The organism is Marinomonas sp. HM11-D, from assembly GCF_057626615.1.
In genome coordinates this window covers 230686-288356 of sequence record NZ_JBMMKT010000002.1, presented here as the reverse complement: position 1 = coordinate 288356, position 57671 = coordinate 230686, and the positions used below count along the sequence as shown (strand labels likewise).

Here is a 57671-nt window from a genome sequence, read left to right as displayed (position 1 = left end):
ACTCTGAAACTACTCAGACAGTCGGTCATGAGTTTGATGGCATCGAAGAATATGACAACCCACTACCACGCTGGTGGTACTGGATGTTTGTTATTACTGTGGTATTTGCATTAGGTTACCTAACGCTTTACCCAGGTCTTGGTAACTTCAAAGGCATGCTAGGCTGGTCTCAAGAATCTGCTTACGATCGTGAGGTTGCTAAAGCAGAAGCTGAATTTGGTCCTATGTTTGCGCAATTCTCGCAAACGCCTATCGAAGAGCTAGCGCAAAACGATCAGGCAATGCGTATCGGTCAACGTTTGTTTGCCAACAACTGTGCACAATGTCACGGTTCAGCGGCAACAGGTGGCTACGGCTTCCCTAACCTAACAGATAATGACTGGTTGTACGGTGGTGATGCTGCCGCTATCTCTCAAACCATCCTAAACGGTCGTATCGCAGCCATGCCTGCATGGGGCCCAATGTTGGGTGAAGATGGCGTACATAACGTAGCGCAATACGTACTAAGCCTATCTGGTCGTGAAACCGATGCTCAAGCCGCACAACAGGGCCAACAGACTTACAACACCAACTGTCTAGCTTGTCATGGTGCTGACGGTAAAGGTAACCATCTATTTGGTGCACCTAACCTAACAGATAACATCTGGCTATATGGTGGTAGTGAACAGCAAGTGATGCAAACCATCCGCAATGGCCGTAACGGTCAGATGCCGGCTTGGGAAGGCATCCTAGGCAAAGACAAAGCGCACGTTGTTGCTGGCTACGTCTACAGCCTATCAAATCAGTAATTCTCTGATGTGTATCAAAAGGGTGTGTCCGAAAGGCGCACCCTTTTTTTATTAAAAATTGTAATATTAGACAGTACTTAAACGAGCCTGTTGAACGTTAAGGAAAGCAGCATGAGCGAGAAAATACCTGTTCAAAATGTCGAACCAGAAACCGTCGAATTCGACTTGTATGAAAAGCGCAAAAAGATTTACACCCGTGCCATTTCAGGTTTTTTTCAAAAGATTCGAACCCGCGCCCTGTGGGTGTTAATGCTGGGCTACTTCCTAACACCTTGGTTTAACTGGCACGATCGTCAAGGGGTGCTGTTTGACCTGCCAGCTCGACAGTTCCATATTTTCGGTATCACCTTTTTCCCCCAAGACTTCTTCTTACTGGCTTGGGTTTTGATCATTTGCGCCTTTGGTCTGTTCTTTGTCACCACTCTCTTTGGCCGAGTTTGGTGTGGCTACACTTGCCCACAAACCGTCTGGACCATGGTGTTTATGTGGATCGAAGAAAAAACCGAAGGCTCACGTAATGCCCGCATGAAACTTGATAAAGAGCCCATGTCGAAAAGCAAATTTATCAAGAAGTTCAATAAACACAGCTTGTGGGTATTATTCGGTTGGCTAACAGGCTTAACCTTCGTTGGCTACTTCACCCCAGTACGTGAACTGGTGGTCGATCTGTTTACCTTTCAAGCTCACCCATGGGCCTACTTCTGGGTGGCTTTTTTCACCGGTGCGACTTACTTATTCGCGGGCTGGATGCGTGAACAAGTTTGTACCTATATGTGTCCTTATGCTCGTTTCCAAGCGGTAATGTTTGACCCTGATACCATGGTTATTTCTTACGATTACAATCGTGGTGAAGCTCGTGGTCCACGTAAGCGTAACAGCGATCCGAAAGAGCAAGGCTTAGGCGATTGTATTGACTGTAATCTATGTGTTCACGTCTGCCCTGCCGGCATCGACATCCGTGATGGTTTGCAATATCAATGTATCGGCTGCGCCCTATGTGTCGACGCCTGTGATTCCATTATGGATAAGATGGGCTACGAACGCGGCCTAGTAAGCTACACCACCGAGCGCCGTTTGGAGGGTGAAAGCTCCCACATCATGCGCCCGAAAGCGATTGGTTACGCCATGTGTATGTTGGTAGTAGTGACCGCTTTCTTATACTTTGCAGGGGATCGTGAAGCCCTAGGTCTAGATGTTATCCGTGACCGAAACCGTTTGTTTAACACCACCCCAAGCGGCATGATCGAAAACATCTACACCATTAAAGTCATCAACATGGACCAAGCTGCCCATGAATTTGAAATCTCTGTCTCAGGCTTGGACAACATGAATATGATTGGTCGTAAAAACGTTAAGGTGAACGCAGGTGAAGTGCGCGCAGTGCCCTTCTCGATTCAAGTACCTCCGACAGCCTTGCACGAACAACGCAACACAATTTTCTTCAAAGTTGAGTCACAAGACCCGAATTATCCAGTAGAAAAGATCACAGAAAGTCGATTTATTGGTCCTGTATCAAAATAATGATCTATAAGCGGTGATAATATCACCGCTTATTCGCTTTTATATTGGAGTACCTGTATGTCGACAGCGGTTGTTACCCCACCTTGGTACAAGCAGTTTTGGCCATGGTTTATTATCTGCGTTCCCCTTTCTTCTGTTTTAGTAGCGGTTGTGCAAGTCTACGCTGCGCTTAATTCCTCCAGCGACTTGGTGAAAGATGACTACTACAAAGAAGGTCTCGCTATTAACCAAGTCATTACACAACGGGAAGCGGCTAAAGCCATGGGCATTGAGGCTAACTTACGTCTTGATAACCTAACAGGCGAACTACTGCTCACCACCAAGAACGCCACCGCGCGAGAAATTACTGCACTGTTTGCTCATGCGGCAGTATCTAGCAAAGATTTCAGTGTTAGTTTTATGCAAGTTCAGCCTAATGAATACCGTGCTCAACTAGAAAAGCCTTTATCAGGTATTTGGAACGTGTACCTAGAATCACCAAACGGTTGGCAATTAAATGGCCGTATCAACAGTGACATTCACGATCGCTTAAACTTCAACCTATGAGCAAAGCTTGTTTCCACTGCGGGGATCCAATCCCTGCAGGTTTAGACATCGCCAGTGTTCTAAAAGATGAACGTCGAGAGTTCTGCTGCTTTGGTTGCCAAGCGATTGCGGAACATATTTGTGGCGCTGACTTATCGCTGTATTACGAGCGCCGTGATAACGGAAAAGGCGCTCGCCTCACCGAGGACAACACCTCGGTGTTTGCCTTATTGGCAGAAAAAAGTCTTTACGATCAATATATCCACCAAAGTGAGGACGGCCACGTCATTCAGCTATCCTTATCAGGCATCACCTGCTCCGCCTGCGCTTGGCTGATTGAAAAGCATTTAAGCAAACAAGCGGGTGTGCAATCGGTTCACGTCAACCTAAGCAGTGCCATTGCCACCATCACTTGGGATCCAAGCATTATCAGTATTCAGCAGATCGCTAAAGAACTGCTGTACATTGGCTATACCGCACAACCTTATTTGCCTGGTGAGCAAGACACACTGCAACGTAAAGAAAAGAAACGTGCCATCATTCGCTTAGGCATCGCCGGCGTTGGCATGATGCAAGTGATGATGAGCGCCATCGCCATGTATGCTGGCGATATGCAAGGTATGGATGATATCTACCGCCAACTGCTACGTTGGATCAGTTTTATCTTTGCTACTCCTGTCGTGCTGTACGCTGGACTGCCGTTCTATCGCGGCGCACTAAGAGATTTAAAAAATCGCCATTTCACCATGGATTTGCCTGTGTCATTGGGAATTTTGCTGGCCTATGCCTCCAGCGTGATGGCGCTGTATTCAGAAACAGGTCATGTGTATTTTGACTCAGTCACCATGTTTATCTTCTTCCTATTAATGGGAAGATTCTTAGAAACCGTGGCACGCTCCTACCGTTTATCAGGCAATCACCACGCATCGCTGACAGCGGTAAAGATACTGCGCGATGACAGCGAGCTCACCATCCCATTGCAACAGCTACAAAGCGGTGATATTGCCATTATCGAGCCAGGACAAACCTTCCCTGTGGATGGCATTTTATTAAGTGATTTCACCAGCGTTGATGAGTCTAGCCTGACGGGGGAATATAGCCCTGTGACCAAGCAGGCTGGTAGCAATATTCACGCTCAAACCGTGAATGTGGACCAGCAAGCACGGCTGCAGGTTACCGAAGTCGGACAAAACACCAAAGCGGCCGCCATTTCGCGCATTACCGAACGTGCTCTTAGTGAAAAACCAAGAGTTGCCATCATAGCTGACAGAGTCGCTCATTATTTTGTTATTGCGGTTTTGATTACCGCTTCTTTAACCTACGGTTTTTGGAGTTGGATGGGGGAAGCCGAAGCCTACTGGATCATGGTCAGCGTACTGGTCGTCACTTGTCCGTGCGCGCTTTCACTGGCAACTCCGGTGGCGTTGACCACGGTGACTAATTCTTTGAAAAGTGCTGGTTTTCTGATTACCCGAGGCCATGTGATCGAAGCTTTAGCAAAGACTCAACATATTGTATTTGATAAAACCGGAACGCTCACTTACGGCAGCTTCTCTATTACACAGGTAGAGTTATTCGACTCTAGCCATTCTAAAGATCAAGTACTGTCTGTGATCAGTGGTTTAGAGCAACATTCAAAACATCCGATTGCCAAAACCTTCCAGCAATTTGCTCCGGCTCACGTTGAACAGATTCAAAACCTTGCTAGTCAAGGCGTCAGCGGCGAATATCAAGGCAAACGCTATTACTTTGGTAACCAGGCCTTATTGGAGTCTATCGGACTTCCTATGGTAACCAGTACCAATACAGGTCAAGCACAGCTCGACCTGTACTTAGCAGGTGACAAACAAGTGCTTGCCAAAATCACGCTGTGTGACGTATTACGTCCTGAAGCGCGCACTGTGATTGAGTCACTGCGTCAACGAGGCATTCGTGTCAGCTTACTAACAGGTGACACAAAGGTATCAGCCCAGAGTATTCTCGAACCAGAGTGGTTCGATGACTTTGAAACCAGCTGTTTGCCCGACCAAAAATGGCATTGGCTCAAAGCGCAATCAAGCAAAGACATTCTGATGGTGGGCGATGGCTTAAATGATGTCCCCGCTCTAGCCGGTGCTACGACCTCATTAGCAATGGGCTCTAGCTCGGATTTGGCAAAGCTGCATGCCGATGCGATTTTATTAAGTGAGCACCTAGGGACAATCCCAACGGCGCTCAAAGCCGCACAACGTTGCCGTAAAATCATCAAACAAAATCTGATCTGGGCGGCTGGCTACAACACTACCCTCTTGCCACTCGCCATCGCCGGCATGATTCCCCCATGGGTTGCGGCAATCGGTATGGCCTTAAGCTCACTGATTGTAGTGGTCAATGCCACCAGACTTAACAAACTGTAGGAACAAACATGGAAAGCCTATTTTTACTCATCCCGATTGCCGCCATTTTTGTGGTGATCGCCGTCATCATTTTTATCTGGGCCGTCAAAGGCGATCAATTTGATGACCTAAATCGCGAAGGCGAGCGCATTCTATTTGAAGACGACGACACGGATAAAAAGTCGTGATTTCTATTTTCTTTAGTGGCTTGTTGATTGGTTTAGCAGGTGCTGGACACTGTTTAGGCATGTGCGGTGGCTTGGCATCGATGCTGTCTGTTGGGCAACACTCTAACGCCCTGAAAATCGTCGCTTACAACCTTGGTCGCATTTGCTCCTACAGCTTATTTACTCTAGTTCTCGCGACGACGCTGCATTTTGGTTTGTCTGAGTACTACAGTGATTTGATGGTGCCATTGCGTACCTTTGCCGGCATTCTGCTGGTGTTTATGGGGCTGTATTTATGCGGTCTCTCGCGTCTGATACTTAAAGTCGAGTCACTTGGCCGCCATATGTGGCGTGTAATACAGCCTGCGGCTAAGGCTTTTCTACCGATTCAAAATCCAGCACAAGCCCTCGCCGCGGGGTTTGTTTGGGGTTGGCTACCATGTGGATTGGTTTACTCGACCGTATTATGGGCGACGTCACTAGGCTCTATCTCACTCTCCATGACGGCCATGCTAGGGTTCGCACTAGGCACCTTACCCGCCATGTTGTTAGCTGGACTCTTCGCGCAACAGCTAAAGACCCTTTGGCAACAACTCTACTTAAAATGGATCTTCGGTGTTCTTATCATCGTCTACGGTTTGTACAGCATTCCCTATTTGAAAAATCTGCTTTCTCACCTTGGATAGTGCCAACAATTGATCTACATCAGCGAGTAAATCAAGGATGCGAGTAAACTCCCATTAGCAATTTTAATAGGAAACGTCGTTATGCTTTGGGACTCCAAACTTATCCAAAAATACAACCTTGCTGGCCCTCGATACACGTCTTACCCAACTGCCCCGCAGTTCACTACCGAGATCAGCAAGATGGAATTGATCGGTAAGATGCTTGAGCCCTCACGATCGCCATTAAGCTTATATTTCCACGTGCCGTTCTGCGCGCATCTTTGTTACTACTGTGCCTGCAATAAAATTGTTACTAAGCAGTACGATAAGGGCGCTGAGTATGTGGAGTTACTCGGTGAAGAAATGCGTTTGCGTGCCTTGATGATTGACCAAGCACGTCCTGTGACACAGCTGCATTTTGGCGGAGGCACGCCGACTTTCCTAAGCGAAGAAAACCTTGAAACCCTGTTTGACAACATTAAAGAACACTTTAATTTGGTCAATGACGGCACTCAAGATTACAGCATTGAAATTGACCCGCGCGAAGTGAACCGTTCAAAACTAGAGCTATTGAAGCGCCTTGGCTTTAACCGTGTCAGCTTGGGTATTCAAGACTTTAATGAAGACGTACAAAAAGCCATTCACCGTACTCAATCACTAGAGTTAGTGACTGAAGTAATGGCTGATGTACGTGACCTTGGTTACCGTTCAGTCAACTTTGATTTGATTTACGGCTTACCAAAGCAAACTTTGGAAGGTTTCAGCGCCACATTGGATAAAGTCATTGCGCTATCGCCTGACCGTATTTCAGTGTTTAACTACGCGCACTTGCCACAGCGTTTCGCACCACAACGACGTATCCTAGAGGAAGACTTACCATCGCCAGATCAGAAATTGGCGTTGTTAAAGTTAAGCATCGATAAACTGACTGATGCAGGCTATGTCTACATTGGTATGGACCATTTTGCCAAACCTGATGATTCCTTAACAAAAGCGCAACAAGAAGGTCACCTGCAGCGCAATTTCCAAGGGTATACTACCCATGCAGAAACCGATTTGTTGGCATTTGGCGTGTCAGCCATCAGCCAAGTTAGCAACGCTTATTTCCAGAACCACACTGACCTGTCGTTATACCAAAACAGCATTGAAAATGGCCAGTTGGCAATTATGAAGGGCTACATCAGTAGTCAGGATGACCGTATTCGTCACGCCGTGATTATGCAGTTGCTGTGTCACAACGAACTCAATAGCCGCGATATCGAGGCTAAATTTGGCATTGATTTTAAAGACTATTTTCAGGATGAATTGAATTCTTTGCACAATTTACAGGAAGATGGTGTTATAACGGTATATTATCAAGACAGTGATGTTCAAATAAAAATTACAGAAGTAGGACGATTACTCGTACGCTGTGTCTGCATGGCGTTTGATAAATACCTAACTTCTAATTCTACTTTTTCAAAAGTTATATAAATTACCCGATCGAGCTCAGGGAGAGTTTCCATGGCAATTTCTAATTCAAACAACCGCTTTAACAGTAAATTGACTTCGCAATGTCAAAACTGCAGCCTAAGCGCACTTTGTTTGCCTATTGCATTGGCGGATGAAGACGTTAACCGCTTAGACCAAATCATCGAACGTAAACGCCCTCTAAAGAAAGGCGAAATCTTATTCCATCAAGGTGAAGAGTTCGATTCTGTATTTGCGGTGCGTACGGGGACTCTTAAAACTTACAACATCACTAACTCTGGCGAAGAACAAATCACAGGTTTCTACTGCCCAAGTGAGTTAGTAGGTCTAAGTGGTATTGATGAGAACCATTACCCTGTTTCTGCTAAAGCACTAGAAACGACTACGGTTTGTGAAATCCCATTTGCACACCTAGAACAACTGTCTTCGCAAATTCCATCGCTTAAACACCAGCTATTCCGTTTGATGAGCCGTAAAATCTGTGACGACCAACAAATGATGGTATTGCTAGGTAAGAAAAACGCCGACGAGAAGGTCGCATCTTTCCTACTGAATCTATCGCACCGTTTCAAAAAGCGTGGCTACTCAGCAACTGCGTTCCGTCTATCCATGTCTCGTGGTGAAATCGGCAACTACCTAGGTCTTGCGGTTGAAACCGTAAGCCGCGTGATGACACGTTTCCAGAAAAATGGCTTGATTGATGTAGATGGCAAAGAGATCTCTATTATTAATCTTCCAGAAATGGAGAAACTAGTCGGTGCCGCTGGCGAATGTGCTACCATTGAGCATGTTTAATTAAGCAGTTATTAAGGTTTACCTATGCTATTTGACGACTTTTACTTTAAGTCTTTAATTCGTACCGTTGAAGATTGGCCAAAGCCAGGTATCAGCTTCCGTGACATCACACCAATCTTTAGCGACCCTAAAGGTCTGCGCATGGTGGTCGATGCGTATGTACACCGTTACATCGACAGTGACATCACGCACATTGCCTGTATCGATGCTCGTGGTTTCTTGATTGCGTCGGTATTGGCTTACGAATTACACAAGCCTTTGGTATTGGTTCGTAAAAAGGGTAAATTGCCAGGCAAAACCATCTCTCAAGCTTACGACTTGGAGTACGGTAGTGCTGAATTAGAAATCCAAGAAGGCGCTGTGCACCAAGGTGCACAAGTGCTTTTATTTGATGATCTGATTGCCACAGGTGGCACCTTAGTTGCAGCCATGACGCTGTTGCAGCAACAAGGCGCCTCTATTAAAGAAGTGGCGGCAATCATCGATCTTCCAGATCTGGGTGGTAGTGCTAAGATCCAGGAAATGGATATTCCTGTATTCGCATTATGTGCATTTGAAGGCGAGTAACTTCCCTTCTCACGCACAATAAAAAAGGTGGCTTAGGCCACCTTTTTTATTGCTTATCGGTTTCAACCACGTCTTAGAACGTAGTTGAAATACCAAGACCAAAGCTCTTGTCCATGTCTGGATCGTCAGAGTAGCTCTCTAGATCCACATGAGTCAGGCCGTAGCGCAAGAATACGCGAGCATTACGCAATGTACGGTATTCACCACGGATTTCCGCTTGGTAAACGCTGTCGATATTTTGGAACGACAAGACTTTAGGTGCGTAGTACAAAGAACCTTGCACGCTGAATCGGTTTGCTTTCGGGAAGGTGTAACGGTAGAAACCACCTAACGCCATTGCCATACCTGCGTTGTCCACATCGTATTCCGTGTCAATCGCCAATAGACGCGCACCTAGACCGATTTGAACAGGATAATCTTTCGCAGTATTGATGTCCTCGATGTGCGCACCGATGTAGCCATATTTGCCATCATCAGAATGGTACATGCCGCCAAGATCCAAAAAGTATTTACCTTGATCAAGACTCACATCAACTTTCACAGCTTCATTATTTAGACTGCCTTCGAATGTGTTCGCTGCACTCGCAGAGAATGATACGGCCGTCCCAAGAACAACTGGTAGAATTTTCTTCATCGACATACTGCTTCCTTTAAAGTTAAAGCTCGATAATATTTAAGCGTTTAAATGCATCTTCCGATTGCTTCAAGCCCTTGAAGTCAAACAGTTCAGTATCCGCCAAATGAGACGGTACCACATTTTGAACTGCTGAGAACATGGTATCCACACGGCCTGGGAATTGTTTATCCCAGCTTTGAAGCATTTCCTTCACAACTTGACGCTGTAGATTTTCCTGAGAGCCACAAAGATTGCAAGGGATGATTGGGAAAGACTTTAGTAAAGAGTATTCCTCAATGTCCGCTTCTTTACAGTACGCCAATGGGCGAATCACTACATGCTTGCCATCATCGCTTAGTAGCTTAGGTGGCATGGATTTCAGCTTACCGCCGAAGAACATGTTCAAAAACAAGGTTTCCAGAATGTCATCACGGTGGTGACCCAACGCAATTTTCGTGGCGCCAATTTCTTCTGCAAAGCCGTAAAGAGAACCACGACGCAAACGTGAACACAGACCACAAGTTGTCTTACCTTCTGGCACCACTTCTTTCACAATGCTGTAGGTGTCTTTTTCCAGAATGTGGTAGTTCACACCGATCTGAGACAAGTATTCAGGCAGGATATGCTCAGGGAAACCAGGTTGTTTCTGGTCCAGGTTCACCGCGATGATTTCAAAACTGATAGGCGCACTGCGTTGCAGGTTCATCAGAATGTCTAGCATGGTGTAAGAGTCCTTACCACCTGATAGACACACCATGACCTTGTCGCCCTCTTCAATCATGTTGAAGTCAGCAATCGCTTGGCCCGTTAGACGGCGGAGGCGTTTTTGAAGCTTGTTCAGCTCAAGTTTTTCTTTACGATCGATCTCAGAAGTCATTCTTTATTACCAAAAAACAGATGCGCGCTATCTTACTACAACCACTTTCGCGAAGCACCCTATGCGCAAGGCTGTAAAGAGTAATTAAAGGAATTTACTTCTTTTTCAAAAAGGTCAGTGGCGCGCGACAACTGCGACAAAGATATTGCGTCCCGCGTTCGGCACGACCATGACGATGGGCGGTAAATTCATGGGTTTGACATTGGCATTGATAGAGAAAGGCATTGCGCACTTTCGGCACCTCAAAATCATGGGTGCGATGGGCTTCCACATTAAATAAATGCTCCATCACTGCAATCCATTCTTTACCGTGGGGGCGCACTTTAGAGCCAAACACCTGATGTACCACAATATGCGCTACTTCATGGGGCACCACATTCTCAATAAACTTCTGTGGATCCTGTTGCAGCATAAAGGTATTAAAACGCATTTCATTACGCTGCAAATAGGCCGTGCCCGCGGTGCGACCGCGCTGCTTAAAGTTATAGCTGGGCTGCTTGAGCTTAATCTTAAAATAACGCTCAGCTTGGCCCATGCATTCTTCAATCTTGGCATCAATTTGTGGCACAAATTGACTTAACGCTAACTTAGTCATGAGTCCCCTTGGCTAAGTTGTTGGTCACAAATAAAGACTCTGCGTTGAGCTTAGTCAGCAACTCTTTGCTCAAGCCAGTAATGCGACTCAAGGATGCTAATGAACTTGGCTTGGCTTCAAACACCTTATGCAATTGCACATCGGACAAGTGCTCTGACACCCGATTAGCAACACTCCAGTGCAACAACTGATGCCAACCGCCTTGGCTGTATTGGCTCAGATCCGTCTCTTTTAGCGCTGGATAAAACCAATCCGAACTGATGATTAGCTGCTCTTCGGCACGCAATACACGACGGCTTTTCTCCGAAAGCGCCACCGCAAACGGTGTCATACTTTGTTGCAGCAAATACCCTTTAGCTAGCAGCAAACGCACCACTGCTTTCCACTGAGTTTCGTCTAACGCTTTGCCTTGGCCAAATAGCGGATGCTGCTCTAAGGTGAAATTGGTCACGCTTTTGATACGTTTGCCCAGTAAGCAATTGATCAAGGATGAAAACGGCACGACACCTTTGGTGTGATATACCAAGCTAAGCAGTTTTTGCGCCGCCACCGTGACATTGTGCTGTTTTGATGGCTGTAAACAGCGATCACAATTCCCACAACTGCCGTCTAAGCTTTCGGAAAAGGCCGACAATAGTGAGCTTCGACGGCAAGCGGTGTGTTCTAAACAATCCATCAAACGCCAAAACTCGTCTTCTAACTGCTCCTGCTTCACAAACTGCCAAGTTTGCAAAATGTCCTGCAGGCCATAGAACAACAGAGCTTGCGCCGGACGTCCATCACGACCGGCACGACCAATCTCCTGAGCATAGTTTTCTAACGATAAGGGTAAATCCATATGCACCACAAAGCGCACATGTTCCAAATCCACGCCCATGCCATAGGCCGTGGTAGCCACCATTACCTGTACCGCTGCGGTGGCAAATTTCTCGTGCGCTTGATCCCGTTCAAACGGTGACAAGCTGGCATGGTAACAAGTGGCTAAAATGCCCTGTTCGTTTAGCCATTGCGCTAGCTCTTCGGTCTTATTACGAGAACGGCAATAAATAATGCCGGGCTGAGCCATGCCGTCTTTCATTAGGAACGACAGCAGCTGCTGCTTGGCACGGCGCTTTTGCGAGACTTGTAAACGAATATTGGGTCGGTTAACGCTTTCGCGCACCACCTTTGGCGAGTTTAATTGCAGCGCCTCGCTGACTTGGGTTTGATTCTCCGGCAACAAGGTACCGGTTAACGCAATCACAGGCGCCTCAGGGAAAATCTCTTTCAAACAACCAAGTTGCGCGTATTCAGGTCGAAATTGACTGCCCCAGCGCAATACACAGTGAGCCTCGTCGATGGCGATACAAGACACATCAATGTCTTCAAGCAAGCCTAGAACACTGGTTTGCAGCAATTTCTCTGGCGACATATAGAGAATTTCCACATCCCCATGACGTAAGCGCCAATAGAGATCGTTCTGCTCGGCACCGTTTTGTGTCGAGTTAAGGAATTCTGCTTTGATGCCCAGCTGCTGCAGCTGAGAGACCTGTTGTTGCATGATCGCAATCAGCGGACTAACCACCAATCCCACCCCCGCGCGCGCCAATGATGCCACTTGGTAGATGGCCGACTTCCCTGCCCCCGTCGGCAGCAAGGCCAGTACATCGTTGCCCTGTAATAAGGATTCAACACAAATCTGTTGTGATCCTATAAAGTCTTGATAACCCAAACGCTGTAACGCATTTTGGGCCAAATCAAGGGCAACGGTATCGATTTTGATCGGCTTGCTCATGGTTTTTTAGTACTGATGTGTTTAAACTGTGTCGCGATTGAATAATAGGAAAACCTAAATGCAACACCAACCTCTTGATGACCTAGAACTTGAAGAACTAGAAAACTTTTTGGACTCTGATGCTGTTCACGAAGATTGCCAGAATTTTGTCATGGCCCACGGTTTTTTAACAGCCCTAGCGATCAGCCCAGAAGCCCCAGCAGCGTCGCAGTGGTTGCCTATCGTATTCGAGGAAACACCGGAGTTTACCTCTGAAAAGGAACAAAAGCACATCGAGAATCTATTGATTCGTCTTTTTGCTGACCTTCAGAAAGAGCTTGAGTCCGAAGATGACTTCCTAGTGCCTTGTGATATCGAAGTGAGCCAGAACCCAGACGAGCTCAGCGAACTGGAAGAATGGGCATCAGGCTTTATGGAAGGTGTGTTCTTCACCGAACGTTACTGGTTTGAGTCTGAAAAAGAAGAGGAAGTGGCGGAGTGCCTACTACCTTTCATGGTGGCATCTGGCCTGTTTGAAGACGAAGAAGTGCAGCAAATCCGCGAAAGCGAGAAGCTGACTCAGTCTTGCATCGATCAGATCCCACAATTGGTCACTGACCTATTCTTGATTCTGCGTACCGAGCCTGAGAAAAAAGCCTTCAAACCTAAGCCACAAAGTAAGGGCAAAGGAAATGCTAAAGGCGGAAAAGGTGGTAGCAAAGGCGGCGCTAAAAAACGCTAATTTGCTCGCCAAGCCGCAGTAAATAAAAAGAAGCCGCATCCGTTACGAATGCGGCTTTTTAATGCTTCCTAAGAAGGGGAAACCGATCCCTCTTAGGCGGTAACTGGCTTAATGGTTACCACCTAACGACTCAAGTGTTTTAATTTGCTCCGCGCTAAGAAGCTCATAGAACTTGTGTCGTACTTCAGCTTGTTGGACATCTAACTTGACCATGAGTTCACTGCGCTGTTCAGCGAGATCTTCAATTTGATCCACATAATCATCGTCTGCAGGGTTTAAGCTGATCATTGGGCCGCGTAGTTTCTGCATACCTTCCACTACGTCTTGGCGCTCTTTACGAGCTTCGGCAAACAGCTTGCTCGCTTCTTTTTTGCTCTCTGCGTCCATTTTCAAAGTCGTCGCCATGCGATCAAGCATCTGATCAGAGTACGGATCCACCATCGCTGGCGCATGCTGCGCCTGAGTTTGAGCTTTAGCCGCAGCGCCCTCCGCCAAAGAAACACTTGTAACAGAGGCCGCCATCAAAGCCGCTAATCCCATAGCACCGTATTTGAACGCCTTTCCATTGAACTTAGTCATAATCGCACCTCGTTTGGTGATTGCTGTTGATGATTTCATTATGACCAGATCACTGTCAGTGTGTGTCAACTAGGCGAAAGGCCAAGTAAAGAAAAACCACCGACCAGCACACATTTGTTCAATCTGTCACGCAGCGCCTTAAGCTTGCACGACGCTGCGCATTGCGAACAAATTCTAATAAATCCAGTTAGATAGATCAGATAAGCATTGACCTAAATAGATATAGCAATCAGATATGTAAGTTATGCAAACCACATACTAGAAGGCAAAAATGCATAAATGCCTGGGGTTGTAATATTTGTCATCTTTCTAGTCCTGCTCATGACAGAGAATATCCTTACAGTTAATGCGAGATTGATAGCGTTATCCCATTCGGGTGACGTTCTAACTTAAACAAAAGGAGCTTTCTATGTCTGTTAGCGAACGCACAGTTACCTCACCAAAGAAATTTATTATTGGCTCTGGCCTGCTGGCTAATATGGCGGATTACGTGGCCGCGTTTGGTGATAATGTTTTGATTCTAAGCGATGAGTTCATTTTGGACCGCGCGGCAACTCAAGCCACACCGGCTCTAGAAAAGGCAGGCATTCAGAGCAAGGTAGAAAAATTCCAATACGAATGTACCGACAAGGAAATCAACCGTGTGGCGGATCTTGCGAAAACACAAGGTGCTAACGTGATCGTCGGTATCGGTGGTGGTAAGACCCTAGATTGCGCCAAAGCCGTGGCGTACAACAACAAAATCTCAGTCGTGTTGTACCCAACCATCGCATCAACCGACGCCCCTTGTACTGCGCTTTCGGTGATCTACAAAGAAGACGGCGAATTCGATCGTTACCTATTCTTGCCACAAAACCCTGATGCCGTAATCGCCGATACCGATATCCTAGCCGCAGCACCTGCGCGCTTCTTTGCCGCAGGTGTGGGTGATGCCCTAGCGACTTACTTCGAAGCACGCGCTTGTTACGCTTCTGATGGCGTTAACCTCGTATTGAAAAAGCCATCACGCACGGGTCTTGGCCTGGCCAAGCTATGTTTTGAATTGCTAAGCGAAAACGTTGAAGCAGCCATGGATGCGGTACGCAACAAAGTCTGCACACCAGCCCTTGAGCAAACTATCGAAGCGACCATCTACCTAAGCGGTGTCGGCGCAGAAGCCGGCGGCCTAGCGGCAGCGCACGCAGTCAACAACGGTATGTCAGCCGTGCCTTCTTTGCACCATGTACAACACGGTGAAAAAGTGACCTTTGGTCTACTAACTCAGTTAGTACTGGAAAACGCACCAAAAGAAGAAATCGACGAAGTGGTTCGTATCATCAAGGTAGTGGGTCTACCGTTAACGCTTGCAGATATGGGTCTAACAGAATTTGTTGAATCAGAATGGCGTACCGTGGCGAGCATCGCTTGTGCCGAAGGCGACACCATGGGCAACATGCAAAAGCCTGTGACTGAGAACGACGTTTACAACGCCATGGTTGCCGCCAATGCCATGGCCGAGCGTTACAAAGCTCAGGCTTAATCACAATTAGCGTTTGAACTATCAAAGGTGGAGCACTGATCGTGCGCCACCTTTTTTAATGCCACTATTAATGAGAAGAATTAATAAATGGTAGAAATTTAGCGCTATTGTTATGAGACCGTCACATAAGTATCTTGTACCTAAAGCAAGGGCGCACAAACATTCACTAGCGCCAACGAACAAAGACTTTATAGGAGTTTGAAATGACTGATACAGCATTGAACCTAACACAAGAGTGGGACAAAACCTTCGCTAAAAGTGACCTAGTTGAGCATAAAAAAGTAACCTTTAAAAACCGTTACGGCCTAACTCTAGCGGCTGATCTGTACACACCAAAAGCGGCTTCTGGCAAGTTAGCAGCGATCGCAGTTAGCGGCCCATACGGTGCAGTGAAAGAACAAGCGTCTGGTCTGTACGCACAAACGATGGCGGAAAAAGGCTTTGTAACGCTGGCGTTTGACCCATCTTACACAGGTGAAAGCAGCGGCGAGCCACGTCACGTGTCGTCTCCAGATATCAACACGGAAGACTTCAGCGCAGCTGTGGATTTCCTAGGCCTTCAAGACAATGTGGATCGTAACCGTATCGGTATCATCGGTATCTGTGGTTGGGGCGGTATGGCTCTAAACGCAGCAGCCGTTGACACACGCATCAAAGCCGTAGCGACTTCAACTATGTACGATATGAGCCGCGTCATGTCAAAAGGCTACAACGACAGCACGACTGACGAAGATCGCATCAACGGCCTTCAGTTCCTAAACGAACAGCGTTGGAAAGATGCCGAAGCAGGCGAGCCAGCGGTTGGCCCAGTATCGCTAGAACTTCAAGGCGGCGAGCCACAATTCGTAGTGGAATACGCAGGCTACTACAAGTCCACTGACCGTGGTTTCCACCCACGCGCGATCAACTCTAACGCGTCTTGGACACTAACGAATCCACTGTCATTTATGAACATGCCATTGCTGTCATACATCGACAAGATTTCGCCACGCCCTGCTCTTTTGATGCACGGTGACAAAGCGCACTCTCGCTACTTCAGCGAAACAGCGTTCGAGAAACTACAAGAGCCAAAAGAACTAGTGATCGTGGAAGATGCTAACCACGTGGATCTGTACGACAACTTCGACAAGATCCCACTAGACAAGCTAACAGACTTCTTCACTACTAACTTGAAGTAAGTTTTAGCCCGCTAAAACTAAAAAGGCAGCTCACTCAGTGATCTGCCTTTTTTGCATTTATCTTATCCCAGTTCTATCAAGCATGATCGCGCGGCATAAACACCATATCGGTAATACCCACATCAACACCCAGCTGAGATAGCAAAGTCGTTACTTGTCCACGATGATGGGTTTGATGATTAAAAAAGTGCGCCACCGCAAACCATAGCTCAAACTCTCTTGGTTCTGGATTCACAATGCTGGTGTAACGCAAAGTGCCCGCCAACTGCTCTTCGGTTAACCCAGCCACAAAAGCACTAATGGCTTTATCGGTCGCAATACGATCTTGCTCCAACGTAGCAAAATCGCTATGCAGCTCCTGATCCAAGCCCGCCACTGCAAACGGCTTACCCGTCATACGCCCTAGCCAAATCTTATCCGCTACTAGCAAATGATTCAGCGTACCGTGGATCGACTTAAAAAACGCCCCACGATCTTTCTTACGCTCTGTATCGCTTAAGGTACGTACCGCGTAGTAGAGCTTCTTATTCATCCAGGAATTGTAATGAGCAAGTTCTTTGGCTAAGGCTGGGGTCATGGTGCTCTCTGATTTGTTTGATTTTTAATCACCCAAGCTGAAGTTAAAATATCCTAACTTCCTTTTTAAGTATCAAGGATTGAGCAAACACACAATGTCAATACAGCTCGAGGGTTATATTGTTTAATATTATTTATACGATAGGGGATAGAAGCCACACAAGTTAGTAGTTATCCGATACTGTTCAATTCAAATTATGTATTCCTTCCGCATCTCTAATAAGACATAAATCCCAAATATTTTGAGCTAAATCAGATATTTGTTGCTTTATTATCAGTCAGTAAATTTATAGCTTTCTAAAGTTTTTAAGTAGATAGAATATCCCCATGTAAAGGATTCAGCGTTCCCCAAAAAATGACTATCATTACATAAGGAAATAAAATGAAACGATTAGTGCTTGCTATGATCGCCGTGTCTTCTCTCTCAGGTTGCATAGGGCTGCCCAAGTCTGAATTAAGTAGTGATGAAGCCAAGAAATACGAGTCAATCAGAGCTGCTTTATCTGATAACTTTGACACTTCAGAGAAAGTGTTTTACAACTCATTTGACTTTGGTTTTCTATCTGAACCTTACAATCTTACGAAAAGTTATTGTGAAACAACTGGTGGAAAATTTCAGAAAGTCTCCGACCAAGATAACGCAATACGTGGCGTTTTTACCAGCCCTATTCATGAACAAGATGAAACCGATAGAGTGGCTAACTCTTACCTTGGTTACTTGAATTGCACTGGTTCAAGATCGGGCGATTGGACAGTTTACATCTCAGCGACCCAGCCGGATGGTACTTGTCAATTTGGTTGCACCAGCTTTTCCTACATCTCAATTGATTACAATGCAGAAAACCGTCTTCAGAAAAAACGTGTTGCACGTCAGGAAGCAATTCAAGAATTAGAGACTGAAATCCAAAAGAAAATGTCAATCCTTGACAAAGGAAGTTCAAGTTTTGACGCTAGATTAAATCATGGCATCAAAGTAAATAGCAAAGTGTGCACTATCGATAATAAATATGGAGTTGTACAAAGCACTGAAGAAAAATACTTAACTGTCATTGTGATCGGTCAGGCTACAAGTGTTGAACCATATTTCTTTTTCACTAGTGACGAGGCTCGCCCATTCGTAGCTAAAATCTACCAACCACCATTAACTCTCAGAGAAAGAACTGGTATTTGGTCTCCATGTAGTTTTGAGATCTAACTGGTGTCTATCATTCCCTATAAGCAAATCGAGGCTTAACAAAATAATTAATGTTAAAAGCCGCTCCAGCGGCTTTTAACATCCCGAGCCCCCATTGCTCCACTCTTCAAAAACTCGCTTCAAAAGCATCTTTATAGCCCTGCTCATCAACCCCTCTCTGCTTTACGGCAATCCCACCCCCATTTACTCTTGAGCGTAAAGCGGTTTATTGAGCTGAATTGGCTTTTTCACTTCACCAGCACTAAACAAATAAGCCTGATCCTGATGCGCAAATGATTTCACCGCGAGCTTAGCCAATCGCTACCATGGTATCCAAGTCTCAATTACAATTTGCATCCAAATTCTGGTAAATAGTCAGCACATAAATTAACTTAATCGCATCGCCCGTCCTAGTTAGAATGATCGTTTGCTTTTGGCTTGTTCAAATGCTGGCAACACTGCTGCCATGTGTGCTTTTGAACTAACATTTGAATATCTGCAAAATTTTGATCGACCTCGAAAAAGATGTGTTTTATCAACGTCTAAATTCAATCTAAGTCACATGAGTTTCGGACATCTCACTTTTCTCTCCTTTAATCCCCCAACACAGTTAGCAACCTTGTAACTTTATGACATAATGGCAGCTATTCAGAGAACAAATCGGGTGTTTTGCAATCAGTTGGCGGTATTTTGTAGCAAATTTTCAAAATGCCTTGCTCTATCGCTGCACTAAACACCACTACTACATTAAAAATTACACGATACATGACTCAAGCATTAGAAACTCAAAACGCCGCTAGCCCAGAGAAATCAAAGGCTAAGCTTGATCGCCGCTTTAGTATTGCCCCTATGATGGAGTGGACTACGAGCGATTACAGGGTGTTTGCACGTTGCATTACCAAGCATACCTTGCTCTATACAGAGATGGTGACGACTGGCGCGCTGCTGCAGGGCAATAACCCTGAACGCTTTTTAAAGTACGATGATTGTGAGCATCCGATTGCGTTGCAGTTAGGTGGTTCTGATGCGGCGGCGTTGGCGAAGTGTGCCAAGATGGCGGAAGAGTTTGGCTACGATGAAGTCAACTTAAACGCAGGCTGTCCAAGCGATCGCGTGCAAAACAGTTTGATCGGTGCCATCTTGATGGCTTACCCAGACAAGGTCATCGATGCCATGAATGCGATGCAGGATGCCACGTCACTGCCGGTGACATTGAAGCACCGTATCGGTTTGGACGATCAACAAGAGTACAGCGTGGTACGTGACTTTATCGGTAACGTGGCAGAAAAGTCTGCTACCGAGACCTTTATCGTGCATGCCCGCAATGCGATCTTGCAAGGCTTAAGCCCAAAAGAGAACCGCGAGATTCCGCCGCTTAAGTACGATTTCGTGTATCAATTAAAGAAAGATTTCCCGCACCTTGAAATCTTGATCAATGGTGGCATTAAAACTATTGATGAGACTCAAGAACATCTAAGTCATGTAGATGGCGTGATGATGGGCCGTGAGGCCTACAACAACCCTTGGGTTTTAAGCCAAGTCGATCAGGCCGTATTTGGCCAACCATCGCTGGTCAGCGACCGTTTTGAAGCACTAGAACGCTTCATTCCATACGCTGAACGTCAACTGGCGAACGGTGAGCGCTTGATGCATTTAACGCGTCATTTGCTTGGTATTTTCCTAGGTTTACCCGGCGGTAAACAATTTAGACGCTACCTTTCAGAAAATGGTCATCGAAGTGACGCTACAATTAATGTGTTACTGGACGCCATCGAATTGGTTAAACAACAGCTAGACAAAAGCAAAGGATAAGAGCAATGAGCAATAAGTTATCTCAACTAAAAGAGTTCACCACGATTGTTGCTGACACAGGTGATATCACTGCAATCAAAGATTTCCTACCAGAAGACGCGACCACTAACCCGTCTTTGATGCTCAAAGCTGCCCAAATCCCAGAGTATGCGCCATTTATCGATCAAGCGATTGCTTGGGCGAAAGAGCAAAGCAACGACAAGGCACAACAAGTAATCGACGCCAGCGACAAGCTAGCGGTGATCGTCGGTACGGAAATCCTGAAATACATCCCAGGTCGTATCTCGACTGAGGTAGACGCTCGTCTTTCTTACGACAAAGAAGCAACGATTGAAAAAGCACGTCGTCTAATCAAACTTTACGAAGAAGCCGGCATTTCTAAAGAGCGCGTACTGATCAAAGCAGCGTCGACTTGGGAAGGCATCAAAGCCGCTGAAGAGCTAGAGAAAGAAGGCATCAAATGTAACCTGACGCTTCTGTTCTCATTCGCTCAAGCGCAAGCTTGTGCCGAAGCCGGTGTATTCCTAATTTCTCCTTTCGTTGGTCGTATCCTTGACTGGTACAAGAAGTCGACTGGCGAAGAGTACACAGCAGAAACGGATCCAGGCGTGGTGTCTGTAACTGAGATTTACAACTACTACAAGCAGCACGGCTACAAGACGATCGTAATGGGCGCAAGCTTCCGTAACATCGGCGAGATCGAGCAACTTGCAGGTTGTGACCGTCTAACCATCAGCCCTAACCTTCTTGAAGAACTGAAGAAAGACGAAGGCACACTGGTACGTAAACTAGTGCCTGCGACAGAGATCACACCAGCTGGCGAAGCAGTGACTGAGCAGTCTTTCCGTTGGGCATTAAACGAAGATGCCATGGCGACTGAGAAACTAGCGGAAGGTATCCGTAACTTCGCGGTTGACCAACGCAAACTTGAGAAAATGATTGAAGAGAAGCTATAAGCCTTCTTTAAAGTGATTTTCCACTATGAAACGCGACTTTATGTCGCGTTTTGTATTTCTGCTTGCTGGATTTATGGCCAGTTGGCAAGCTTTCCGCAATGATTATGGAACCCGCTCTGTAATCCCATTTCTTATGCTTTTGCTATCTATACTCAGGATTCTTGAATGAAACTAGGTATACATATGCTTCAACGTATTAAAAAAATTAGTATTGGTCTACTGATGGTTGTCAGTACGCTGGGCTATGCCGCAGAAGCAGAACCAGAATTCCACATCAACCAAGTAGCGCAACTCGATGGCATTCCATGGGGTATGACACAACTTGATAGCAACACCCTACTGGTGACGATTTTAGACGGCCAATTACTGCGCATTGATATGCAGACAGGTGAGTCACAGGAGATCAGCGGACTGCCTAAGATTGCCCGCATTGGTCAAGGCGGCCTATTGGATGTTGCCCTATCACCGGATTTTGACACCACGTCTTGGGTCTACTTCACTTACGCTCACCCAACCAAAGAAGGCGCCACCACAGCCCTTGCTCGTGCAAAATTATCAGGAAATCGCTTAGAAGATTGGCAAGATCTATTAATCGCTGATGCGTCCTCTTCCAAAGGCCAACATTTCGGTAGCCGTATTGCCTTTGATGAAAACGGTCACGTGTTTTTCTCTGTTGGTGATAGAGGCGAACGTGCCAACGCCCAGGACTTATCGAACCACGCAGGTAGTATCTTACGCCTTAATCTAGATGGCTCAGTACCTGGTGACAACCCTTATGTACGTCACGGCAATATTCGCCCAGAAATCTGGAGCTTTGGCCACCGCAACCCTCAGGGTTTATTTTATGACAAGGCGACAAAGCTGCTTTGGTCAAACGAACATGGTCCTCGTGGTGGTGATGAGATTAATCTGATTCGTGTTGGCGCCAATTATGGCTGGCCTATCGTTTCCTTTGGCAAAGAGTATTGGGCCCCACTTCAGGTAGGTGAAGGCACCACCAAAGAAGGCGTAGAAGAGCCTAAGAAGGTCTTTATCCCTTCTATCGCTCCTAGTTCGTTACTGATTTATCGTGGCGACCTATTTAAAGATTGGCATGGTGATTTCCTATCCACAGCGCTGGCGCTACGCCACTTAAACAACGTTCGCCTACAGTCAGGGGAAGTATTTGAAACGCGCTTTCTAGAAGCTCTTAATGAGCGTATGCGCGATGTGATTGAAATTGACGATGGCTCGATCATGATCAGCACGGACTCGGGTAAATTACTGCGTGTCACCCCAAGTGAATAATCTTTCTATCGCAAACTAAAAAAGAGGCCGCGGCCTCTTTTTTATTGTTGATTGTTAATTGCTTCGGTGTATTCCATATGCCATTGACGCAGTTCACCAAGCCCCATTGGCTGTGCAATAGAGTAACCTTGGAAGTAATCACAACCAGCGCCTTTTAAAATGTCGAATTTCTCATTGTTTTCAACACCTTCAGCCGTGACTTTAATTTTTTGGATATGGCACAGCTCAATAGTTGGTTCCAATAATAGTCGATAACCATTGGTGGTGAGACGATCTACCAACTCTTTATCAAACTTCACCTTATCCACCGGATAGTCGATCATTTGCAGCAACGGTGTGTAGCCGATACCGAAATCGTCGATCGAGATTTTAAAGCCCGCCTCACGTAGTTCACGCAAGACAGACAAGACCTGTTCGACCGCGAAGTAACCAAAGGTTTCAGTAATCTCTAGCTCTACCGAACGATCCGGTACATTAAACTCTTTCTTAAGATTAATGATGCGCTCAGCAAAGGCCGCTTGCCCTAACTCACCCGCGGAAATGTTAATAGCGATCACTATGTCTTCACCCAGAAACTCTTGTAGCTTGGCCAATTGTGAAAAGGCGTTGCGGAACACCCAATCATCAATTTTCGTATAGGAGCCGGTTTGCTCAGCAATCGGCACAAATTCATCTGGGGTAATTTGCCCAAGCTCTGGAGAGTGCCAACGCAGCAGGACTTCCAAGCCTTTAATTTTATGATTGCCGTCCACAAACGGCATAAACATCAATGAAAACTCTTCATCACAATTGACGAATTTTAGAGCATCTTCGACCAGTTTCACACGACGAGCTTCACGGGCAATGGTATGTGAATACGCGGCAAAACGGTTTTTACCGGTACGCTTAGCGTGGTACATGGCCATGTCCGCGTTGGCAATCAACTCACGTAAATCTTCACCATCGTTTGGATAGCTGGCAATACCAACACTGGCCGACACCGGCGTGATATAACGTTCTGTTTTAAAGCCACCTTCAAACAGCGCCACTAGGTTAGAAGCCAATGTGAGACGCTCGTCGATGTTTTCATGGGCTAGAACAATGGCAAATTCATCCCCCGCCAAACGGGAGACCAAGGAACTGTGATTACGATGCTGGTCATCTTGGAGCAAGGCTTGGAAAGATCGGGCCGCATGCTGAAGTAACTCGTCCCCTGCTTCGTGGCCGAGACGGTCATTCACAAACTTAAAGTTATCAAGATCGATGTAGATCAAGGAAACATGGCTGTGGCGATTCCAAGCGCGAATCAAGGCACGTTTAGCAAATTCTTGGAAGCGGGTACGGTTTGGTAACTTGGTCAAGGCATCCGTGACCGCGAGGGTTTGTGACTCCCGTAAATTGGCATGAAGCTGATCATACAGCTCATAGAATTTACTACCTAAACGACTGACCTCGTCTTCGCCCACTGGTTTCTGAATATTAGATTGTTGCTCTTCCATCACCAGCGTCAGCTGCTGATCAAGGGTCTCAATTGGCGAAATGATGTAACGCTTGATAAGAAACAGCAATAAACCGGTAATACCAAGTCCCAAAGCCACGGCAACCGCAATCATCCAATCTACTAGATAAGTTCGCGCTTGACGCAGGTATTGTGCCGACAGCTCCATTTCCAAATCAAAGCCTGGATAAAGACTGACTTTGCGTAAGGAAGGCGAATCGTTTGAGGTTAATTCAGAAGTGCGGTTAACAATTAAAGGCGCCTTACCGTACTCTTTTTGAAGATCGTTAACCATATGATCGAAAGACTCTAGATAGACCGTTGCCACAATGGCCAAGGAGTCATTCAATGAAGGACGAACTGGAGAAGTAAAGGTTCTGCTGTCGATGGCTTTGCCATACATGTAAGCGTGTCGACCATCGTTCAAAAACATCAGTTTTTGTGTATCCGGCACGTTTTTAGAAACTAACGAATGCGCAAAACTAGGCACATAGTCTGGAATACTAGTAAATGGATTGTTACTGCGCTCATAGTGATAAATTGGCTCACCATTAGCATCGAATACAGATAGCAGAACCCGATTTTGCTCATCACCTAAAACATCATTGATTAGAAAGTCTAAGCGCTGCGTCACCAAATACTCACGTATGTCTTGACCCACATAGCGAGTAAAATTCACCAAGGTTTCCCCTTCGAGAAGCAGAGAAATAATATCAGCACTGATATTGGCTTCCCGCTCAAATTCGACTTTGGCTTGCAACAGTTTTAAGTCCAAACGATTTTGCTCAACTTCCGTCAGCGTATCAATTTGAATTCGGTAAACACCAATCGTTGCTACCACTACCCCGACAAGAAGGATAGGTAACACGAGGAGTACTAAGCGCTTAGTTAGAGTCATGATAACGAATTAAAGCGTCCTTGATGCGCGTCCTTTGTAAAATCTCAGATCCCCTAAGCGTTTGAAAAAGCTTAGCTTTCTCAAGCAATTCAGAGTCTAAATACACAGTTGGGTCGTTCAAAACTTCTTCATCAATAAGGCTTTTTGCGTCCAAATACGGACTAGCTACCCATAATGTTTCTGAGCTTCGGGCACTATTTTCTTTACTGGTCAAGAAATCAATAAATGCTTGGGCTTCTTCTTTATTTTTAGAATTAGCGGAGATAGCAAGACAGTCGATCCATATTATCGCTCCCTCTTCGGGAATAATATACTGCCATAAATCACCACCTTGTATCTCATTTAAACCATATTGGTCTCCAGAATAAGCCGGTGCAGCCCAAACATCCTGTTGTTCTGGATTCGCTGAGACATAAGAGTAAATATAATCATAAGTGCGCACAGATGACGATTGCACTTTCAACAGCTCAAATGCTTCTTTTAGTTCCTTTTCGCCGTTTGCATTAATCGGATACCCCAATGCTGATAAGGCTGGCATTATAATTTCATCTGCCTGCCCGAACATCCCTACATGACCACGTAATTCAGTAGATGGTACCAATAACGACTTCCAGCTTGTTGGTGCTTCAGTCAGCTTATCGGTACGATACACTAAACCGAAGGATCCCCATAAATACTGCCGACCGTATCGGCCACAAGCCGAAGGCCAATAAGTCTCACGATTCGGCTGTTTTGCAACCGGATAAAGATGCCCAGCGCCACTTAAAATGCTAATCGATGGCGCGTCCACAACCACCACATCAATTTGGCTACTTGCGTGTCCCGACAGCACGAGATTACGCTGAGCTTCATCATCGTAATACACTTGATGAATCTTAATGCCCGTCTTAGCGTGCCATTCATCCAGTAAAGCTTGGTCTGTGTAATCTTCCCAAGTGTAAAGCGTAAGAGTGATTGGGTTAGCCTGAGACGCCAACAGCTCACCACTAAACAAAGTGGTAAGCATTATAGCGCCAGAAACAAGCCATTTATCAAACATTAATTTCATCAACGCCTTAACTGTGTCATCTGACTAGATTACAACTCTTCTCCCCAAGAGTCGGTTTCACCCCAAGAATCCGCTTCTCCCCATGAGTCACCTTCGGTGCCCCAAGAATCTTGGCTGCCATCTTCGTTAGCAGGCACTTGCGTGGAAAGGTCGGATGATTCTTGTACATTAGAAATATCTTTTACCTCACCTTCACGAGTTTGAATGTAGACATCTCGTAAAAAAGAGTAACGATCTCCGAAAATCATACGTTCGGCAGACAAATACTTAGCCCGAGTTTGTACAATATTCACCCCACGCGCGATCCATTTTTCGTCAGCACTCAGATCATATAAATCCAAACCGTCATACAAAGAATAGTCCACGACCATGCCGCTAGCGTCACGGGCAGTTGATGGGCCAAAGAATGGCAACACCAAGTAAGGGCCACTGCCCACGCCCCAATAACCTAAGGTTTGGCCAAAGTCTTCTTCGTATTGCTGAATCCCCATAGCCCCAGCTACATCAAATAGCCCAAAGATACCGATGGTACTGTTGATTAAAAGGCGTGATGTTGAGGAAGCCGTTGCGTCCCACTTACCCTGTAATAAATTGTTAAAGGTGTTTGGAATTTCCCCTAAGTTTGAGAAGAAATTACTTACACCCTTTTGCATAAAATTCGGCGTGACCGCGTCATAACCTTGCGCTAAAGGCTTTAAACCATACTTATCGACTGTTTCATTAAAGCTAAAAATCGATCGGTTAAAGCCTTCCCACGGATCTTCCGTGGTCGTCGTTTCTGCAACGGCCACACAGGACGCCATCAGCATCACCAAGCTTGCGATTAAGTGTTTCATAAATTATCTCCCTATAGATCAAACAAGCTTTTTAACTTCTTGCCATTGTTTCGCTAAACGCTTGTCGGAAATAGGTTCTAATGTGCCTACTGTCTGAGCGAATAATGAAATACGGTACTCTTCTAACAACCAGCGATATCGAGTTAAATTCGGGTCATAAATACCTTTATCATCGTGCGCTTTCTTCTGACGCAGGTACTGTTCCCAAAGGTTCTCTAACTCACCCACCGCAGCGTTTTCTTTATTTAAGTGGTTTTGGAAGCGCTCTAAGCGCACCGCTACCCCTTTGAAGTATCTTGGTAATTGGCCCAACCAAAACAAAGGTGTCGCACCAATAAAACCTGGATACACCAAGTTTTCCAATTGCTTCTTGATGTCCCCATACACACGGGTCCAAGGCAATGGAATGGAGCCTTTCATTCGTTTCGCCACTTGCTGATACGCTGACAGTACTGAATGTAATTGTAGTGCCATTTCATTAGCGATGGTCACCAACTTATTACGATGATCCGCTAAAGATTGTTCAAACTGAGCTTTAGTACGTGGCAATGGACGTTCTTCTAAGAATACCTTCTCAATGATGGCATCAAGTAAGTCGTCTAATAGAATTTCTTTCTTACCAATCGGAGCAAACAACAACATCGATTCACGCAGTTTCGGCAAGTTCTTTTCGAGGTATTTCATTTCCTTGCTCAGCGCTAACCTTAGTAAGGCTATGACCCCTTTTCGATGTGCTTCTAAAGCCGTGTTTGGGTCATCGAACATTTTCAGCGACACCGAGCCTTGGTTAGCGACCAGGGCTGGGAAAGCGGTGACCTTGATACCCGCTTGCTGTAGTTCCTGACGCTCGGGTACATCTTGATCAGGCCATGTTGTCAGCTCTGCCTGTTCATGCTTCTTAGTACCAAACTTAGCAAAGCTCTTCTCAACCATTTCGGCAAAGCGATGTTGCAGCTCAGAAAGATCTTTGCCACTGCCCAACACCTTGCCACGTTCATCGATCACATCGATATTCAGTGTTAAGTGTCCATCTAGACGTTCTGCATTCCATTCTGTGAGCGGAATATCAATCAAGGTTTCACGCTTAATCTGCAACGACAACTGCTCGAGTAGATCACCTCTATCCTTGGATAAATTCGGATAAATACGCTCAACAAACTGTGGAATCGGAACAAAACGGCGACGTAAGGCTTTAGGCAAGGCACGAATCAAGGATTCACATCGCTCTTTCACGTAACCAGGCACCGCCCAACCTAATTCGTCCAACGTCAGCTGGCGTAGCAAGCCAACCGGAACTTTTAAGGTGGCACCGTCCTGCTGCTGCCCCGGCGCAAAGGCGTAATCAATCGGCAGCGCGACACCGTTCAATGAATAATTATCTGGGAACGCATATTCATCGACTTTGACATCCTGATTGATCAAGTCCTCGCGGGTCATCAACAAGGCATCAGGGTTTTGCTTGGCAAAATACTCAACGCTCTTTTGATTGCGTACATCTTCCGGTAAACGCGAGTTGTAGAAGCTAAACACCGCTTCGTCGTCGACCAAGATATCGCGAGTACGCAATTTGGCCTCTTGGGTTTCCACGTTTTTGATCAGATCTTGGTTATGTGTGTAGAACTTAGCCTTTGACTTCAAGCCATTTTCCACCAGACCTTGGCGGATAAACACTTCGCGAGCATCTTCAGGGTTCACATGGCCGTAATCGATGCGACGTTTCGCTACCAAGATCAAACCGTACAAAGACACCTGTTCAAAGGCGACGACCTTGCCTTGATTGCGCTCAAAGTGCGGATCAAAGTACTGACGCTTTACAAACGGAGCTGCGTATTCTTCCACCCACACAGGATCGATTTTCGCCACGATACGGGCGTACAGCTTGCTGGTTTCCACTAGCTCAGCGGCCATCACCCATTGCGGAGGACGCTTGAACAACATAGAACCTGGGAAGATCGACAATTTACGCGAGCGACAACCCAACATGTCTTTGGTGTCATCCATCTTGTTCGCCACTTGGGTAAACAAACCGGCCAACAGGGCACGGTGAATCGAATCGTATTGGCGCTCTTCGTGCTCGACTTCTTTGAAGCCAAGTTGTTTACAGGCAATGATGATCTGTCGGTGAATATCACGCCATTCACGCATGCGCATAAAGTTCAGGAATTGCTTGCGGCAATACTGACGAAGCTGGTTCTGGGACAATTCCTGACGCTGACCTTCAAAACGCTGCCACAAATTCAACAGCACCATAAAGTCGGAGTTTTCGTCTTTGTCGACGGCGTGACACTGGTCCGATTGGGTTTTCTTATCTTGTGGACGCTCTCGTGGATCTTGTACCGACAACGCACTGACAATGATCGCCACGTCTTTGAGCACATCATGGTCGTTCGCGGCAATCAACATACGCCCTAGTTTCGGGTCAATTGGCAATTTCGCCAGCTGACGACCAATGGTGGTTAAGCGGTCCCCTTTCAGGGCCCCCAACTCGGTCAAAGCACGGTAACCATCGTTGATCATGCGCTTTTCAGGCATCTCCACAAATGGGAACTTCTCTACTGCGCCAAGACGCAAGTTAGCCATCTGCAAAATAACCGACGCCAAGTTAGTACGGAAAATTTCTGGATCGGTAAACTCAGGACGACCGTTAAAGTCTTCTTCATCGTACAAACGAATACAGATACCTTCCGCCACACGACCACATCGTCCAGCACGCTGGTTGGCACTGGCTTGGCTGATTTTCTCAATCGGTAGTTGCTGTACTTTTGAGCGCACACTGTAACGACTGATGCGGGCCAAACCTGGGTCGATCACATAACGGATACCAGGAACCGTCAGCGAGGTCTCGGCCACGTTGGTCGACAGTACAATGCGACGGCCGCCATGTGGTTTAAAGATGCGTTGCTGCTCGGAACTGCTTAGACGGGCATACAGCGGTAGCACTTCCACATCACGCAGTTCTTCTTTACGCAGCAAATCGGCTGTTTCACGAATTTCACGTTCACCAGGCAAGAACACTAAAATATCGCCTGCGCCACGATAACCAGAGTTACGTTCTTCTGCGATCAGTAAAGTCACCGCATCAAGAATGCCCTGTTCCATGGACTGATCTTCGTCCAGTTCTTCAACGTCCGATTTACTCAACAACGGCTGGTAACGAATTTCAACTGGGTAGGTTCGACCCGATACTTCGATGATCGGCGCATTATTGAAATGGCGAGAAAAACGCTCCACATCAATGGTCGCTGAGGTCACGATCACTTTTAGATCGGGACGTTGCACCATGACGCGCTTTAGATAACCCAACAAAAAGTCGATATTCAGACTACGTTCGTGGGCCTCGTCGATGATGATGGTGTCGTATTTTTGCAGGTATTTGTCCTGCTGAATTTCCGCCAGCAAGATACCATCGGTCATCAACTTGATCAGGGTGTCTTCTTGGCTTTCATCGGTAAAACGGACTTGGAAACCAACCGCCTCACCCAATTTAACCTCAAGCTCATCACTGATACGCTCGGCGACACTGCGGGCAGCAATTCGACGAGGTTGCGTGTGGCCGATTTGACCATTGATACCACGACCCGCTTCCAAACACATTTTTGGTAGCTGAGTGGTTTTACCGGAACCTGTTTCACCGGCGATGATCACCACTTGGTTGTCTTGAATGGCTTTGACGATTTCATCACGACGTGCCGAGACGGGCAGCGACTCATCGTATTTCACTTTCGGCATGCGCTCTAGGCGAGCTTGATATAAAGCTTTAGAAGCCTCGACCAGCTGTGCTAATTCAGCTTCCAGCTTAGAAGTCGGTAGACCCTCACTACGACGCTTATCTAGCATCTCTACTTTTCGAGTGATGGCATGGCGATCTTTCACCATTAATGCAGTTTGCTGAATATCCTGCAAAACTGTTTCCTGTTTATCTCGCATGAAGTACAACGGACCTTACAAAGACGCCACCAGCATCGGACTGGTGGGTGATAACTGTTTAATATGAATGGGATTCTATCATTAAATACCGAGCTTGGCGTTGACTCTATCAACCACCTTTTCAGGATGCACTTATCTAACCTTATAGTTCTAAATTCTTACATCCTTTGCTTGGAACTGTTTATAGTTGAGCTCTACAATGTATCAACGTAACACCTATTAAAACCCAACAATAAGGATGGCCCATGTCAGATAAAGTTTTTAACGATAATTCCTTAACCATCGGTAACACGCCTCTAGTTCGTCTTAACCGCATTGGTAACGGTAATATCTGGGCAAAAGTCGAAGCTCGTAACCCTGCGTTCTCTGTTAAGTGCCGTATCGGCGCAAACATGGTTTGGGATGCAGAAAAACGTGGCGTATTAACAGCAGGCAAATCCATCGTTGAGCCATCCAGTGGCAACACAGGTATCGCACTGTGTTTCGTTGCAGCAGCACGCGGCTACCCAATCACTATCACCATGCCATCAAGCATGAGTCTTGAGCGTCGCCAAGTTATGAAAGCCTTGGGCGCAAACATCGTGTTAACAGAACCTGCTAAAGGTATGAAAGGCGCGATCGAAAAAGCTCAAGAAATCGCACAAGATCCAAACTTTGTATTACTACAGCAGTTTGAGAACCCAGCTAACCCAGAAATCCACGAAAAAACGACTGGCCCAGAAATCTGGAACGACACCAACGGTGACGTGGACGTATTCGTAGCAGGTGTCGGCACAGGTGGTACGATCACAGGTGTGAGCCGTTACATCAAAAACACACAGGGTAAAGCCATTGTCAGCGTTGCAGTGGAGCCGACTTCTTCACCAGTGATCACGCAAACAATTAACGGCGAAACACCAACGCCAGCGCCACACAAAATCCAAGGTATCGGTGCAGGCTTCGTTCCGAAGAACTTAGATTTGTCTGTGATTGACCGCGTTGAGCAAGTGTCAAACGAAGATGCGATTGCCATGGCCAAACGCCTAATGCGCGAAGAAGGCATCCTATGCGGCATCTCTTGTGGTGCAGCGGTCGTCGCGGCAGAACGTCTAAGCCAAGAGCCAGAGTTCGCGGATAAGAAAATCGTTGTGGTTCTACCTGACTCAGGTGAGCGGTACCTATCAACGGCATTGTTTGAAGGTGAATTCAGCGAGAACGAAACCGTTCAATAATTCGCTGATGCCTTACTGAAATGCAAAAGCCGACTGCGGTTGACCGCAGTCGGCTTTTTTATGGTTTCGAGACTAGGCTTACGCGTCTTCTGTTGCTTTAGGCTTAACCTGAGCAACTAACTCGCCTGCCTCAAACACACACAACTCACCCGTTTGCATTTGCAGCCAAGATTCATTTTCGGTCAAAGGTTGAGTGGCGATCACAGTCACCACATCTTTATCGGTGGTCACTTCTTTGAAGTCTACCGTCATATCTTCGTCCGCCAAGGTCGCGGGCTTAAACGGTGCTCGGCGGGTAATCCAATGAAGTTTCGTGGTGCAGTAGCAGAATAGGTACTGACCGTTGGAAAGCATCATGTTGAACACGCCTTTCTCACGCAAGCGATCACAAAGCTCAGCCAAGGTGTTCGTCAGCGTTTGCACATCCGGCATGGTATCGCCAAATTTCGCCAACAACTGCTCAATAATCCAACAAAAGGCACGCTCCGAATCCGTCGTACCCAACGGGAAATGAGTCAGCAGGCTCAGACTTTGTGGTGTATCTAACTGACCATTGTGGGCATAGCTCCAAGTGGTGTCCCACAGCAAACGACTAAACGGATGAGTATTTGGCAAACACACATGACCCACGTTCGCTTGGCGAATATGGCTGATGACAATATCGCATTTCAACGAAGTTTTACTCATCACGTCAGCCATATCGGAATCGGCACTTGGGCGCGGGTCATGAATCGCCCACACCTGATTATCGCGATACATGGCCATACCCCAGCCATCTTTGTGGGGACCAGTACGACCACCTCGGGCACGTAGGCCAGAGAAACTGAAGCAAATGTCCGTCGGGACATTGGCACTCATTCCAAGCAACTCACACATCTAATTCATCTTCTATTTTTTGTTTACGTTTTTTGCGCAGCTGGCGGAATATCAAATAACCCGCCACCAGTACTAATACGCCGATACCGTTTAAAGTACCGTATAACACCCAATCCGCTGTAGTCAGCCCTTGCTCCTCTTGAGTGGCCTCTTGAGGCTCCTCAGCAAGGTTTTCCGCTGCTACTTGCTCTGGCTCGGCATTTTCATCACTGGCTACTGCGTCTTCTTTAGCCAATTCTTCCGCTGAGACGACGGCAATTTGCGGTGTCACCACCAATGGTGTTAGCGCTTGGTTTACCCCAGCCATGGCCATCAAGGGATTGCTGCCATTATTAGCAGTACGGCTAATAGTCACCTCACCAGCCCCATCTCGGGTTAAATACCAGGGCGCTGAGGTGTATTCAAAGCGCACACCCATTTGCGTAATGCCAATCAAATGAACCTTAGCGCTCACTTGGCTATTAGGCGCGACTGGGTAAATTTTCTGCCAGAATCCCTCACCGATCAGCGGCATTTCTAGGGTTTCTTCACCACCATCGTTTGCTGTAATGATCACATGGGCGTTACTGCGCAGCATGTTTAATCTTAGGTTGGTCGGTTTAGCCGACAGCATCACCAGGTTTTCACCTTGCGTCTCTGCTTCAACGTTGATCGGTTCAGCGACACTGAAAAACTGGCTCAACTTACGCACAAAGGTTTTACCGTCCACTTCGGAGATTAACTCGTAATTACCCGGCTCAGAAATCTGATCAATTTTGTGCTTAAACTGATGGTTCGCCAGCTGCAAAGGCGCTTGTTGGATTTCCTTAGTGGTCTCGCCACTCAGTAGATTTAAACGCTGCTTGACCGTTACTAAGTTAAGCAACTCCGGATCTTGGATCAGTTGTTTATCTTGGAACAAACCCAAAGTGGAGTAGATAGGCTCATTCACAAAAATTACGGGGGCTACCTTGGTCGCTTGTACGCTCAGTTTCGTGATCACACGAATATTACTGCGCTCTAGGTCGACATTTTCAACACGCCAAGTCCCCACTTTGGGTTTGGCAATGGTGGCAAGCAAATAGTGCGGCGCTGTTACCGCTGACACATTCGCCGCAGCTAAATTCAGACGCTGCCCTTCAGGCTGGTAAATCACCGGTGACTCACCTTCTTTGTTGAAGATCAGTAACGTGGCTTCTTCAATCGCATCATCGATAAAGAAAGTATTGCCTTCAAAAGGCACCTCTTCAGAAGGTGCCGCTTGGGAAAAGATTCGGTCGAACGTTTCCAGCATTTCATCCGGCGTCGCCACTTCAGTGTAAATAGCGTCGGTGCGGGTGGAAACGGATTTAAGTAGTTCTTTGTCGGCATAGCTGGTCATGGAAACCGTGTGCAGATGAATTCCGCGTTCAGCCAATTGCACAGCTAGATCATTCATAATACGGCCACGCGAGGCATCGTTCACTGCTTTATCTAAGCTGACATCCACCATACCGTCGGTCACCAGCACCCAATGGCGATCAAAACCTGGCGCTAAATCCCCTGCGTCCGGCGTATCCAATAGCATACGAATAATGGACTCAAGGTCGGTCTGTAAATCCCCAGGAGTGTAGTTGCTGACGGCTTGATTCAGGCGAACTTTGGAAGCGGGATTGATCACGGCTTCAGGCAACAACACACGAGCCTGTTCACCAAACAGCCAAACACCGAGCGTGGCTTTTTGCTCTGGCGCTAGATCAGAAATCAATTTAAGGGATTCGGCAGTAAGCTTGTCAGGATCACTGATCAGCATACTACCAGAGGCGTCGACTATCAGTCGAAACTGAGTATCGGCAGACGCCCAGGAGGACATCATAAGAAGCATTACTACCAAACATGTTTGAACGTGCTTTCGTATGACCATCTTCTTACTCCTGAGCGACTGCTTTGAATGGTAAATCGAAGGTTCAGCCCTGTGTTGGATCGTAGGACTCGGGCATTCCGTGAACCCATCTTATTATATGTTCCTGCCAACGGTCTTCGTCAACGCTGTTTTCATTGACCGCATAGTGGCTGACATTCAATCCTTGGCTGAGCATCTCACGATTGCTGCCCACCACTAATGGGTGCCAGTTCGGTAGATCACCGGTCTCGTGCAGTACACGATAACTGCAGGTATCCGGCAACCAATCAAATGCTTCAACATCTTGCGGTGCCAAGGACAAACAGCCCTCAACTTTTTGCAAACGTTGATCGTACACTTTACAGCGACAAGCCTTAATGTCTAGCTGATGACAAGCAAGGTTGGTGTAGTACACCTCTTCCGTCTCATCATCCACTAGCTTCTGCAAACAACATTTTGCACAGCCGTCACAGATAGATTCCCACTCCGTCGGCGACATTTGCGCTAACGGTGTGGTTTTCCAAAATGGCTCATAACGTTTCGCGATCATTAGTAACGAGCTTCCGTAGGCGCTTTGTATAGATCCAATAGGTACTCATCGCGAACAGGTGGCATCTGCAGGTAGAAGCCTTGCTCACGGATGGCTTTCATCACGTCTTCGGCGTTAGCGCGGGCAAGCTTACTGTCTGGCTTTAGTAGCATGGTCATAGCGCTGATTGGCTTACCAAAACGCTCCATCAGCAATTCTGGTACATCTTTCGTACCCTTTTGCTTTTCAACGTAAAGGTACATTTCATCACGCTTTGAAGAGCGAAAAATTTCAATAATCAAATGGCTCATAGTGAGTCTCACAAGGTCTCAGGTTACTTGGCGAACTTTTCAAGCAAAGGTTTAACTACCTTATCTTGGCGCCAACCGTTAAACGCTGGATTCGACCAGTCCATCGGTGAACCTTCATAAATATGTCGTAGCAATGGATCCAGCAGCTTACGTTTCAACACCACTTCTGGTGCAATCGAAAACACATGCGCCTGTTCTTTCAAATAAGCGCGGATGGCTTTCGATAAATCCCCTGCATCGGATGGCAATGGCGCAGGCAATGGATTCTGATACTCATCTTGGCTCAGTTCGTTCACCAAGGCTACTTTTTCGACAATCGCCTGAGAGTACAAACGCACTTGCTTTGGCGAAATATCTTCCGCTTTACCGACTGCGCGAGCATTGTCAGGCATAAACTTCGCCAACGCCCACAAGGTGCGGTCTTTCAACACTTGACCACGTGGGATATTGTCCGCACGGGCACGCTCATCACGCCACAAAAACAGTAGGCGTAATAGGGTTAAACTTTTCGGGCTTAGACGCCACGCCGCCTTGATGCCGTCCCAGTTTTGCTCAGCATCGTTGTTTTGCAGGTACTGCCATTTTAGACTTTCACAGTCTTCCAATGCCCAGTCCAACATGCCTTTTTGCTCTAGGCGTGCCACCTGCATCGGGTAAACATGCGCCAAGTAGATGACATCCAGCGCCGCATAACGTTTTTGCGCATCCGTCAGTGGACGTAAGGTCCAATCAGAGCGGGTTTCGTCTTTTGCCACTTCGATATCTAAGTAGGCTTTGACCAACTTCACATAGCTCAAAGACCATTCTGCACTGACAAAGGCTTCACCGATCTGGGTGTCGTAAAATGGTATTGGCAAGACTCCCACCAGATCATCAAACACATCCAAGTCCTCTGAACACGCATGAAATACCTTCATTACGTTTTCATTGACCAACAAATCCCGCAACGGCGACCAGTCTGTGATGGTTTGTGGATCAATCAGTACCGCTTGATCTCCTTCTGAGATCTGAATTAACCCAGTGACTGGGTAAAACGTAGTACGACGCACAAATTCTGTATCGACGGCAATAAATGGCAAAGTCGCCCAGTGTTCACACCACTTAGCCAATGCCGCATCGGTTTCCACCCAAACAATGTCTAGGTTCTGGTTTTGAGTTTCCATGTTAAAGTTTTTTCCGGCCTTCTAGTGCCAATGCCAACGTATTACCGTCAACGTATTCTAATTCACCGCCCATCGGAACGCCTTGAGCAATACGGCTCACCTCGATGCCCTGAGGCTTTAATAACTGCGCGATGTAATGACTGGTGGCTTCACCTTCAACCGTGCTGTTGGTTGCGATGATCACTTCTTCAACACCCTGCTGCTTGACGATGGATTCTAATCGGTCCAACCCCAGCTCTTCAGGGCCAATGCCATCAATAGGTGATAGATGACCAAGTAACACAAAATACAAACCATCGAACTGTTTTGTGCTTTCGATGGCAATCACATCCGCTGGCGTTTCCACAATACACAACCGACTACGATTGCGTTGATCGTCGGTACACACGGGACACAGATTATCTTCTGTTAGAGTACGACACTGACTGCAGCGCCCTACTTTATCGAGTGCCGAACGCAGAGACAGAGCCAATCGGTCTGCCCCTTGGGAATCGCGCTCTAACAAGTAGAGCGCCATTTTTTGCGCTGACTTCGGCCCTACGCCAGGCAAGCAGCGCAAGGACTCAATCAGCTCTTTAATTAACGGGCTGAACAAGCGTCCACTCCTCTCTTAGAATGGCATTTTGAAGCCAGGAGGAATTGGCATACCTGCTGTTGCTGCAGACATTTTGTCTTTTGAAGCGGCTTCGATGTTACGTACCGCATCGTTGATCGCAGCAGCAATCAAGTCTTCTAGCATTTCTTTGTCATCTTCAAACAAAGAATCATCGATGGATACACGTTTAACATCGTGGCGGCCAGTCATGGTAATCTTCACAAGACCCGCACCTGCTTGACCTTCGACTTCCATGTTGCCGATTTCTTCTTGGGCTTTCTGCATGTTTTCCTGCATCTTTTGCGCTTGGCGCATCATGTTGCCCATACCACCTTTAAACATATTTCTCTCCAATATTTGACTAAGCTTTCACTTTGACAGTGTCATACAGTACTTGTCCACCCAGCTTACTCGCTAACGCTTGTACCACTGGGTGAGCATTTAAATGATCAATCGCGGCTTGCAGGGCTTCTGCACGTTTGCTCGCAGCAAACTCTTCCGCCGTGACGCCTTCGACTTCTTCTAAAGTATCGATAATTAACGGTACCTGTGTCTCAAAGAAGCCAGATAATTCTCGTTGGATTTGCTCGTAGCGCGCTTGGTTGAGCATGTGACCGTATTCTAGCGGTACTTGTAGCTTGATACCTTGTTCTGACGCGCTAATTAAACACGAGTTCATCACTATATTTTGGACCAAACCGGTTAATTTCAAGCGCGGCGCCACCAACCACCATAAATTCATGGTCATCTCTTTAAAGTGCGCGATCTCGGGCAATGGCATCGCTAACGCTGGTTGAGCGACGGTATCCGGTTGCTTATCAATTAAGGCAGGCTTTTCCGTTACCGCTTCCACCAGATTGGCCGCTGTAGCGAAGGGATCCTCGGTTTCTGCGATCGCACGCTCATCCGCATCTTCATCGCTTTCTTCATCCGCATCCACCGCACTGTCTGACTGATCATGCAGCATGCGCGATAAACGTTCAGCGGGATCTATCGCTGGCGTCTTGCGTTCAGGAGCTGGCTGCGACGCGGGCTCCACGATAACAGATGCAGACTCTATAGCAGGCTGTGATGCTACGTGCGGCGCAGGCTCTGCTTCTGCATAGTCTGACGGCGCTTGATAATCGTCGTAGTCCGGTAAAGAGTCATCCCATGGCGGCACATCGTCGTAGTTTGGTGCTGACGCTACATTTTGCGATGCCGTTGTTGCCTGCGGCGATGCTGTTGGCGCGACTTCAGGCTGCGCAACCGCTTCCGTAACAGGTTCAGCTAGGGGTACAGCTGGCGCCTCAAGGCTAACTGACTCGGCTTTGGCTTGCTCGACTTTCGCTTCGACAACGCTAGGGGGCGCTGGCGTCAGTGTTTTTTTTTCTTCCACCACAGGCGCAGCGCTTGTTGAAATCGCAGGCGTTGAAACAGGCTGAGCGGGCGGCGCATCGTAACGCACCGTCATAGCATTGGCTGGACGAAACGCAATTAAGCGTAACATCAGCATTTCAAAACCTGATTTAATCGAGTGCGACAGGGGTAAATCACGACGCCCTACCAACAAGCTTTGGTACATCACCTGAATTTCTTCTGGCGACACACTACGAGCCAATTGCTGAATCTGCGCCAAATCACCAATTTGATCCTGCAACACACCTGGCACTTGTTGCTCCACGGCAACACGATGCAGTGAGTCCAGCATGGCACCACAAATGGAAATAAAATCGGGCTGGTAATCCGCTAAAGCATCGATCTTTTGTAGCGTTTGTGCCGCATCTTTGGCCGCCACCGATTCCAGCAAGGATAGAATTTGGCTCTGATTCACCAAACCAAGCATGGATGTCACGCCAGTTTCAGTGATTTGACCATCGCCAAAGGCAATCGCTTGATCTGTTAAACTCAACGCATCACGCATACTGCCGTTGGCCGCTTGACCAATTTGCCATAACGCAGGTTGATCAAAACTCACTTGCTCGGTGGTGAGGACTTTTTGTAGATAATCCACCACCCGCTGCGCCGACATATTCTTTAGGTTAAATTGTAGACAGCGGGACAGAATGGTCACCGGCAACTTTTGCGGATCCGTGGTCGCCAGCAGGAATTTCACGTGCTCTGGTGGCTCTTCTAACGTCTTTAGTAAGGCGTTAAAAGAGTGCGTCGACAACATGTGCACCTCGTCTATGAGGTACACTTTAAAGCGACCGCGAGTCGGTGCATATTGCACGTTCTCGAGCAGTTCACGAGTGTCTTCTACCTTGGTACGCGACGCCGCATCGACTTCGATCAAGTCAACAAAACGGCCTTCTGCAATTTCGCGACAGCTATCACACTCACCACAAGGCTCTGGCGAAATACCATTCACTTCACAGTTAAGACATTTGGCAAAAATACGTGCAATGGTGGTTTTACCCACACCACGCGTGCCCGTAAACAAGTAAGCGTGATGCAAACGCTGTTGGCGTAGAGCATTCACTAAAGCTTGTAATACGTGGTCTTGCCCTGCCATTTCAAGGAAGGTTTGTGGACGCCATTTTCGTGCGAGTACTTGATAGCTCATGCAATCTAATCTGGTGATGATTGGGGCTGTGCAACACAGCGTTGGGTTGTTTGACCTTTAATCATGCTTCCATGACGGCCAGATAATGCGCTGAATTTTAAGCTTTTTCGGCAAGAAAAGGAATGCGAGAAGCGGCAAAATGCAAAAAGGGCCAGCATTCGCTGACCCTTTTGGGAGTCCCGATCAAGCCATTAGTTGGCTTGCTGGCCCGCTTGGCGTTGACGTTCACGCTCAAGCTCTTTTTCACGACGGTGTTTTTCTACCGCATCCAGCACTTCTGCACCGATGTGGGCTTCGCCACGCTCTTTCGCTAGCTGAACTTGACGCTCACGCTCAACGAAACGACGACGCTGCTCATCAGTGTATTTATCGAAACAGTGCGGACAGCTTACGCCTTGCTCAAAACGCTCATCTTGCTTCTCTTCTTCGGTGATTGGCATACGGCAAGCATGACACTGGTCGTATTCACCTTTTTCAAGCTTGTGGTTAACAGATACACGGTTATCAAAGACGAAACACTCGCCTTTCCACATGGTTTCTGCTTCCGGCACTTCTTCTAAGTACTTAAGAATACCGCCTTCAAGGTGGTAAACCTCTTCAAAACCTTGCTCTTTCAAGTAAGCCGTCGATTTTTCACAACGGATGCCGCCAGTACAGAACATGGCCACTTTCTTGTTCTTCTCTGGATCAAGATTGTCTTTCACATACTGTGGGAATTCACGGAAGGTCTCGGTCTTAGGGTTGACCGCGTTTTCAAAGGTACCGATTTGGAATTCGTAGTCGTTACGGGTGTCGATCAAAATAACGTCAGGATCAGAGATCAAGGCATTCCAATCTTTTGGCTTAACGTAAGTACCCACGACTTTACGTGGATCTACGCCTTCTACGCCCATAGTCACGATTTCTTTCTTCAGCTTAACCTTGGTGCGGTAGAACGGCATCGCTTCGTCGTAAGACTCTTTGTAAACGATGTTTTCAAGACCAGGCTGCTGATCCAACCAAGCCAACATGGCATCAATACCTTCACGGCTGCCCGCAACCGTACCATTGATACCTTCACTTGCTAACAACAAGGTACCGCGAATGCCGTTATCTTCTAGAGTAATACGAAGTGGCTCGCGCAGCGCTTCATAGTTATCAAGCTGAACAAATTTATACAGGGCACATACAACAACTTTTGACACGTCTTTCTCTCCTAATGCGATCTGGAACGTAAAACCAGAGCCTTAATTTCGGCGCGCATTATAGGGAAAAACCGCCGTGATTGCGAATCTTATTGACTTGGATCAAGGTTATTTTGAATGTTGTTATTCACTCGGAACCAGCCCGCAATACTGTGTCGGGTACGCTGAGCGGTGAGAACTTCATGGGGAAACTCTTCACTCAAGAACACTGCCAAGCGGCCTTTTTGCGGAAAGAATCGACCTAATTCGTGGTTTTCATCGTGCTCATCAAACAACACAAATTCGCCGCCATCACCGTCACCCCAGTTTTCATTCAAATACAATACCGTCGACAACACGCGATTACTTTTACCTTTAAAGGCATCCACGTGCTTTTCGTAGAAAGCCCCTTCTTCGTAGCGCGCAAAATGGGCTTCATAATCCCACAGTCCGAGAAACAAACGACGATTAAACTCTAAGCGAAGCTCACTCATGGCGTTCAAAAATGCCGTTCGAGCTGGGGTAATCGGATCAATCCAGCGAATGTAATCACTGCGACGGTTAAGCGCCACCTGATGATCATTGGAACGTCCTACACCAGCCTGCTTCATGTAACTGTTATCCAGCTCATCAATATCATTCATAAGCGCTTCGACCATTTCACCCGAGAAAAAACCATCGGTAACGCTCCAACCCTTCTCGCGAATATCAGCAACCACCTGATCAAAAGGCGTTTGCGAGGTAAATGGAACGATTGCACTCATAATGAAAACCTGCACGGGACGTTGTAAAGCGGCGAATGATACTGTAGCGTGCCCTGCGAAAACACTAACTTTTTAACGATTTTTTTCTGCCAATGTACCAACTTCGTGACTACCAACAAGAAGCGGTCGACGCCACTCTAAAACACTTCCGCAAAAGCGATGAGTCTGCCGTCATAGTGCTCCCCACCGGAGCAGGCAAAAGCCTTGTGATTGCCGAGCTGTGTCGTCTAGCGCGTCACAAAGTCATTTGTTTAACGCACGTGAAAGAGCTGGTAGAGCAAAATCATCAAAAGTTAACCGCCCTGGGTGTGGATGCGGGTATCTTTTCTGCAGGGCTTGGCCGCAAAGACCTTAACAACAAAGTCACCTTTGCCAGCATTCAAAGTATCGCCCGCGGCTTAGAACAGCATAACGAAGCGCTCTCCCTACTGATTATCGACGAATGCCATCGCATCCCAAAAGATCAACAAGGGCAATACCATCAGGTAATTGAGCACTTCAAGAAGCTTAATCCGAATTTAAAAGTATTGGGATTAACCGCCACCCCTTATCGCTTGGACAGCGGCTGGATTTATCACAAACACTGCTGGGGCTTTGCTCGCGAGACCGAAAAGCCGTTTTTCAGCCAATGCATTTATGAACTCCCCCTGCGCCGACTGGTGAAATCTGGCTATCTAACCGAACCCAAAGTGTACGATGCAGCGGTTGCCCATTACGACTTCAATCAGCTTTTGGGCAATGAATACGACAATGACAACAACCCAATCGAACAACAGCTGAACGAACTGGTAAGCAAGCACCAACGTGTCACCCAAGCTATTTGCGAACAAATCGTAGAACTCTCCACAAAGCGCAGGGGCGTCATGGTGTTCGCCAGCACCGTCGAGCACGCCAAAGAAATCCTCAGCTATTTACCTGCCAACGAAGCAGAAGTCGTAACGGGTGACACTTCTTTAAAGGAACGCGATCGCATTATTAATGCATTCAAAGCGCAGCAACTGAAATATCTGGTCAACGTATCCGTACTAACCACGGGCTTTGATGCCCCCCATGTGGATGTGATTGCGCTACTGCGACCGACCGAATCAGTGAGCCTATTTCAGCAAATGGTTGGCCGTGGTTTGCGACTCTTTCCTGAAAAGCAAGATTGTTTGATCTTGGATTACACCAACAGTGGCTACGATATTTTCCAGCCCGAAATTGGCACTAAGAAACCCAATCCAAACTGCCAATTGGTGCAGGTAGAATGCCCCCAATGCAGCCATCAAAACCTATTTTGGGGGCTTAAAGCGGCCGACGGTTCAATTCGAGAACACTATGGCCGTCGCTGCCAAGGCTTAGTGGAAACACCAGATGGTGAGTTTCAATGTGACTATCGTTTTGTCTTTAAACGCTGCCCATACTGCAATGAAGAGAATGACATTGCCGCACGCCATTGCCAGCATTGCCACGAACGCCTAATCGATCCGGACGACATTTTAAAGAAAGCGTTAAACTTGAAAGGCCATAAGGTGATTCGCTGCCAAGCCATCTCGGCCACCGTATCAGGCAACAAGGTACAGGTTATCTATCACGATGAGGATGGCGATGAGCTTAAACAGCGCTTCAACTTTGACTTTAAAAAAGATCAGCAGCGCTTTAACGAAGAGTTTGCTCGGCGCTTAGGTGCTGGCAGCACTCCAGTAGAATTTGATGCAGCCGAGCAAGTGACCGCCTTTATCCCACACTTACCTCATCCCGATTTTGTCATCGCCGAACAAGATAAGCATGGTTGGCAGGTCACTCAACTTTTGTTCGATTATCAAGGCCCCTACCGTAAAGCAAACGAGCTCAATTAAATCGCCAATTAAGTTGTTACTTTAAGCCCTCACCGCATTATCAAAGGACACTTTAAAGGGCAGATTTAGCGTATCTAAACGCTGCAATACGGCAGGAGAGGTAAAAGACTTGGTCGGTAAACATTCCATAAAGACCAACCAATAGTTGGCGGTCATGTTTTCGGAAAAGATTGACGCTGTTTTCGTGTCGACACCCACCGCCTCAAAACGTTTAGCCACACCCTGCTTAATCGAAGAAATCTGCTGCGAATGGAAGCCGCCATTAAGCACACTGTCCATCATGATCACACGGGTAAACTCATCGTACTTTTCGTAGAAAGGAAATAAGGTTGTAACGATTTGAGAGAGATATTCGGTGGGAGACTTTGTTGGTTGATGCTGACCCACACTGGCACTGAGGGTTTCATCTAACGCATCAAAATAAATTTCTTTTACAAGATCTAACTTGTCGGGAAAGTGAACAAAGAAGGTGCCGACTGCCACCCCGGCTAGGCGGCTAATTTCTCGAGTCGTTGTGACCTCTACACCTTGTTGAAAGAACGCCTGTTTAGCAACCTGTTTGATTTTGGCACGCGTATTCGCTTTTTGCTGGACTCGACGACTCACACCTATTCACTCCTTGATGTTGATGGTTAGAGTCTAACCAAAAGCACGCCTAGGGTGAATAAAAAAACATCAATTTCGTAGCACTAAATCCGCTGGTACTGGCTGTAAACGTCGACTTAGCTCACCAAGGAATCCTTGGATACGTTCGGCGTTATTACCATGATCAGACTCACCCGCCCGTGAGCAAGAGCGCATATCTACCACTACCTTGTCATGCTGGCGCGTAATACGAATCACAATATCATTACGCAAACCAAACACAGGGGTGCGTGCTGAAGCTTCAATCACACCCGCACTAGGGTATTGCGACACCATATCCCAACCACGTTCTGCCACTAGCGCCGTGGCTTCAATGTAGGTTTCTTTGAACGTGTTAGTCACTTCCAGAGGTTTTACTTTCGGATAGTACTGCTTCTGTACCGGCACCCAAGCAAAGTCATAGGTCAGATCATGCTCAGAGGCTTTACGTAGATAAGCCACATTAATAAAAACAGGAGGGTTATTCAAATCCGTAGAGATGTCATATAAGTCCGGCAAACGCGACTTTTGCACATAAAGCCCAAGCCACATTACGCTGTAAATAAACGAGACGACGCCCACCAGCCAAAAAAATCGACGGCCACCCGCACTACATTCCTTGCGACAAACAAACAAGGAAGCCATGGTTAAGATGGTCAAAGCAATGGCAGCAAAGACGGTTTTGCGCAACATATCAAAAGCAGTGATTGGCTCTATGAAACCAACGCGAACCCCTGCAATAGAAATAAACGCCACACACCCAATTAGCATCATCAAAATGTACAACACGGGCGAAATGTAACGACTCATAATTTACTCATAAAAAACATCACACCATCTACCATAACGTGAGCGTGTAAAGCTGGATAGTGCGTTACAAAACCTTCTACAGTGATTCCACCAAATTTGCATATTTTGCGTAAAGCCAACTGATTTTTAATAGAAAAACATATTAAAAATCGTCAGAATCCCTGTCCAGTCACACCATCATCTCGTTACCGTTATATCAGCAGAAAAGCCATGACTACATTGAAACACCCGCTTCACAGCGTCGATCGACTCAGAACGCAGGCTAAAGAAGGCAGCCGCAGAGAATTTATCGCCCGCGGCGCGAACGCTGAGCGCTGTCCATCCTGCCTAATGGCAGATTTCGCTTGTTTCTGCGATCAGCGAATCAGCATGCACAGTCCCATCCACTTTACCCTGCTCTATCACTACACCGAGATCCACAAGCCGACCAATAGCGGACGTTTAATCGCTGACTTATTCCCAGAGCAAACCGATGCTTATATTTGGTCACGAACCACTCCCGATAACACTCTAATTGAGCGCATAGAGTCATTTGCCGACAACAATGTCATTTTATTTCCAAGCACCGAAAAACGAGAAAACGCAGGTACGCATTTAAGTGAATTGCCGTCGAACGAAACGCCATTAAATGTGATCGTCTTAGATGCCACCTGGCGCTTAGCCAGTAAGATGTTGCACCAAAGTCGTTGGCTAGACAGCATCCCCACCTTTGCCATTAACGAAGACGCTATACGCTCCTTTAAAGTGCGACATGCCAAACACGACAACCAATTCGCAACAGCGGAAGTGGTCGCCATGCTGCTGGCACAAGCTGATGCCAGCGAACAAAGCCAAGCATTAGCCAGCTATTATCAAGTATTTAACGATCACAGCATGTGGAGTCGCCGCCGTCAACAGACACCCAATCCGACCTAACGGCACCAATTAAGCGAAGAAGAGCAGCAGAATAAAACAGCAAAAGCTTTAGAATCACCTAAACTAAGAAAACATGCGTATCGGCCAATGCGTTGGTCTTGATTGTTTAGGTTGAGCACTATGTTAAAAGCATTTTTTTCTTTTCACATACAGCTGGCTCTTACTGCATTATTGCCAAGCTGGTATCAGCGAGATTTTTTCGACGACAAGAAGCCATCGAAGCACGCCCATTTCAGGCGCTTTGGCAAACGCTATCGCGCCAAGCAACGCATTGTTCGAACACTCTGGACGGGCACAGGCTTTTTAATGCTAGCTTTTCCCAGCCCGCCCATTTTGGTAGGCGGGCTATTGTTTAGCGCATGTTTGTCATTCGCCATCTTGGATGAGAGCGATTAAATTAGCTTCGCACCAATAACGCAGCTTGGCCATTTTCGCAAAACTGTAGGGCTTGCTTTTTCTTGCGACCCACTAAGACCGCATCGCTGTCCAGAAACAGAAAAGCCTTCCAGTTGCGCGCAAACACACCCCAAGTGGTTTCAATAACAAAGTCTGCGTGGCAGCAAAAATATACCTTGGTGTCGTCTCCCCAATTCGCACAATGCGTTTTCACACCTTCTGGCAGCTCTGGCGCATCGGATTCCCAAGCCGACTCCCAGTCATCCTCTCCCGTTTTACCGGTATTTACCCACATATCCTTATTAAACAGATCGGGGTACAGGAAGGCATCCGAAATGTAATCACGCCAGATGTTTGCTCCAGCGGATTCGGTCATTAATAAAATAGCGGCACGGTCTTCTTGCGTGACAAAAGGCTCCTCACGACGAAACACCCATTCTTTACCACTATCCGCTAATGATCGATATTGAGACATACAACCTCTATTGTTGAAAAAAAATAACCTAATTCATGAAAAAGCATCGTTTGAAGACTAAAACTCAAACAACTAACCTATCAATGTAGTAATAAAACTACATTTTACAAAAATCACTTAAGGAGACTCATTATGTACACTTCAGAAGACGTTAACTCTGCAGCCCTTTACAACCTACATTACACAGGCGCTGCAAAGAAAACTAAGGATTCTCAAGAGCAATACGAAGCCTTGCTTAACAATTGGGGCTTTGCTACAAAACAAGCTTCTAGCCGCACGTTTGGTAAGAAAATTTCAGCTTTCGCTAAAAAAGCCGTGAAAGTTCTAAAAGCTAGCTTCAACATGGTGACAGCATCATCACTGTTGGCAAAGCAACACAGCGCCAATGCACACATTTCTAGCCACTAATTTCTGGCAGCTAAAAGCCCGTCCAAACGCAATTCGCAACAACTAAGCAATTGGGGAGAAAAAAAATAACATCCCTCCCTTTCTACAATCTCACTCGCTACAATCATTTCGCAGTTACACACTCATTTCTAAAGGAGTTGTCATGCGTTTTAATTACCAAGCTATTTTATTCGATTGTGATGGCGTAATAGTAGACACAGAAACACTTTCTTCTAATATTCTGCAACGCATGTTGGCCGATGAAGGCTTACATCTAGACGATCACACTCTACATACTCAGTTCGCAGGCCACACTAATCACGAAAACCTAATCCTTGCAGAGTCCATGCTTGGACGAGCGCTGCCCTCAGATTTCGCCGTTCGCTTTCGTGAGGAATTTCAAACCAGCATTAAGACATCACTGCATCCCATTACGGGCGTACCAGAGCTACTGGCCGCCATTGACTGCCCGATTGCCATGGCCACCAACGCGCAACGTGAGGAATTGGAACTAAAGCTTGAGTTGATTCAGCTAGCAGATGTTTTTAGTACGCGCTTTGCCGTGAATGATGTTGCCCAGGGTAAGCCCGCACCAGACTTATATTTAAAAGCGGCGGCAGCATTGGGTGTCGCACCAGCACACTGCCTTGTGATTGAAGATTCCCTTGCGGGCATCAGAGCAGGGGTTGCTGCGGGAGCTACGGTATTAGCTTACAGCGCCGTATTGCCTGCACAAGCTCAACTTGATGCAGGCGCTACGGCAACCTTCGATAGTATGGCAGAACTGATGGCGTTACTTGGACTCAAGTGACATCAGTTGTTTTAGCAAGCTACGCGGCAGGTCTTTGATCGTTAGCGCCCCCGTATCGGCATTAAACTCGATACTTTCTCCTAGTAGGTCGGTATCAAAGCTTAGCGTTAGGGAACGGTTTGACCCTGATGCTCGCGTTAGCTTTTTAAGAGCCGCCTTTTCAACAAAGATCTCTTTCTCGACTTGGAAGGCATCAGACTCAGCCAGCTCCAAGAACTTGCTTGCCTGCTCGGCAGAGAAACGAGATTCAATTTGACGGGCGATATCGGTTAATTCTAACGGCTCACGCTCTTCGGCTTTTTCTAGACATTGTTCTGCTACCGCACGCTTGAATTCGTTCGCAGCCTTAGACGGTAGGGACTGAGACTGACAGAAAGCCGATGCCGCTTCGACCAGTTTGCGTGTTTCTTTGGCAGCCACCTTAGGCTCATCACAGCCAATAAATTGCGTGAAGTATTCACTTTCCCATTTTGGTGCTTTACCAAAACGGAAAGCAATATAGCGGGTATCATCGCGGTCATGGTAAGCCGATAAATTCACACGTAATGCCATGTGCAATTTGTCGGTTTCTAGTTGATGCACTTGAGCAAAGCTCAAATCTTCAGCCAAGGTAATACCTGCTTTACGCTTTAGCAACACGATAAACAAGAAGTGCGCGCCGCCCAACTCATAGTGGTTGAACCATAGTAAACCGCCTTCGGCCTCACTAACAGGCTCTAGAAAACGCACATATTCAGCAGCGCACGCTTTAGTAAAGGCAGCAAAATCATCAAATGCTTCCCCATTAAAGTGCTTATGCAATAACGCAGGTAGCTTGCTACCTTCTTCACTGCCTTCAGGGTTAGAGAATTGCCCAGTGTTCATGCCCGAGCGATTAAAAAGATGCGTCACCTTGGCTGCCAATTGCTCCGCTTCAGCGTCAATCGGGTTTTCATTTGGACGCGCTACCAAGAGCGCTTTTGACTCCCCTTCCGCTTTTTGAACTTCATGGACAATTAAATTGACAATAGACACTAGCGACCTCTTACTATTAGTATGATTGGTTTGTGACACTTTTTATGCCGTAATGGACACAACTTTATAATCTCGATATGACGAAACCAGCGAAGACAAAGGCTCAAACTCGAAAGGAAATCGAGTCTCAGATCGAAAGCTTTATTCGCCATCAAGGTGAAATACAGCAAGTCGAAATGGGCGCCTCCGGTTTACAAGATGGCAAGTATAACACGAGCCATATGGGGTTTATCGAGCCTAAAAAAGAGCGCACCCCATTAAATCATGTGGTCGCAGCCATTCAGCAGCGTAAGTCAGACAAAAAGCCCACTCCGCCCGCCACTGGCAACAAGCCAAGAAAGCCGAAAAAGAAAGTCATTTACGACGACTTCGGTGATCCTATCCGTTACGTATGGGAAGATTAAGGAAAGTCCTTGTAAGCCATTCTCGGCTTTTGCTCACACTCCTAAGTTCCACTACCATAAGGAAAAATCACTTATAGGAGAGAGAACAAAATGTCGATCAAATACCTTCACGCTATGATCCGTACGGCCAATCCAGAAGCTAGCCATGAGTTCTACACTAAGGGGCTTGGCCTAGTACAAACTCGTCGTTACGACAGTGAGCAAGGTCAATTCTCTTTGATTTATTACGCTACTGAGCCTGGCGCACCTGAAGTAGAGCTCACCCATAACTGGGACGATCGTACTTACTCTGGTGGCGACCAGTTTGGTCACCTTGCTTTTGAAGTCGATAACATTTACGCCGTTTGCCAAAACCTACAGGACATGGGCGTTACCGTGCTACGTCCACCACGTGATGGACACATGGCCTTTATCAAAGATCCAAACGGCATTTCTATCGAACTACTGCAAAAAGACGGTTCGCTTGAGCCACAAGAACCTTGGTTATCTATGGCAAACACCGGCTCTTGGTAACACTTGATTACAAAAAATTAAGGTTGGTAACAAAGATATGGCGTTTATTCGTTTCTGCTAAATTGAATTACATGGAGACAAGGACGTTTCAGCTACTATATTTATAAAGACAATCACGGACAACGGAACACCACCATGACCCTTAAATCGATTACCCAAAACAGCCTTGTAATCCTTGGTGTTGCTGTGACATCGCTAAGTTTTGCAAACACCCCACTATACGATGCGGAACAACTTCCGCCAAACATTGCAGATGAAGACATGGATGGTGTAGTCAATGTTCGGGATTTATGTGAAGGCACGGCAATTGGCCTAAAAGTTGACAATGACGGTTGCCCAAGCAAGCATACCCTACGCCAATCAATGAACCTGCAAGTATTGTTTGATACCGCTAAGTACACGATTAAGTCTTACTACAGTGCTGATATTCAGAAGCTAGTGGACTTTATGAACAATCACCCAGATTCAACGGTGGTTATTGAAGGCCACACAGATAGCGTGGGTGGCGAAGAGTACAATCAGGAATTGTCCGAAAATCGCGCTAATGCAGTGGTATCAGTTATCGTTAATCACTTTGGTATTGATTCATCCCGCGTAAGTGGCGTTGGTTACGGTGAATTGCGACCAATCGCAGACAACGATACGTCGATGGGACGACAACAAAACCGCCGAGTAATGGCCGAAATCTACGGCGAAGAAACCACACAGACCAAACGATGGAATATCTACAGTGTGGATAATATGTCCATGGATCCCGAGCTCGCGCCAAACAGTGCGTTTAACGGCGGGTACTAAAAGCCTTATAACCGAATACACCTCTATAAAGCCAAAAAGGGTGAGTACCAAGTACTCACCCTTTTCTTTTTATGGTTTACAAGCTGTTTAGACACTATTTCTTTTCAGCGTGGTGAACCATGTCTTCTACCACTTCTTGCTCTTCGTGAAGATCATTAGTGTGATCGGCGTGTGGCAAGATCAAGTTTAGGAAGATCGCCACTAGACCACATAAGCTCACGCCTTGTAGATGCCAGCCAGAAGAGCCAAATGTCATGCCACCAATACCAAACACCAAGGTCACCGCCACAATCACTAGGTTACGCTGAACACCCAAATCAACACGTGACTTAATCAGGATATTCATACCCACACCAGCAATGGAACCGAACAACAGGATCATGATACCGCCCATCACTGGGCTTGGAATGGTTTGTAGCATGGTGCCAAATTTACCGATAAAGGCTAATGCAATGGCAAATACCGCTGCCCAGGTCATCACCACAGGGTTAAAGGCTTTGGTTAGCATGACTGCACCAGTCACTTCAGAGTAAGTCGTGTTTGGTGGACCGCCGAACAAAGACGCGGCAGAGGTCGCTAAACCATCACCCAGCAAGGTGCGATGTAGACCTGGCTTTTGCACGTAGTCTTTACCCGTAATCGAGCCAATCGCTAGTACGTCACCCACATGCTCAATCGCTGGAGCAATCGCAACCGGCAACATGAACAAAATCGCAGCTAGATGAAACTCAGGCATGATAAACGCAGGCACACTTAACCAACCCGCTTGTTGTACGTTGTTGAAATCAACAATGCCCATAAACAAGGAGACAAGATAGCCCACTACAACACCTGCGATGATGGGCACCAAGCGGAACACGCCTTTCGCATAGGTAGCGACTAGTAAAGTCGTTAGCAATGCAGGCATGGATACCAAGATAGCATCTGCGTACGGGAACAACTGCACCGAACCATCTCCCGCTTTACCTAATGCCATGTTCACGGCAACAGGTGCTAAGCCAAGACCAATCACCATAATAATCGGACCGGTTACCACAGGTGGTAATAAACGGTGTAGGAAACCTGGTCCGCGAATAGCCACTAACATCGATAACACGACGTATACCAAACCCGCACAAAACAAAGCCCCCATGGTTGCGGCTTGCCCCCAAGTTTCCACCGCAAAGATAATCGGTGCAATAAAGGCAAACGACGAGCCCAAGAACACCGGCATACTTCGTTTTGTACAAAGTTGGAAAATCAGAGTCCCTAAGCCCGCGGTGAACAGTGCCACACTTGGGTTAAGACCTGTAATCAATGGAACCAAGACCAAAGCGCCAAACGCTACGAATAGCATTTGCGCCCCAGCTAACGCCAGACGCCAGCCCGCAAGCATGTTGTCCTGTTGAGTAGAAGTTGGTGTTGTCATGTGAAGGGAACCAATCTTAGTTATAGGATGCTAAAAAGTTACTTTGTGCCAAAGATCTTATCGCCGGCATCGCCTAGACCTGGAACGATGTAACCCTGTTCATTTAAGTGGCTATCGATTGAGGCCGTGTAAATATCCACGTCAGGGTGCACCTCTTGCACTTTTTTGATGCCTTCTGGTGCAGCCACCAACACCAATGCACGAATGCTGTCACAACCGTTTTTCTTTAGTAGATCAATTGTCGCGATTAAAGAACCGCCAGTGGCTAGCATAGGATCGACCACCAACGACATACGCTGATCAATATCGCTGGCTAATTTATCGAAGTAAGGCACAGGCTCAAGGGTTTCTTCATCTCGGTAAATACCGACAACACTGATGCGCGCACTTGGAATCAATTCCAATACGCCATCCAGCATACCTAGACCAGCGCGTAGAATCGGCACCACTGTAATCTTCTTACCGCTGATACGCTGACATGTGGTTGGACCACACCAGCCGTCTTGTTCGTACTCTTCTAGCTCAAGGTCTTTGGTTGCTTCGTAAGTCAGCAGGTTACCCACTTCTGACGCTAACAAGCGAAAACCGCGCGTGCTCATTTTCTGATTACGCATTAAGCCAATCTTATGTTGGACTAGGGGGTGGCGAATTTCATAAACGCTCATGGAAACCTCTTTTTCGCTGTGATCCTGACTAAATGGTCATTTTCGCACATTACCTCAACTGAGGCGATATGAGATGGCCCAGATTTTGCGTAAAAGCAACGGAATTAGTTATGAAAAAAGTATGCCAAATAAAAAAGGCGCTTGGGTTACAAGCGCCTTTGCATTTTTAACAGCGTTATTAGTGCTGCATAAAGCCAAAGTTACCATCCATCATATGACCATCTGCCCCCTTTGCTTTCCAGTGCACTTGGTATGTATCCGGTTTGAGTTTTGGCATATCGACCATAAACTCATGCATTGCCTCACCACCACGCTTGTATTTGATCGCTACAGGTTTACCGTCTGAGCCAATCACCTTTAGATTCATCATTTGCATTGGCTGAGTGAATTGCATTTTAAGATGATCGACTGGCTCCATCATCATAGCGCCGTCTGCTGGGTAAGTAGAATGCATCATTTCGTGCATAGCACCACCATTCATAGCCGCATTTGGCATAGTGCTATGATCCATATCGCTATTACCCATGCCACCACTGCCCATTTCGGAGTGGTTCATGCCAGTCTGTTTCTTATCACCACCGCCCATTTGCGAGTGATTCATACCATTTGAATTATCTGCCATCGCACCTGCTGATACCGCAATAGCGACAGCCGCTAACGTAATTTTCATCGCTTTCATGATCACTTCTCCTATTGAAGTTCATTTAGATTCAAAAGTGGACGCAGACCACCATTACGCCGTCGCGTCCGGTTGTCTGATCACACTTTGGCAAGCTCAAAGCGTTTCCATAAATAGTACACCGCTGGTAACACCACCAAGGTCAGCACCACAGCACTGATCATACCGCCCACCATGGGTGCGGCGATGCGGCTCATCACTTCAGAGCCCGTGCCAGTGGCAAACAAGATCGGTAGCAAACCAATAATAATCGACGCAGACGTCATCATTACCGGACGGACACGAAGTCCTGCTCCATGTATTACGGCCTCTAATAAACGCTCCTGACGTGCTGCTTGACTAAGATTCTTCGCCTCTTGCTTAAGTAATTGCCACTCTTGATTGAGGTAGACCAGCATGATTACGCCAATTTCCACCGCCACCCCGGCGAGTGCGATAAAGCCCACACCCACCGCCACAGAAAAGTTAAAGTCGAGCAAGTACATCAGCCAAACACTGCCGACCATGGCAAAAGGCAGGGTACCCATGATGATCGCCACTTCCATCGCGGAGCGAAAGTTTAAGTATAGAAGTACCAAGATAATGGCAATGGTCAGCGGCACTACATAGGTGAGCTTCTCTTTGGCACGTTCCATGTATTCATATTGACCCGACCAGTTAAGTGAGTAACCCGCAGGCAAATCCAGCTCTTCCGCCACCACTTGTTTTGCATGCGCCACATAACGCCCTAAGTCCATGCCGTCAATGTCGACAAAGGTCCAGCCATTCAAGCGAGCGTTTTCGCTTTTGATCCCCGGTGGACCATCTTCTAGATAGACATTGGCCACATCCCCTAACGCAATTCGCTGACCACTTGGCGTGACGATCGGCAATAACGCCAATTGCTCAGGCGAATCACGATAAGATTGCGGGTAACGAATGTTAATCGGATAACGCTCTAGGCCTTCCACCGTGGTAGAAACATTCATACCACCCACCACCGATGCAACCAACAGTTGCACATCTTGGATGTTGAGACCGTAGCGCGCTGCCTTAGCACGCTGGATATCGACCTTAATGTAGCGCCCACCTGCAACTCGCTCTGAGTAGACCGATGCAGTACCTTCCACATTACTCAACACCTTCTCCAGCTGTTGACCAATTTGTTGAATCACGGCCAAATCAGGCCCCGCCACCTTGATCCCCACTGGGGTTTTAATCCCCGTTGCCAGCATGTCGATGCGAGTTTTGATCGGCATTACCCAAGCATTGGTAATGCCAGGTACCTGAACCAATTTATCCAACTCTTGTTTTAATAACTCGGTAGTCATTCCCTCACGCCATTCAGAGCGAGGTTTTAGCTGAATAAAGGTTTCGATCATGGTCAAGGGCGCAGGGTCCGTGGCGGTTTCCGCGCGGCCGACTTTACCAAATACCGTTTCCACTTCCGGCACAGAGGCAATCAGCTTATTGGTCTGTTGCAGAGTTTGACGTGCTTGGCCAATAGAAATCCCAGGATAGGCCGTTGGCATGTACATCAAATCGCCTTCATCCAAGTTAGGAATAAACTCACTGCCTAACTTATCTAATGGCCACATACCGATGGCAAAAACCATCACGGCTATCGCAATAGTCGCCTTTGGATAGGACAAGGCTTTTCTAAGCACAGGCAGATATAAGGCAGTTAAACCACGGTTAATGGGGTTTTTATGCTCAGGCAAGACTTTACCACGCACAAAGTAGCCCATTAACACAGGCACTAAGGTAATCGCCAAAGCTGCCGACGCCGCCATGGCATAGGTTTTGGTATATGCCAAGGGACCAAACATGCGTCCTTCTTGGGACTCCAAAGTAAACACCGGCACGAAGCTCACGGTAATGATCAATAAGCTAAAGAACAGCGCGGGCCCCACTTCAGAAGCCGCTTTGGCAACAATCTGCCAACGATTCTCAGGCGTCAGCGGTGTTTTCTCCATATGTTTATGGAGGTTCTCGATCATCACGATCGCCCCATCAATCATGGCTCCGATGGCAATAGCGATACCACCTAACGACATAATATTGGCGTTGATCCCCTGCAGATGCATGACGATAAAGGCCGCTAGAATGCCTACTGGCAGGCTGATAATCGCCACCAAAGAGGAGCGAACGTGAAATAAGAACACCACACATACCAGCGCCACGACGATGAATTCTTCGATCAGCTTCGACCAAAGGTTTTCCACCGCACGATCAATCAAGCCCGAACGATCGTAGACGGTGACCACCTCAACCCCTTCCGGCAAGCTTTTTTTCAGCGTTTCCAGCTTTGCTTTGACACCATTAATGGTTTGTTGAGCGTTTTCACCGAAGCGCATCACCACCACACCACCAACAGTCTCACCTTCACCGTTTAGTTCCGCCACACCGCGGCGCATCTGTGGCCCAACGACCACATCCGCAACGTCTTTTAGCAGGATCGGCACACCGCGATCATTGGCGCCGAGGGGAATGGTTTCTAAGTCCTCCACGCCTTGGATATAACCAGTCGTGCGCACCATATACTCGGCTTCGGCCATTTCAATGACTGATGCCCCTACCTCTTGGTTACCACGCTCAATCGCCACCTTAATAAGGTTTAGAGGGATATTAAAGGCGCGCAGTTTTTCAGGATTTACCTGCACCTGATATTGCTTAACCATGCCACCGACGGGCGCGACTTCTGAAACACCAGGTACCGTTTGCAGCTCGTATTTCAAGAACCAGTCTTGTAATGAGCGCAGCTCACTCAAATCATGCTGACCGGTTCGATCCACCAATGCGTACAAATACACCCAACCGACACCCGTGGCATCTGGGCCTAACTGTGATCGAGCATTACTAGGTAATGATGGCGCCACTTGACTCAAATACTCCAGAACGCGGCTTCGTGCCCAGTACATGTCCGTGTCTTCGTCAAAGATCACATAAACATACGAATCACCAAAGAACGAAAAGCCCCGCACGGTTTGCGCCCCTGGCACCGACAGCATGGCAGTGGTTAATGGATAGGTCACTTGATCTTCCACCACCTGTGGCGCTTGGCCTGGATAACTGGTTTTAACAATCACCTGCACATCGGATAGATCTGGAATCGCATCCACCGGCGTGTTCTTGACTGAGTACAGGCCGAGTCCAACCAGAATCAAGCTGCACAGCAGCACCAGAAAGCGGTTATGGATCGACCAATGAATTATTGCTTGAATCATAACCGCTCCTTACTGGCCATCCGTAATGAGAAAATCGCTAACCGAGTAGCGCGTACTGCTTTCACGGACAATTTCCAGTTGTAACGGCTGACCTAATGGTAAGGCTTCAAGATCGAGCCATTCAGCAGCGTAGAAATCCATGGTCATTTTTGGCCAATTCCACTCTGGAATCGCAGCATGATTGACATTCAATTTGCCATTGCTTGGATCAATACTGTTGACGCTAGCACTGACCCACACGTTTTCCGGTGGCGTTTGTTGCTCATCGGACGCCATTTGCATGTCAGACATGTCCTCAGCACTTTCCATGCGCTTAAAGTCTGACGTTTTACTCGACTCAGAATCCAATAGGAATTGCGCCGACGTCACCACACGATCGCCAGATTTTAGGCCAGATAGAATTTCTGCCTGCTCATCGGAAAACGCGCCCACTTCCACGGCGACCGATTTAAAGCGCCCTTCACCAAGCGCAAGCACCACTCGGTTTTGCTTGGCACCGCGAATCACCGCTTCTTTTGGAACCAATAATGCTTGAGAGTTACGTGTCGCATTGATATCGATATGGGCAAACATCTTCGGCTTTAAGCGACCATCAGGATTAGCCAATCGCACACGAACTTTCAAAGTACGAGTCATGGCATCTAAGGTTGGGTAGATAAAATCCACTGTGCTCGCGAAGCGTTCACCGGGTAAAAAGTCCAATTCAGCGGTCACAGCCTGGCCAACTTTAACCCAGCTCGCTTGACGTTCGAACACTTCCGCCTCTAGCCACAGCTCAGAGAGATCAGCAATCGACATCAAAGTTTTCGCAGGGGTGACATAAAAACCATCCTGAATCGAAAGGTTATCGACTACCCCACTTTGCGGTGCGTAGAAGCGCACGGTTTGGGACACTTTACGGGTTTGCTTTAGCCGATCAATAAAGCTTTGCGGCACTTGCAAGGCTTGTAAACGCTCTTCACCCGCTTGAATCATACGTGTGTCTTTTCG

General features: G+C 47.0%; 54 protein-coding genes (2 of these 54 only partly in view). 25 read left to right on the top strand and 29 right to left on the bottom strand.

Annotated elements, in window-relative coordinates; all coding sequences use genetic code 11:
* From ccoP to ACOSVP_RS03710, 9 genes are all read left to right on the top strand, one after another.
* Positions 1-788: the 3' portion of a cytochrome-c oxidase, cbb3-type subunit III gene (ccoP, locus tag ACOSVP_RS03750; RefSeq protein ID WP_487346151.1), read on the top strand. 109 nt of this gene lie to the left of the window's left edge; the window shows 788 of its 897 coding nt (coding positions 110-897); the start codon falls outside the window, past its left edge; the stop codon is at positions 786-788.
* Between the two features lie 111 nt (positions 789-899).
* Positions 900-2309: a cytochrome c oxidase accessory protein CcoG gene (gene ccoG / locus ACOSVP_RS03745; protein ID WP_487346150.1), complete on the top strand. Its 1410-nt coding sequence runs from the start codon at positions 900-902 to the stop codon at positions 2307-2309.
* A 57-nt stretch (positions 2310-2366) separates the two neighbouring features.
* Positions 2367-2855 (top strand): FixH family protein, encoded by a 489-nt coding sequence (locus tag ACOSVP_RS03740; protein ID WP_487346149.1) that lies wholly within the window; start codon positions 2367-2369, stop codon positions 2853-2855.
* Positions 2852-5230 carry a heavy metal translocating P-type ATPase gene (locus ACOSVP_RS03735; protein ID WP_487346148.1) on the top strand — a complete coding sequence of 793 codons (2379 nt, stop codon included), beginning with the start codon at positions 2852-2854 and terminating at the stop codon, positions 5228-5230. Before ACOSVP_RS03740 ends, ACOSVP_RS03735 begins: the two co-directional genes overlap by 4 nt.
* Positions 5231-5238: 8 nt before the next feature.
* On the top strand, positions 5239-5397 hold the full coding sequence (gene ccoS / locus ACOSVP_RS03730; protein WP_487346147.1) for a cbb3-type cytochrome oxidase assembly protein CcoS: 159 nt from the start codon (positions 5239-5241) through the stop codon (positions 5395-5397).
* Positions 5394-6062 (top strand): sulfite exporter TauE/SafE family protein, encoded by a 669-nt coding sequence (locus ACOSVP_RS03725; protein ID WP_487346146.1) that lies wholly within the window; start codon positions 5394-5396, stop codon positions 6060-6062. Before ccoS ends, ACOSVP_RS03725 begins: the two co-directional genes overlap by 4 nt.
* Positions 6063-6143: 81 nt before the next feature.
* On the top strand, positions 6144-7514 hold the full coding sequence (gene hemN, locus ACOSVP_RS03720) for an oxygen-independent coproporphyrinogen III oxidase (protein ID WP_487346145.1): 1371 nt from the start codon (positions 6144-6146) through the stop codon (positions 7512-7514).
* A 30-nt stretch (positions 7515-7544) separates the two neighbouring features.
* Positions 7545-8306 (top strand): fumarate/nitrate reduction transcriptional regulator Fnr, encoded by a 762-nt coding sequence (gene fnr / locus ACOSVP_RS03715; RefSeq protein WP_487346144.1) that lies wholly within the window; start codon positions 7545-7547, stop codon positions 8304-8306.
* 24 nt (positions 8307-8330) lie between these two features.
* The gene (locus ACOSVP_RS03710) at positions 8331-8873 is read left to right on the top strand and encodes an adenine phosphoribosyltransferase (RefSeq protein ID WP_487346143.1); all 543 of its coding nucleotides are present in this window, start codon (positions 8331-8333) and stop codon (positions 8871-8873) included.
* 73 nt (positions 8874-8946) lie between these two features.
* Here the strand turns inward: ACOSVP_RS03710 and ACOSVP_RS03705 are convergent, their stop codons facing one another.
* The 4 genes from ACOSVP_RS03705 to ACOSVP_RS03690 form a co-directional block, all read right to left on the bottom strand.
* Positions 8947-9513 (bottom strand): YfaZ family outer membrane protein, encoded by a 567-nt coding sequence (locus ACOSVP_RS03705; protein WP_487346142.1) that lies wholly within the window; start codon positions 9511-9513, stop codon positions 8947-8949.
* Between the two features lie 16 nt (positions 9514-9529).
* Positions 9530-10366 (bottom strand): tRNA 2-thiocytidine(32) synthetase TtcA, encoded by an 837-nt coding sequence (gene ttcA / locus ACOSVP_RS03700; RefSeq protein ID WP_487346141.1) that lies wholly within the window; start codon positions 10364-10366, stop codon positions 9530-9532.
* Between the two features lie 94 nt (positions 10367-10460).
* Positions 10461-10961, bottom strand: coding sequence for a SprT family zinc-dependent metalloprotease (locus tag ACOSVP_RS03695; RefSeq protein ID WP_487346140.1), 501 nt, complete (start codon positions 10959-10961; stop codon positions 10461-10463).
* The gene (locus ACOSVP_RS03690) at positions 10954-12735 is read right to left on the bottom strand and encodes a RecQ family ATP-dependent DNA helicase (protein WP_487346139.1); all 1782 of its coding nucleotides are present in this window, start codon (positions 12733-12735) and stop codon (positions 10954-10956) included. Before ACOSVP_RS03690 ends, ACOSVP_RS03695 begins: the two co-directional genes overlap by 8 nt.
* A gap of 58 nt (positions 12736-12793) precedes the next feature.
* Between ACOSVP_RS03690 and ACOSVP_RS03685 the strand changes: the two genes are divergently transcribed.
* Positions 12794-13456, top strand: coding sequence for a YecA/YgfB family protein (locus ACOSVP_RS03685; RefSeq protein WP_487346138.1), 663 nt, complete (start codon positions 12794-12796; stop codon positions 13454-13456).
* A gap of 108 nt (positions 13457-13564) precedes the next feature.
* Here the strand turns inward: ACOSVP_RS03685 and ACOSVP_RS03680 are convergent, their stop codons facing one another.
* On the bottom strand, positions 13565-14035 hold the full coding sequence (locus ACOSVP_RS03680; protein ID WP_487346137.1) for a Spy/CpxP family protein refolding chaperone: 471 nt from the start codon (positions 14033-14035) through the stop codon (positions 13565-13567).
* 409 nt (positions 14036-14444) lie between these two features.
* Between ACOSVP_RS03680 and ACOSVP_RS03675 the strand changes: the two genes are divergently transcribed.
* Positions 14445-15554, top strand: coding sequence for a glycerol dehydrogenase (locus ACOSVP_RS03675; RefSeq protein ID WP_487346136.1), 1110 nt, complete (start codon positions 14445-14447; stop codon positions 15552-15554).
* 203 nt (positions 15555-15757) lie between these two features.
* The gene (locus ACOSVP_RS03670; protein WP_487346135.1) at positions 15758-16732 is read left to right on the top strand and encodes an alpha/beta hydrolase; all 975 of its coding nucleotides are present in this window, start codon (positions 15758-15760) and stop codon (positions 16730-16732) included.
* Positions 16733-16808: 76 nt separating this feature from the next.
* On the opposite strand, the gene ACOSVP_RS03665 is transcribed toward ACOSVP_RS03670, so the two are convergent.
* On the bottom strand, positions 16809-17309 hold the full coding sequence (locus ACOSVP_RS03665; protein ID WP_487346134.1) for a DinB family protein: 501 nt from the start codon (positions 17307-17309) through the stop codon (positions 16809-16811).
* A gap of 381 nt (positions 17310-17690) precedes the next feature.
* On the opposite strand from ACOSVP_RS03665, the gene ACOSVP_RS03660 reads away from it, so the two are divergent.
* From ACOSVP_RS03660 to ACOSVP_RS03645, 4 genes are all read left to right on the top strand, one after another.
* Entirely contained in the window at positions 17691-18503 is an 813-nt protein-coding gene (locus ACOSVP_RS03660) for a hypothetical protein (RefSeq protein ID WP_487346133.1), read from the top strand.
* 744 nt (positions 18504-19247) lie between these two features.
* Positions 19248-20294: a tRNA dihydrouridine(20/20a) synthase DusA gene (gene dusA, locus ACOSVP_RS03655; RefSeq protein ID WP_487346132.1), complete on the top strand. Its 1047-nt coding sequence runs from the start codon at positions 19248-19250 to the stop codon at positions 20292-20294.
* Between the two features lie 5 nt (positions 20295-20299).
* Positions 20300-21250 (top strand): transaldolase, encoded by a 951-nt coding sequence (tal, locus tag ACOSVP_RS03650; RefSeq protein WP_487346131.1) that lies wholly within the window; start codon positions 20300-20302, stop codon positions 21248-21250.
* Between the two features lie 165 nt (positions 21251-21415).
* Positions 21416-22537 carry a PQQ-dependent sugar dehydrogenase gene (locus ACOSVP_RS03645; RefSeq protein WP_487346130.1) on the top strand — a complete coding sequence of 374 codons (1122 nt, stop codon included), beginning with the start codon at positions 21416-21418 and terminating at the stop codon, positions 22535-22537.
* A 41-nt stretch (positions 22538-22578) separates the two neighbouring features.
* Here ACOSVP_RS03645 and ACOSVP_RS03640 read toward each other — a convergent pair whose 3' ends face one another.
* From ACOSVP_RS03640 to hrpA, 4 genes are read right to left on the bottom strand one after another with little or no spacing between them, the layout of a single operon-like run.
* Positions 22579-24882, bottom strand: coding sequence for a putative bifunctional diguanylate cyclase/phosphodiesterase (locus tag ACOSVP_RS03640; protein WP_487346129.1), 2304 nt, complete (start codon positions 24880-24882; stop codon positions 22579-22581).
* 16 nt (positions 24883-24898) lie between these two features.
* Positions 24899-25951 (bottom strand): ABC transporter substrate-binding protein, encoded by a 1053-nt coding sequence (locus tag ACOSVP_RS03635; protein ID WP_487346128.1) that lies wholly within the window; start codon positions 25949-25951, stop codon positions 24899-24901.
* A 38-nt stretch (positions 25952-25989) separates the two neighbouring features.
* The gene (locus tag ACOSVP_RS03630) at positions 25990-26796 is read right to left on the bottom strand and encodes an MlaA family lipoprotein (protein WP_487346127.1); all 807 of its coding nucleotides are present in this window, start codon (positions 26794-26796) and stop codon (positions 25990-25992) included.
* Between the two features lie 18 nt (positions 26797-26814).
* A complete protein-coding gene (gene hrpA / locus ACOSVP_RS03625) occupies positions 26815-30723 on the bottom strand; it encodes an ATP-dependent RNA helicase HrpA (RefSeq protein WP_487346126.1) in 3909 nt (1302 codons plus the stop codon).
* A 245-nt stretch (positions 30724-30968) separates the two neighbouring features.
* Between hrpA and cysK the strand changes: the two genes are divergently transcribed.
* On the top strand, positions 30969-31934 hold the full coding sequence (gene cysK / locus ACOSVP_RS03620) for a cysteine synthase A (RefSeq protein WP_487346125.1): 966 nt from the start codon (positions 30969-30971) through the stop codon (positions 31932-31934).
* A gap of 78 nt (positions 31935-32012) precedes the next feature.
* Here the strand turns inward: cysK and ACOSVP_RS03615 are convergent, their stop codons facing one another.
* The 10 genes from ACOSVP_RS03615 to ACOSVP_RS03570 form a co-directional block, all read right to left on the bottom strand.
* Positions 32013-32810 (bottom strand): class II glutamine amidotransferase, encoded by a 798-nt coding sequence (locus tag ACOSVP_RS03615; RefSeq protein ID WP_487346124.1) that lies wholly within the window; start codon positions 32808-32810, stop codon positions 32013-32015.
* Complete coding sequence (locus ACOSVP_RS03610) at positions 32803-34644, bottom strand: vWA domain-containing protein (RefSeq protein WP_487346123.1); 1842 nt, start codon at positions 34642-34644, stop codon at positions 32803-32805. Before ACOSVP_RS03610 ends, ACOSVP_RS03615 begins: the two co-directional genes overlap by 8 nt.
* Before the next feature lie 91 nt (positions 34645-34735).
* Positions 34736-35221, bottom strand: a complete 486-nt coding sequence (locus tag ACOSVP_RS03605; protein ID WP_487346122.1) for a YcgN family cysteine cluster protein — start codon at positions 35219-35221, stop codon at positions 34736-34738.
* A complete protein-coding gene (locus ACOSVP_RS03600) occupies positions 35221-35511 on the bottom strand; it encodes a YcgL domain-containing protein (protein WP_487346121.1) in 291 nt (96 codons plus the stop codon). The genes ACOSVP_RS03605 and ACOSVP_RS03600 overlap by 1 nt, the downstream gene beginning before the upstream one ends.
* Before the next feature lie 23 nt (positions 35512-35534).
* Complete coding sequence (gene rnd / locus ACOSVP_RS03595; RefSeq protein WP_487346120.1) at positions 35535-36674, bottom strand: ribonuclease D; 1140 nt, start codon at positions 36672-36674, stop codon at positions 35535-35537.
* A 1-nt stretch (position 36675) separates the two neighbouring features.
* A complete protein-coding gene (recR, locus tag ACOSVP_RS03590; protein ID WP_487346119.1) occupies positions 36676-37269 on the bottom strand; it encodes a recombination mediator RecR in 594 nt (197 codons plus the stop codon).
* Positions 37270-37284: 15 nt separating this feature from the next.
* Positions 37285-37611 (bottom strand): YbaB/EbfC family nucleoid-associated protein, encoded by a 327-nt coding sequence (locus tag ACOSVP_RS03585; protein WP_055462985.1) that lies wholly within the window; start codon positions 37609-37611, stop codon positions 37285-37287.
* A 19-nt stretch (positions 37612-37630) separates the two neighbouring features.
* A complete protein-coding gene (dnaX, locus tag ACOSVP_RS03580; protein ID WP_487346118.1) occupies positions 37631-39814 on the bottom strand; it encodes a DNA polymerase III subunit gamma/tau in 2184 nt (727 codons plus the stop codon).
* A 191-nt stretch (positions 39815-40005) separates the two neighbouring features.
* The gene (gene trhO / locus ACOSVP_RS03575; RefSeq protein WP_487346117.1) at positions 40006-40998 is read right to left on the bottom strand and encodes an oxygen-dependent tRNA uridine(34) hydroxylase TrhO; all 993 of its coding nucleotides are present in this window, start codon (positions 40996-40998) and stop codon (positions 40006-40008) included.
* Between the two features lie 89 nt (positions 40999-41087).
* Complete coding sequence (locus tag ACOSVP_RS03570) at positions 41088-41741, bottom strand: 2OG-Fe(II) oxygenase (protein WP_487346116.1); 654 nt, start codon at positions 41739-41741, stop codon at positions 41088-41090.
* A 92-nt stretch (positions 41742-41833) separates the two neighbouring features.
* Here ACOSVP_RS03570 and radD point away from each other — a divergent pair, with 92 nt between their 5' ends.
* Positions 41834-43579 carry a DNA repair helicase RadD gene (gene radD, locus ACOSVP_RS03565; RefSeq protein WP_487346115.1) on the top strand — a complete coding sequence of 582 codons (1746 nt, stop codon included), beginning with the start codon at positions 41834-41836 and terminating at the stop codon, positions 43577-43579.
* A gap of 21 nt (positions 43580-43600) precedes the next feature.
* Here radD and ACOSVP_RS03560 read toward each other — a convergent pair whose 3' ends face one another.
* Complete coding sequence (locus ACOSVP_RS03560; RefSeq protein WP_487346114.1) at positions 43601-44185, bottom strand: TetR/AcrR family transcriptional regulator; 585 nt, start codon at positions 44183-44185, stop codon at positions 43601-43603.
* 69 nt (positions 44186-44254) lie between these two features.
* Complete coding sequence (locus tag ACOSVP_RS03555) at positions 44255-45013, bottom strand: DUF1499 domain-containing protein (RefSeq protein WP_487346113.1); 759 nt, start codon at positions 45011-45013, stop codon at positions 44255-44257.
* Positions 45014-45223: 210 nt separating this feature from the next.
* Here ACOSVP_RS03555 and ACOSVP_RS03550 point away from each other — a divergent pair, with 210 nt between their 5' ends.
* Together ACOSVP_RS03550 and ACOSVP_RS03545 are read left to right on the top strand one after the other, a co-directional pair.
* Positions 45224-45928, top strand: a complete 705-nt coding sequence (locus ACOSVP_RS03550) for a tRNA-uridine aminocarboxypropyltransferase (RefSeq protein ID WP_487346112.1) — start codon at positions 45224-45226, stop codon at positions 45926-45928.
* A gap of 120 nt (positions 45929-46048) precedes the next feature.
* Complete coding sequence (locus ACOSVP_RS03545; RefSeq protein WP_487346111.1) at positions 46049-46324, top strand: hypothetical protein; 276 nt, start codon at positions 46049-46051, stop codon at positions 46322-46324.
* A gap of 1 nt (position 46325) precedes the next feature.
* On the opposite strand, the gene ACOSVP_RS03540 is transcribed toward ACOSVP_RS03545, so the two are convergent.
* Positions 46326-46799, bottom strand: a complete 474-nt coding sequence (locus ACOSVP_RS03540) for a DUF2947 family protein (protein ID WP_487346110.1) — start codon at positions 46797-46799, stop codon at positions 46326-46328.
* 132 nt (positions 46800-46931) lie between these two features.
* On the opposite strand from ACOSVP_RS03540, the gene ACOSVP_RS03535 reads away from it, so the two are divergent.
* Together ACOSVP_RS03535 and ACOSVP_RS03530 are read left to right on the top strand one after the other, a co-directional pair.
* Positions 46932-47207, top strand: coding sequence for a hypothetical protein (locus ACOSVP_RS03535; RefSeq protein ID WP_487346109.1), 276 nt, complete (start codon positions 46932-46934; stop codon positions 47205-47207).
* 142 nt (positions 47208-47349) lie between these two features.
* Complete coding sequence (locus ACOSVP_RS03530; RefSeq protein ID WP_487346108.1) at positions 47350-47997, top strand: HAD family hydrolase; 648 nt, start codon at positions 47350-47352, stop codon at positions 47995-47997.
* Here ACOSVP_RS03530 and ACOSVP_RS03525 read toward each other — a convergent pair.
* On the bottom strand, positions 47980-49011 hold the full coding sequence (locus ACOSVP_RS03525; protein ID WP_487346107.1) for a nucleoid-associated protein: 1032 nt from the start codon (positions 49009-49011) through the stop codon (positions 47980-47982). The genes ACOSVP_RS03530 and ACOSVP_RS03525 overlap by 18 nt on opposite strands.
* A 77-nt stretch (positions 49012-49088) precedes the next feature.
* Between ACOSVP_RS03525 and ACOSVP_RS03520 the strand changes: the two genes are divergently transcribed.
* The 3 genes from ACOSVP_RS03520 (at position 49089) to ACOSVP_RS03510 (ending at position 50723) form a co-directional block, all read left to right on the top strand.
* Positions 49089-49415 carry a hypothetical protein gene (locus ACOSVP_RS03520; protein WP_487346106.1) on the top strand — a complete coding sequence of 109 codons (327 nt, stop codon included), beginning with the start codon at positions 49089-49091 and terminating at the stop codon, positions 49413-49415.
* A 90-nt stretch (positions 49416-49505) separates the two neighbouring features.
* Complete coding sequence (locus tag ACOSVP_RS03515) at positions 49506-49928, top strand: VOC family protein (protein ID WP_487346105.1); 423 nt, start codon at positions 49506-49508, stop codon at positions 49926-49928.
* Between the two features lie 135 nt (positions 49929-50063).
* A complete protein-coding gene (locus tag ACOSVP_RS03510) occupies positions 50064-50723 on the top strand; it encodes an OmpA family protein (RefSeq protein WP_487346104.1) in 660 nt (219 codons plus the stop codon).
* Between the two features lie 94 nt (positions 50724-50817).
* On the opposite strand, the gene ACOSVP_RS03505 is transcribed toward ACOSVP_RS03510, so the two are convergent.
* From ACOSVP_RS03505 to ACOSVP_RS03485, 5 genes are all read right to left on the bottom strand, one after another.
* Positions 50818-52131, bottom strand: a complete 1314-nt coding sequence (locus ACOSVP_RS03505; protein ID WP_487346103.1) for a uracil-xanthine permease family protein — start codon at positions 52129-52131, stop codon at positions 50818-50820.
* Positions 52132-52169: 38 nt separating this feature from the next.
* Positions 52170-52796 (bottom strand): uracil phosphoribosyltransferase, encoded by a 627-nt coding sequence (gene upp, locus ACOSVP_RS03500; protein ID WP_487346102.1) that lies wholly within the window; start codon positions 52794-52796, stop codon positions 52170-52172.
* A gap of 178 nt (positions 52797-52974) precedes the next feature.
* Entirely contained in the window at positions 52975-53475 is a 501-nt protein-coding gene (locus ACOSVP_RS03495; RefSeq protein ID WP_487346101.1) for a copper resistance CopC family protein, read from the bottom strand.
* An 80-nt stretch (positions 53476-53555) separates the two neighbouring features.
* On the bottom strand, positions 53556-56681 hold the full coding sequence (locus ACOSVP_RS03490) for an efflux RND transporter permease subunit (RefSeq protein ID WP_487346100.1): 3126 nt from the start codon (positions 56679-56681) through the stop codon (positions 53556-53558).
* A gap of 9 nt (positions 56682-56690) precedes the next feature.
* Positions 56691-57671, bottom strand: partial view of an efflux RND transporter periplasmic adaptor subunit gene (locus tag ACOSVP_RS03485; protein WP_487346099.1) — the 3' portion only. 525 nt of this gene lie beyond the right edge of the window; only the last 981 of its 1506 coding nucleotides appear in the window; the start codon falls outside the window, past its right edge; it ends in the stop codon at positions 56691-56693.

What these genes read in the sequence shown, in the direction of transcription:
- ACOSVP_RS03495 (WP_487346101.1), bottom strand. Translation starts at nt 53,475, where the DNA reads ATGAAAGCGATGAAAATTACGTTAGCGGCTGTCGCTATTGCGGTATCA.
- ACOSVP_RS03740 (WP_487346149.1), top strand. Translation starts at nt 2,367, where the DNA reads ATGTCGACAGCGGTTGTTACCCCACCTTGGTACAAGCAGTTTTGGCCA.
- ACOSVP_RS03510 (WP_487346104.1), top strand. Translation starts at nt 50,064, where the DNA reads ATGACCCTTAAATCGATTACCCAAAACAGCCTTGTAATCCTTGGTGTT.
- ACOSVP_RS03550 (WP_487346112.1), top strand. Translation starts at nt 45,224, where the DNA reads ATGACTACATTGAAACACCCGCTTCACAGCGTCGATCGACTCAGAACG.
- ACOSVP_RS03520 (WP_487346106.1), top strand. Translation starts at nt 49,089, where the DNA reads ATGACGAAACCAGCGAAGACAAAGGCTCAAACTCGAAAGGAAATCGAG.
- dnaX (WP_487346118.1), bottom strand. Translation starts at nt 39,814, where the DNA reads ATGAGCTATCAAGTACTCGCACGAAAATGGCGTCCACAAACCTTCCTT.
- ACOSVP_RS03735 (WP_487346148.1), top strand. Translation starts at nt 2,852, where the DNA reads ATGAGCAAAGCTTGTTTCCACTGCGGGGATCCAATCCCTGCAGGTTTA.
- ACOSVP_RS03645 (WP_487346130.1), top strand. Translation starts at nt 21,416, where the DNA reads ATGAAACTAGGTATACATATGCTTCAACGTATTAAAAAAATTAGTATT.
- ACOSVP_RS03670 (WP_487346135.1), top strand. Translation starts at nt 15,758, where the DNA reads ATGACTGATACAGCATTGAACCTAACACAAGAGTGGGACAAAACCTTC.
- ACOSVP_RS03695 (WP_487346140.1), bottom strand. Translation starts at nt 10,961, where the DNA reads ATGACTAAGTTAGCGTTAAGTCAATTTGTGCCACAAATTGATGCCAAG.
- dusA (WP_487346132.1), top strand. Translation starts at nt 19,248, where the DNA reads ATGACTCAAGCATTAGAAACTCAAAACGCCGCTAGCCCAGAGAAATCA.
- upp (WP_487346102.1), bottom strand. Translation starts at nt 52,796, where the DNA reads ATGAGCGTTTATGAAATTCGCCACCCCCTAGTCCAACATAAGATTGGC.
- ccoG (WP_487346150.1), top strand. Translation starts at nt 900, where the DNA reads ATGAGCGAGAAAATACCTGTTCAAAATGTCGAACCAGAAACCGTCGAA.
- ACOSVP_RS03490 (WP_487346100.1), bottom strand. Translation starts at nt 56,681, where the DNA reads ATGATTCAAGCAATAATTCATTGGTCGATCCATAACCGCTTTCTGGTG.
- ACOSVP_RS03600 (WP_487346121.1), bottom strand. Translation starts at nt 35,511, where the DNA reads ATGAGCCATTTGATTATTGAAATTTTTCGCTCTTCAAAGCGTGATGAA.
- tal (WP_487346131.1), top strand. Translation starts at nt 20,300, where the DNA reads ATGAGCAATAAGTTATCTCAACTAAAAGAGTTCACCACGATTGTTGCT.
- ccoS (WP_487346147.1), top strand. Translation starts at nt 5,239, where the DNA reads ATGGAAAGCCTATTTTTACTCATCCCGATTGCCGCCATTTTTGTGGTG.
- ACOSVP_RS03530 (WP_487346108.1), top strand. Translation starts at nt 47,350, where the DNA reads ATGCGTTTTAATTACCAAGCTATTTTATTCGATTGTGATGGCGTAATA.
- fnr (WP_487346144.1), top strand. Translation starts at nt 7,545, where the DNA reads ATGGCAATTTCTAATTCAAACAACCGCTTTAACAGTAAATTGACTTCG.
- ttcA (WP_487346141.1), bottom strand. Translation starts at nt 10,366, where the DNA reads ATGACTTCTGAGATCGATCGTAAAGAAAAACTTGAGCTGAACAAGCTT.
- ACOSVP_RS03690 (WP_487346139.1), bottom strand. Translation starts at nt 12,735, where the DNA reads ATGAGCAAGCCGATCAAAATCGATACCGTTGCCCTTGATTTGGCCCAA.
- ACOSVP_RS03630 (WP_487346127.1), bottom strand. Translation starts at nt 26,796, where the DNA reads ATGAAACACTTAATCGCAAGCTTGGTGATGCTGATGGCGTCCTGTGTG.
- hemN (WP_487346145.1), top strand. Translation starts at nt 6,144, where the DNA reads ATGCTTTGGGACTCCAAACTTATCCAAAAATACAACCTTGCTGGCCCT.
- ACOSVP_RS03665 (WP_487346134.1), bottom strand. Translation starts at nt 17,309, where the DNA reads ATGACCCCAGCCTTAGCCAAAGAACTTGCTCATTACAATTCCTGGATG.
- ACOSVP_RS03545 (WP_487346111.1), top strand. Translation starts at nt 46,049, where the DNA reads ATGTTAAAAGCATTTTTTTCTTTTCACATACAGCTGGCTCTTACTGCA.
- ACOSVP_RS03570 (WP_487346116.1), bottom strand. Translation starts at nt 41,741, where the DNA reads ATGAGTGCAATCGTTCCATTTACCTCGCAAACGCCTTTTGATCAGGTG.
- ACOSVP_RS03535 (WP_487346109.1), top strand. Translation starts at nt 46,932, where the DNA reads ATGTACACTTCAGAAGACGTTAACTCTGCAGCCCTTTACAACCTACAT.
- ACOSVP_RS03680 (WP_487346137.1), bottom strand. Translation starts at nt 14,035, where the DNA reads ATGACTAAGTTCAATGGAAAGGCGTTCAAATACGGTGCTATGGGATTA.
- ACOSVP_RS03685 (WP_487346138.1), top strand. Translation starts at nt 12,794, where the DNA reads ATGCAACACCAACCTCTTGATGACCTAGAACTTGAAGAACTAGAAAAC.
- ACOSVP_RS03585 (WP_055462985.1), bottom strand. Translation starts at nt 37,611, where the DNA reads ATGTTTAAAGGTGGTATGGGCAACATGATGCGCCAAGCGCAAAAGATG.
- ACOSVP_RS03605 (WP_487346122.1), bottom strand. Translation starts at nt 35,221, where the DNA reads ATGATCGCGAAACGTTATGAGCCATTTTGGAAAACCACACCGTTAGCG.
- ACOSVP_RS03610 (WP_487346123.1), bottom strand. Translation starts at nt 34,644, where the DNA reads ATGATGTCCTCCTGGGCGTCTGCCGATACTCAGTTTCGACTGATAGTC.
- rnd (WP_487346120.1), bottom strand. Translation starts at nt 36,674, where the DNA reads ATGGAAACTCAAAACCAGAACCTAGACATTGTTTGGGTGGAAACCGAT.
- ACOSVP_RS03515 (WP_487346105.1), top strand. Translation starts at nt 49,506, where the DNA reads ATGTCGATCAAATACCTTCACGCTATGATCCGTACGGCCAATCCAGAA.
- hrpA (WP_487346126.1), bottom strand. Translation starts at nt 30,723, where the DNA reads ATGCGAGATAAACAGGAAACAGTTTTGCAGGATATTCAGCAAACTGCA.
- radD (WP_487346115.1), top strand. Translation starts at nt 41,834, where the DNA reads ATGTACCAACTTCGTGACTACCAACAAGAAGCGGTCGACGCCACTCTA.
- ACOSVP_RS03505 (WP_487346103.1), bottom strand. Translation starts at nt 52,131, where the DNA reads ATGACAACACCAACTTCTACTCAACAGGACAACATGCTTGCGGGCTGG.
- ACOSVP_RS03660 (WP_487346133.1), top strand. Translation starts at nt 17,691, where the DNA reads ATGAAACGATTAGTGCTTGCTATGATCGCCGTGTCTTCTCTCTCAGGT.
- ACOSVP_RS03675 (WP_487346136.1), top strand. Translation starts at nt 14,445, where the DNA reads ATGTCTGTTAGCGAACGCACAGTTACCTCACCAAAGAAATTTATTATT.
- ACOSVP_RS03555 (WP_487346113.1), bottom strand. Translation starts at nt 45,013, where the DNA reads ATGAGTCGTTACATTTCGCCCGTGTTGTACATTTTGATGATGCTAATT.
- ACOSVP_RS03705 (WP_487346142.1), bottom strand. Translation starts at nt 9,513, where the DNA reads ATGTCGATGAAGAAAATTCTACCAGTTGTTCTTGGGACGGCCGTATCA.
- ACOSVP_RS03710 (WP_487346143.1), top strand. Translation starts at nt 8,331, where the DNA reads ATGCTATTTGACGACTTTTACTTTAAGTCTTTAATTCGTACCGTTGAA.
- ACOSVP_RS03635 (WP_487346128.1), bottom strand. Translation starts at nt 25,951, where the DNA reads ATGTTTGATAAATGGCTTGTTTCTGGCGCTATAATGCTTACCACTTTG.
- cysK (WP_487346125.1), top strand. Translation starts at nt 30,969, where the DNA reads ATGTCAGATAAAGTTTTTAACGATAATTCCTTAACCATCGGTAACACG.
- ACOSVP_RS03540 (WP_487346110.1), bottom strand. Translation starts at nt 46,799, where the DNA reads ATGTCTCAATATCGATCATTAGCGGATAGTGGTAAAGAATGGGTGTTT.
- ACOSVP_RS03615 (WP_487346124.1), bottom strand. Translation starts at nt 32,810, where the DNA reads ATGTGTGAGTTGCTTGGAATGAGTGCCAATGTCCCGACGGACATTTGC.